This window comes from Rhodococcus sp. PBTS 1 (assembly GCF_001620025.1).
GTDB classification, from domain to species: Bacteria; Actinomycetota; Actinomycetes; order Mycobacteriales; family Mycobacteriaceae; genus Rhodococcoides; species Rhodococcoides kroppenstedtii.
In genome coordinates, this window is the sequence record NZ_CP015219.1 from 455,003 (window position 1) to 512,673 (window position 57,671).

Consider the following 57,671-nt stretch of genomic DNA (forward strand, 5'->3'; position numbering starts at 1 on the left):
CGACCGGTAGCGACGACATCACCGTGGGGACGCCCGTCGCGGGCCGTACCGCCGGACCGGCGGAGGACCTCGTCGGCATGTTCGTCAACACGGTCGTGCTGCGCTCGTCCGTCGACCCGTCGGCGACGTTCACCGATCTGCTGCGCCGCACACGCGACGCCGACCTCGACGCGTTCGCGCACGCGGACATCCCGTTCGAGACGCTGGTCCGGGAGTTGAACGTGCCGCGGTCGACCGCGTTCACGCCGCTGTTCCAGACCATGTTGTCCTTCCAGAACAACGCGCCGGTGCAGTTCGAACTGCCCGACCTCACGGTGTCGGTGCTGACCGAGCTGGCCGACGGCGCCAAGTTCGACCTGCTCGTCGCGCTGGAGCCCACGGCGACCGACGACGGCCGCACCCGACTGGACGGCCGCTTCACCTACGCCACGGACCTGTTCGATCGCGCGACGATCGAGACGTTCGTGTCGTGGTTCCTGCACGTGCTCACCGCGGTCGCCGCGGACCCGACGTCGGTGGCGGGGGACATCGACCTCGACGGCAGCGGCACCGCCGGAACCGACCCTGCTCTCGACAAGCCCGAAAGGCCCTCTGTGCCGTCTGCTCTGCCCCCTCGTCGGATGACGGTGCGCGACCTCCCTGCGCTCCTCGCAGCGGCCGCCGAGGTCGACCCCTCGGGGATCGCGGCGTCGTTCGACGGCATGGACGTGACCTACGCGCAGTTCCACGAGCGGCTGCAGCTGCTGTCCGGCCCGATGTCCGCACGCGGCATGGGCCCGGACGCGATTGCGTCCGTGGTCCTCACCGGTCTGCTGCCCACCCTGATGGCGGCGCCGCCCAACGCGGACGGCACCGACGCCTTCGGTCAGGTGCTCGACCAGGTGGTCGCCGATGCCCACGCCCTGGTCGGCGACATCGAGATTCCCGAGCCGGTCGAGAGCGCCCCCGTCGAGACGGCCCCCGAGGCGGCCCCGGTCGAGCAGGCCCCGTCCGCCGACGCCGCCGACGCCGCCGCCGTCGCCTCGGAGTCGCTGCTCGGGCTCTGGGCCCGGTCGGTCGAGGCCGACGGCGACGCCCCGGCTCTGCGCCACGGCGAGATCACCGTGACGCGTGCCGAGCTCGATCGCCGCGCGACGCGCCTCGCTCGCACCCTGCTCGAGTCCGGTGCCGGGCTCGACACCGTGGTCGCGTTGGTGCTGCCGCGCTCGATCTCGTGGGTGACCGCGATGCTCGCGTGCTGGAAGGTGGGCGCCGCGTACCTGCCCGTCGATCCGGCCGCGCCGGCCGAGCGCACCGCCTCGGTGCTCGCCGACGTGAACGCCGTTGCCGTCGTGGTGGATTCGGCCGGGCTCGACCTGCCGGCGGAGCTGCCGGTGGTCGACGTGGCCACGGCCGAGGGCGACGGGGACGCGAGCCCGCTGCCGGATCCCTGGACGACGCCGGGCGCGGACGCCGCGCTGGCCTACGTCATCACGACGTCGGGGTCCACCGGCCGACCGAAGCCGACGCTGGTGCCGATGGCCGGCGTCGTGAACACCTACGCCTGGTACCGCGAGTTCCTCGGTCTCACCGAGGGGTCCTCCACGCTGGTGGTCTCCTCGCCGCGCTTCGACCTGACGCAGAAGAACGTGTGGGGCCCGCTGACCGCCGGTGGCGTCGTCCACCTGGTGGACGAGGGTTTCGACCCCGCCGCCATTCTCGGCGCGATCGATGCGGCGCACGCCGCGGGTGAGCGCATCGACGCGATCAACCTGGCGCCCAGTGCCTTCGAGGCCCTCGTCGATTCCGACACCGACGAGACCCTGCTCCGGCTCGGTGCCGTCGTGCTCGGCGGCGAGCCGATCCGCCCGGCCGTGTACCGAACGTTGATGAACAGCGATGTGCGGCTGATCAATTCGTACGGACCGACCGAGGCGTCGGACGTCACGTCCGCCTTCGTCATGTCCACCACGGGCGAGCCCCTCGACGCCTCCCGCGTGCCGATCGGTGCCCCGATCGACGGCGTGGAGTACCGGGTGCTCGACGCGCGCCTGCGCCGCGTTCCCCGTGGTGTCGTCGGCGAGCTCTACATCGGCGGCATCGCCGTCGGTCGCGGGTACGGCGGGCTGCGGGGTCAGACGGCCACGCGCTTCGTCGCCGGAGCCGACGGGACCCGTCTCTACCGCACGGGTGACCTGGTGCGCGTGCAGGCGAACGGGGACGTGCTCTTCGTGGGGCGCTCGGACTTCCAGGTCAAGATCCGCGGTCTGCGCGTCGAACTCGGCGAGATCGAGGCCGCCCTCACCACGCGCGACGACGTCGCGCAGGCCGTCGTGGTGGTCCAGTCGGAGACGACGCCCGACGGCGGGACGGTGGACCGACTGGTTGCGCACCTGGTGCCCGCAGCGGGTGCCGAGGTGGACCCGTCCGAGGTGCTCGGCTCCGTGCGGACGACGTTGCCGGACTACATGGTTCCCGTCGCGGCCGCCGTGCTGGACGCCCTACCGCTGAACGCCAGCGGCAAGCTCGACCGCAAGGCCCTGCCGACGGTGACGATCGGCGACACCGGCTCGGGCGAGTTCGTCGCGCCGCAGACGCCGGCCGAGGAGATCGTGGCCGGAGTGTTCGCCGAGCTGCTGCACCTCCCGCGGGTCAGCGCGACCGACTCCTTCTTCGAGCTCGGCGGCGATTCGCTGGTGGCCACGCGCGTGGTCGCACGGCTGAATTCCGCTCTGGGCGTGGCCGTCACCATGCCGGACATCTTCGAGTCCCCGACGGTCCGCACCCTCGCGGCCGCGGCGGAGGCGTCGCGCGGTGCGCCGCCGCGCCCGCCGCTCGTGCCCGTCGCGCGCACCACCGCCGACGGCGACCCCGCTCCGCTTCCGCTCTCGCTCGCGCAGCAGCGGATGTGGATCATCAACCGCTTCGATCCGGAGTCGGTGGGCTACAACATCCCGCTCACGCTCGGCCTGTCCGGGGAGCTCGACACCGAGGCCCTCCGCGGGGCTCTGCGCGACGTGGTGACCCGCCAGGAAGCGCTGCGCACGGTCTTCCCGGACACCGGACACGGTCCCGTGCAGCGCATCCTGCCGATGGACGACGTCGTGCTCGATGTGGACGTCGTCGAGGCCGAGGGTGGCACGGCAGACGGGGACGGGGCGCAGGACGAGGTGACGGCGTTCGCGTCGCAGCCGTTCGACGTCACCACCGAGATCCCGGTCCGAGCCCGCATCGTCCGCACGTCGCCGACCGAGCATTTGCTGGTGTTCGTCGCGCACCACATCGCCTCCGACGGCGCCTCCTTGCTGCCGCTGGTGACCGATCTGGTCGAGTTCTACACCGCGCGCCGCGAGGGACGGGACCACGCTGCGACCCCTCTCGAGATCGCCTACGTCGACTACGCGACGTGGCAGCGCGAGCTGCTCGGGTCTCCGGACGACCCGGAATCGTTGTGGTCGAAGCAGACCGACTACTGGACCACCGCACTCGCGGGCATTCCCGAGGTCGGGGAGTTGCCGCTCGACCGCCCGCGCACCACCACGCGCACCGGAGTCGGTGCGGCCTTGCACTGGGACGTCGACCCGGAGTTGCACGCCGCGCTCGCCCGGTTGGCACGCCGCCACGGCGTGTCCCGGTTCATGGTGGTGCACGCCGCCGTCGCCGTGCTGCTCTCCCGCCTCGGCGGGGGCGACGACATCGTCGTCGGTACCCCGGTGGCCGGTCGCGGCGAGCCCGCGCTCGAGTCCATCGTGGGCATGTTCGTCAACACCCTCGCGCTGCGGACGCCGATCGGCCAGGACATGTCCGTGGCGGAGGTGCTGGCAGCGGTGCGGGACGCGGACCTCGCGGCCTTCGCGCACAGCGAGATCCCGTTCGAGTCGTTGGTGGAGGCGCTGCAGCCCTCGCGCACCACCGCGCACTCGCCGCTGTTCCAGACCATCGTGTCCTATCACTCGGATGCGCAGCCCACCATCGAGCTGCCGGGCTTGTCGGTGACGCCGGGTGCGGTGGACGTCGAGTTCGCCAAGTTCGACCTCGCCTTCGAGTTCTCCGAGCGCGTGGACGCCGAGGGCGCCCCGGCCGGGATCGGCGGGTACCTCGGTTACGCCACGGACATCTTCGATGCCGACACGATCGAGGCGATGCAGCGGCGGCTGACCGCGGTGCTGCGCGGGTTCGTCTCCGCCGACGATCGTGACGCCGCCCGTCCGTCCGGGAGTTCCGAGAAGGCCACAGCCGTCGGTGATCTCCCGATTCTCGATTCCGCCGAGGTGGCGGAGCTCTACCCGTTCCGCGCACCGGCGCCCGTGGACCCGACAGTCGCGAGCACGAGCCTGGTCGACCTGATGGACGACGCCGTCCGGCGCAACCCGAACGGTGTCGCCGTGGTGACGTCGACCGCCGACGGTGCCGTGCACGAGGTCACCTACGCCGAGCTCGACGCGCGCTCCACTCGCCTCGCCCGCGTCCTGATCGCCCGCGGCGTCGGGCCGGAGGTGCGGGTGGCCGTGGCCATCCGACGGTCCTACGAGTCCCTGCTCGCCGAGTGGGCGGTCACCCGCGCCGGCGGTGCGTTCGTGCCGGTCGACCCGAACCACCCCGCGGACCGCATCGAGCACATGCTCACCGACTCCGAGTCCCACCTCGGTCTGACGACCGCCGATCGCCTGGCCGACCTACCGACCGTCGACGGTGTCGAGTGGATCGTGCTCGGCACGGGGCCGTCCGGCGGACAGGACGATCCGGCCGACGCCGTCTCCGCGTCGACGGCACCGCTGACCGATGCCGACCGTCGCGGTCCCGTTCGGATGGACGCGGCCGCCTACGTCATCTACACCTCCGGCACCACCGGTCTGCCCAAGGGCGTCGTGGTCACCCACACCGGTCTGGCCAATCTCGCGGTGTTCCAGCGCGAGCGGTACGAGGTCACGTCGTCGTCCCGCGTGCTGCACTTCGCCTCGCCGAGCTTCGACGCCTCGATCCTCGAGCTGCTGCTGATGCTCGGCGCGGGCGCGACGATGGCGATCGCGCCGTCGGACGTCTACGGCGGCGACGAGCTGCGCGAGTTCATCCTTCGTCACCGCGTGACGCACTCGTTCCTCACTCCGACCGTCCTGTCGTCGCTCGACCCGACGGGTCTCGACGACTTCCAGTGGGTGGTTGCCGGCGGCGAGGCCGTCTCGCGCGACGTCGTCGCGACCTGGGCTCCCGGCCGTCACCTGTTCGACGGCTACGGCCCCACCGAGACCACCGTCATCTCCAACGTCGCCCCGCTGACCCCGGACCGTCCGGTGGTCATCGGCCACACCATCGACGGCGTCTCGGCGCTCGTGCTCGACCAGCGGCTGCGGCCCGTTCCCGTGGGGGTCGCGGGTGACCTCTATCTGATCGGCCCCGGCGTCACCCGCGGCTACCACGCCCGCCGCGGACTGACGGCCTCGCGTTTCGTCGCCGACCCGTCGTCGTCGACCGGCACGCGGATGTACCGGACCGGTGACGTCGTGCGGTGGGTCCAGGGACCCGACGGCCTGCAGGCGTCGTACGTCGGCCGCTCGGACACCCAGGTGAAGGTGCGCGGTTTCCGTATCGAACTCGGCGAGATCGACGCCGTCCTCACGGCGCACGACGACGTCGCCTTCGCCGCGACGATCGGCCGCACCGCGCCGTCGGGCGACACCGTCCTCGTCGCCTACGTCACCGCGGCACCCGGCGCGACACCCGATCCGCACGCCCTGGCCGCGCACGCCGCCGCGTTCGTGCCGTCGTACATGGTGCCCTCGTCGATCATGGTGATCGACGAGGTCCCGCTGACGCCCGTGGGCAAGCTCGACACCCGCGCGCTGCCCGAGCCCGAGTACTTCGAGCACGCGACGGACGGGCGCTTGCCCGCCACCGCGATCGAGCACACGGTGGCCCAGGTCTTCGCCGAGATCCTCGGGGTCGACCACGTCGGCGCGGACGACTCGTTCTTCGAGATCGGCGGCAACTCGCTCGGCGCGACGCGGGTGATCGCGCGGCTCAACTCCGCCGTCGGCGCTCGGCTCGGGGTGCGCGAGATCTTCGAGAACCCCACCGTTGCCGGCCTCGCCCGCCGGCTCGGTGACGTCGCCGGCAGCGGCGGTCGCCCGCCGCTGGTGGCCCGTCCGCGCCCGGATCGGGTGCCGCTGTCGCTGGCGCAGCAGCGCATGTGGTTCGTGAACCGACTCGATCCCGAGTCGGCGGTGTACAACATCCCGCTCGGCCTGCGGCTCACCGGCGACCTCGACGTCGCGGCGCTGCGTGCGGCGCTGACCGACGTCCTGGCGCGCCACGAGTCGCTGCGGACACGGTTCCCCGATTCGGTCGACGGTCCGTCCCAGGAGGTTCTGGGGGTCGAGGAGACCCTCGCCGCCGTGGATCTCGAGGCCGAGACCGTGGCCGACGAGCAGGACCTGCACGGCCGGATCGTCGCCGCGGCGAGCGCCGGCTTCGACGTGACCGCCGCACCGCCGGTGCGGGTGCACCTGTTCCGGACCGGGGACACGGACGAGCACGTCCTGTTGCTGGTCGTCCATCACATCAGCGCGGACGGGTCGTCGATGGCCCCGCTCGCCGCGGATCTGGTGCGCGCGTACGCCGCTCGGGTCTCGGGCGGCGCGCCGGACTGGTCGCCGCTGCCCGTCCAGTACGCCGATTTCGCGCTGTGGCAGCGTGCGGTGCTCGGAGTCGAGGAGGACCCCGAGTCCCTCGCCGCCGAGCAGGCGCGGTACTGGCGCGAGAACCTCGCGGGACTGCCGGATCTGCTCGAGTTCCCGCTCGACCGCCCGCGTCCGTCCGTGCGGTCCATCGAGGGCGGTGCCGTCGAGACGACGATCCCGGCCGAGATCCAGTCCGCCCTCACGGATCTCGCCCGCGAGACGGACACCACGCTGTTCATGGTGATGCACGCGGCGTTCGCGGTGCTGCTGTCACGACTGTCGGGCACCGACGACGTGGCCGTGGCCACGCCCACCGCCGGTCGCGGCGAGGAAGCACTCGACGGGCTGGTCGGCATGTTCGTCAACACGCTCGCGTTGCGCACGCGGGTGGACGCCGACTCCGAGTTCGAGCAGGTGCTGGCGACGGCCAAAGAGACGGACCTCGGCGCGTTCGGTCACGCCGATCTGCCGTTCGAGCGCGTGGTCGAACTGCTGTCCCCGACGCGCTCGAAGTCCTTCTCGCCGTTGGTTCAGGTGCTGCTCACGTTCCAGAACGTCGAGTACCCCTCGGTGGAGCTGCCCGCGCTCACGGTGCAGGCCGTCGACGGTGGCCTGCGCGACGCGAAATACGACCTGGGCCTGGCGCTGCACGAGGAGTTCGGCGACGACGGTGCCCCCGCCGGCATCACCGCCCACTTCACTTACGCCACCGACATTCTCGACCACGAGTCGATCGAGACGTTTGCCGAGCGGTTCCTCGCGGTCCTGCGTTCGGTGGTCGCCGATCGCCGGGTCGTGGTGGGCGACATCGACATCCTCACCGACGCCGAGCGCGGCACACCGGTGGCCGCGGCGCCGGCACCGGCTCTCGGGTCCGCCCTGGCGGAGTTGGAGGGACTCTCGCTCGCGGAGCTGCTCGAGCGGGCCGCCCGGGTGAACCCGGACGGCATCGCGATCTCGCACAACGGGTCCGACGTGACCTACGGTGCGCTGCAGCAGAAGTCGTCCGAGCTGGCCGTGACCCTGGCGGCCGTCGGCGTCGGGCCGGAGGCGGCGGTCACCGTGGCCCTGTCGACCCTGCTGCCCGGCATCCTCGACGGCGCCGCCGAGGGGTTCGCGGACCGCTTCTCGACCATGCTGGCCTCGGCCATCGCCGAGTCGTCGGTGGCCGATGTACAGGTCGGCACGCTGGTGGACTTGTTCGAGGATCGAGTACGGCGGAATCCGGAGGCCACCGCGTTGGTGGACGGCTACGTCCGCGTGTCGTACGCGAGCCTGAACGAGCGCGCGAACGCGCTTGCTCGTTTTCTCATGGCTCGGGGCGCCGGACCCGAAGCTCTGGTGGCCATCGCCATGCCGAAATCCGCGGACCTCATCGTGGCGGTGCTCGCCACGCTGAAGTCCGGCGCCGGATATCTCCCGCTCGACGTCACCTACCCCCGCGAACGGCTGGCGTACACGATCGGCGACGCCGCACCCGTGGTGGTCCTCACCACGACCGAGCATCGGGACGCCCTGCCGGAATCGGACGCGGTCCTGGTCGCTCTCGACGACGAGGTCGTGGTCGAGGCCCTCGCCGACTGTGCGACGTCGGACATCGACGACCACGAGCGCTCGGGTGCGCTGCACGCGTCGAACACTGCGTACGTGATCTACACGTCCGGGTCGACAGGCCGTCCCAAGGGAGTCGTGGTTGCCCACGAGCCCGTCATCAGGTTGTTCCGCAACACCGAGGCGGTGTTCGGGTTCGACGACAGTGACGTGTGGACGCTGTTCCACTCGCACGCGTTCGACTTCTCGGTGTGGGAGATCTGGGGACCCCTCCTGTACGGCGGAACGCTCGTGGTGGTCGATCACCTCACGTCCCGATCGCCGGTCGATCTGAGGTCGCTCCTCGTGCGCGAGCGCGTCACCGTGCTGAACCAGACGCCGTCCGCGTTCTACCAGTTCGCGGCGGCCGACCGGGAGTGGTCGGCGTCGGCGCCGGTGGACGATCTGTCCCTGCGGTACGTGATCTTCGGCGGCGAAGCACTCGATCTCGGTCAGCTGGACAAGTGGTACGACCAGCACGCCGACGACTCGCCGCGGCTCGTCAACATGTACGGCATCACCGAAACGACGGTGCACGTCACCCACATCGCGCTAGATCGCGATTTCGCCTCTCGTGCAACGGCGTCGATCGTCGGTGGGCCGATCGAGGGCCTGACGGTGCATGTCCTCGACGGACGTCTGCGTCCGGTGCCCCGTGGTGTCGTCGGCGAGCTCTACGTGTCGGGCGGCCAGCTGACGCGCGGATATCTCGGTCGAGGCGACCTGACCGCCACTCGATTCGTGGCCGATCCGTTCACGTCCGACGGCGCACGCCTGTACCGCACCGGTGACCTCGGGCGGTGGAACAACGCCGGGCAGCTGGACTACCTGGGCCGAAGCGACAGCCAGGTGCAACTCCGCGGCTTCCGTATCGAGCTCGGGGAGATCGAGTCCGCCCTGCAGCGCGTGCCGGGGGTCGCTTCCGCCGTCGCGGTGATCGATTCGGATCCGAACGCCGGCGATCGACTCGTCGGGTACGTCGTTCCCGAGGGCGGATGGACGCTCGACCTGGCCGAGGTCCGCACAGCGGTCGCCCGGTCGCTGACGGCCTACATGGTTCCGGATGCACTCGTCGCACTCGACGCGTTCCCGCTCACCGTGAACGGCAAGCTCGACCGTCGAGCGTTGCCGCGCGCCGAGTTCGGCGCGCCGGTCGTCGACTACGTCGAGCCCCGCACCGAGACCGAGCGCGCCGTCGCCGCGGTGTTCGCCGAGGTGACCGGCGCCGAGCGCGTCGGCGCCCTCGACTCGTTCTTCGAGATCGGCGGCACCTCGCTGGGCGCCACGCGCGTCGCGGCCCGCGTGTCGGCCGCGCTGGGCGTCGCCCTGACCGTGCGTGAGGTGTTCGACCACCCGACCGTCGCCGAGGTGGCCGAGCTGATCGGCGGCCGGGACCACACCGGCGCGCGTCCGGTTCTCGAACCGCAGGAGCGTGGCGAGACGATCCCGCTCTCGCTCGCCCAGCAGCGGATGTGGTTCATCAACCGCTTCGATCCCGAGTCGCCCGCCTACAACCTGCCGCTCGCCGTGCGGGTGACGGGTGCGCTCGACGTCGCCGCCATGCGGTCGGCGCTGCGAGACGTCCTCGACCGCCACGAGTCGCTGCGCACCGTCTTCCCGGACGCGGCGGACGGACCGCACCAGGTGATCCGCCCGACCGACGAGGTGGCACCGCACCTCGAGGTGGAGACGCTCGCGGACGAGAGCGCGCTCGTCGCTCGCATGCGGGAGTTGGCGCTCACCGGCTTCGACGTCACCGAGTCGGTTCCGCTGCGGGTCGCCCTCTTCGCCCTGGAGAACTCGGGCAGCGACAACGACGACGACGCGCACGCCGAGCACGTCCTCATGCTGGTCGCGCACCACATCAGCGCGGACGGTGCGTCGATGACGCCGCTGTTCACCGACGTGTTCACCGCCTACCTCGCGCGTGTCGAGGGACAAGCGCCGCAGTGGTCTCCGCTGGCGGTGCAGTACGCCGACTTCGCGATCTGGCAGCGCCGGGTACTCGGCGACGAGTCCGATCCGACGTCCGTGGCGGCGCAGCAGATCGAGCACTGGCGGCGGGCTCTCGACGGCCTGCCCGAGGCGATCGATCTGCCGACGGATCGCCCGCGCCCAGCGGTGCAGTCGTTGCGCGGAGCCACGCACGGGTTCACCGTCGACGCGGACACGCACGCGGCGCTGGCGGACATCGCTCGCGCACACGACGTCTCGCTGTTCATGGTGATCCACGCGGCACTGTCCGTGCTCCTGGAGCGACTGTCCGGCAGCGACGACGTCGCCGTCGGCACCCCGGTTGCCGGCCGCGGCGACGCGGAACTCGACCCGCTCGTGGGTATGTTCGTCAACACCCTGGTCCTGCGGGCGCACGTCGACGCGGACATCCGCTTCGTCGACCTGCTCGCGCAGGTCCGCGAGTCGGACCTGTCGGCATTCGGCAACGCGGACATCCCGTTCGAGCGGCTGGTCGAGGTGCTGAAGGTGCCGCGGTCGACCGCGCATCAGCCGCTGTTCCAGGTGGCGCTCGCGTTCAACAACACCGAGCGTCCGAACTTCGCGCTCCCCGGCCTCGGCATCGCGCCGATCGAGACGTCGCTCGAGGCGGCCAAGTTCGATCTCCAGCTCTCCCTCGGCGAGAACGTCGACGCCGACGGTCGGCCCGCCGGACTGGAGGCGTCGTTCGACTACGCCACCGATCTGTTCGACGAGCGCACGGTGGCGTCGTTCGCGGACCGCTTCCGACGCATTCTCGGCACGGTGACGGCCGATCCCACTGCGATCGTCGGTGACATCGAGATCCTCGATGCCGACGAGCGCCGCACCCTGGCGCCGGTCCGCGGCGCGGAGGGTGTGCCCACGCGCACGCTCGCGGAGCTGCTGACCGCCGGCGCCGCGATCGACCCGTCGGCCGACGCGGTGACCTTCCGCGGCGAGACGCTGACCTACCGCGACCTCGACGACGCGTCGACGGCGTTGGCGCGCAGGCTGATCGAGGACGGCGTCGGTCCGGAGGCGTTCGTCGCGCTGGTCGCGACTCGCTCGCTGGAGTCGATCCTCGGCATCTGGGCGGTGGCCAAGACCGGCGGTGCCTATCTGCCGGTGAACCCCGAGTATCCCGCGGAGCGCATCGAGGAGATGCTGCGCGATTCCGGCGCGATCCTCGCCCTCACCACGGACGAGCACGCCGGGGTGGTTCCGGCGGGCGTCGCGACGATGGACCTCACCGCTGCCCTGACGGTGATCGGAGACGGCGCTGGAGGGGCGAACACCGCCCCCGTGACGGACGCCGACCGCACGGCCGTGCTGCGACCCGAGCATCCGGCGTACCTCATCTACACGTCGGGATCGACGGGCAAGCCGAAGGGCGTCGTCGTGACGCACGGCGGTCTGGCCAACCTCGCGACCGACGTTCGGGAGCACTACGACGTCTCGGCGGACTCGCGGTTCCTGCACGTCGCGTCGCCGAGCTTCGACACCTCCGTCGGTGAGCTACTCGCCTGCTTCACGGCCGGCGCGACGCTCGTGGTCGCCCCGAACGACGTGTTCGGCGGCGACGAGCTCGCAGCCCTGATCGCCCGCGAGTCGGTGACCAACGTCGTCATGACCCCGACGGCGCTGATGACGGTGGATCCGACGGGACTGGACACGGTCCGCTCGGTCGTCGTGGGCGGCGACGTGTGCCCGCCCGAGCTGGCCACCCGGTGGTCCGGGAAACTCCGGAACGCCTACGGCCCCACGGAGACCACGGTCATCGTCACCATCACCCCGGCGCTCTCGCACGGCGACGCGGTCACCATCGGCGCGCCCCTGCGCGGGGTGTCGGCGCTGATTCTCGACGCCCGGCTCCGGCCGGTGCCGCGGGGGGTGCGCGGCGATCTCTACCTCACCGGTCCGGGATTGGCCCGCGGCTATCACGAGCGTCCCGGCGTCACCGCGGAGCGCTTCGTCGCCAACCCGTACGGCGAGCCCGGCTCGCGGATGTACCGCACGGGCGACGTGGTGCGGTGGAGCGGTCGGCACGACGTGCCCGCCGACTCGGTGGAATACGTGGGTCGCAGCGACTTTCAGGTCAAGGTGCGTGGGTTCCGCGTGGAGCTGGGCGAGATCGACGCCGTGCTCTCCGCGGACGATCGCGTCGAGTTCGCCGTCACCGTCGGCGCCCCCGGCCCCGACGGCGACACCGCGCTGGCCGCCTACGTTCTACCCGCCTCCGGTGCCGTGATCGAGCCCGAGGACATGACGGCCGTGGTGGCCGAGCACCTGCCCGCGCACATGGTGCCGTCCGCGGTGATCGTGCTCGACGAGATCCCGCTGACCCCCATCGGCAAGCTGGACCGACGCGCCCTGCCGGAGCCGGAATTCGTCTCCACGCGGACCGAATACCGCGCGCCCACCACCGATCTGGAGCGCGCGCTGGCGGGCGTGTTCGAGGACGTGCTCGGACTCGACCGCGTGAGCGTCGACGAGAGCTTCTTCGAACTCGGCGGCAACTCGCTGTCCGCCACGCGCGTGGTCTCCCGCGCCGGCGCCGTCGTCGGCACGCGGGTCGGGGTGCGGGAGCTGTTCGAGGCCCCGTCCGTCGCCGAACTCGCGGTCGCCCTGGCCGACCGCACCGCGGACACCACGGCCCGTCCGGTGCTCGGACGCGTCCCCCGTGGTGAGCGGATTCCCTTGTCGCTCGCGCAGTCCCGCATGTGGTTCCTGAACCGCTTCGATCCGGACAGCGCGGCGTACAACATCCCGCTCGCGGTGAAGATGGTCGGCGCGTTGGACGTCGACGTGCTCACCACCGCCGTGGCGGACGTCCTCGAGCGGCACGAGTCGCTGCGCACCGTCTATCCGGACACCGCCGACGGTCCGGTGCAGGTGATCCTGCCCGCGGCCGACGTGACCCCGGATCTGACGCCGATCGACGTCACCGAGGACGCCCTGCCCGGCCATCTGTACGAGTTGGCGACCGGGGGCTTCGACGTCACCGCCGCCGTGCCGGTGCGGGTGCGGCTCTACCGCACCGCCGCCGACACCTTCGTCTTGGCGCTCGTGGTTCACCACGTCTCCGCCGACGGCGAGTCGATGGCGCCCTTCGTTCGCGACGTCGCCACGGCGTACGTCGCCCGCGCCGCCGGGCACGCCCCGGAGTTCGCCCCGCTCGCGGTGCAGTACGCGGACTACGCCGTCTGGCAGCGGCAGGTGCTCGGCGAGGAGGACGATCCGTCGTCCGTCCTCACCGCGCAGGTGTCCTTCTGGCGCCGTGCGCTCGCGAACGCGCCCGATCAACTCGAGCTGCCGACGGATCGTCCGCGCCCGCCGGTGCAGTCGTTGCGCGGCAAGCGCGTCGAGTTCGCCCTGTCCGCCGACGCGCACCGCGGCCTCGAAGCCGTCGCGCGCGCCCACGGCGCCAGTACCTTCATGGCCACGCACGCCGCGTTCGCGGTGCTGCTGGCCCGGCTGTCCGGGACCACCGACATCGCCGTGGGCACCCCGATCGCCGGGCGCGGCGAGGAGGCGCTCGAAGGCGTCGTCGGCATGTTCGTCAACACCCTCGCGCTGCGGACGCAGATCGACCTCGGGGCGTCGTTCGGTGACCTCCTGGACTCGGTGAAGGACACCGACCTCGCGGCGTTCTCGCACGCCGACGTGCCGTTCGAGCGGCTGGTCGAGGTGCTGAACCCGGTGCGCTCCACCGCCCGGCACCCGTTCTTCCAGGTGGGTCTGTCCTTCCAGAACATCGAGCGCGGCGAGCTGGTCCTGCCGGATCTGCGCATCGAGGCGCTCGACGTCGAGGGCGACAACGCGCAGTTCGACCTGCATCTGATCCTGTCGGACTTCTACGACGACGGTGTCGCGGCCGGAATGTCGGCCATCTTCACCTACGCCACGGATCTGTTCGACGAATCGACGGTGCGCGACATCGCCGACCGCTTCGTGCGGCTGGTGGACGCGATCGTCGACGAACCCGCTGCGCTGGTGGGCGACCTGCCGATGCTGTCGGCCGACGAGACGCGCGCGGTGCTGCAGGAGCGCAACGCGACCGACGTCGACCTGCCGCCGGCCACGCTGGCGAGCCTGTTCGACGACGCCGTCTCGGCGCATCCCGAGCGGACCGCGATCGTCTTCGAGGACACCGAGCTGACCTATGCCGAGTTCGCGGCGCGGGTGCACTCGGTGGCCACGCGGCTGATCGAGGACGGCCTCGGTACCGAGGACGTCGTGGGCCTGGCTCTCGAACGGTCCGTCGAACTGCTGGTCGGCATGTACGCGGTCGCGGTCGCGGGAGCGGTCTATCTCCCGATCGACCCCGACCACCCGGCGGAGCGCACCGCGTACGTGCTGGAGACCGCACGACCGGCCGTCGTGCTGACCTCCTCCGCCCGCCCGGTGGAGCTGCCCGACGGTGTGCGGACGCTCGACGTGGACTCCGTGCCCGTCACCGACGTGCGGGTGACCGACGCGGAACGGGTGCGCCCGCTGCGCAGCGAGAACACCGCCTACCTGATATTCACCTCCGGCTCCACCGGACGACCCAAGGGTGTCGCGGTCCCGCACGGCGCCATCGCGAACCAGTTGCGCTGGAAGCAGTTCCAGTACCCGCTGACCACCGACGACGCCGTGCTGCAGCGCACACCGGCGACCTTCGACCTCTCGGTGTGGGAGTTCTGGTGGGCGCCGACCGTCGGTGCGACGCTCGTCGTCGCGAAGCCCGACGGGCACCGCGACCCGGTGTACTTGGCCAACCTGGTGCACGACCGCCGCATCACGACGACGCACTTCGTGCCGTCCCTGCTCGCGTCGTTCCTCGCCGTCGCCGATCCCGCCCGGCTCTCCTCGCTCCGCCGAATCCTGGCGATCGGCGAGGCGCTGACACCGGACACCGCGCGGCGCGTGTTCGAGGTGTTCGGTGACGGGTCGGACGACCGCGAGCAGCGGGTCGAGCTCCACAACCTGTACGGACCCACGGAGGCGGCTGTGTCGATCACGCACCACCCGGTGTCGCCGACCGACACGGCGGCGTACTCGTCCGTTCCTATCGGACGTCCCGAGTGGAACAGTCGCGTCTACGTGCTCGACGACCGTCTGCATCCGGTGCCGGTCGGGGTCACGGGTGAGCTCTATCTCGCGGGCGATCAGTTGGCCCGCGGCTACGTCGGCCGACCCGACCTCACGAGCGAACGGTTCGTCGCGGATCCGTTCGCGGCCGGACTCGGCGCGACCGGGACCCGGATGTACCGCACCGGCGACCTCGTGCGCTGGAGCCGATCGACCGACGGATCGGGCCGCTCGGAACTGCTCTACGTGGGCCGCAGCGACTTCCAGGTCAAGGTGCGCGGCTTCCGCATCGAGCTCGAGGAGATCGAGCGTGCCCTGCTCGCCCACGACGACGTCGAGTCCGCCGTCGTGGCGGTCCGCGGCGACCAGCGCACCGGCGATCAGCTGGTGGGCTACGTGGTGCCGCGCGCCGGCGCCGTCGTCGACACCACGGCACTGCTCGCATTCGTGGGGTCGCGGGTGCCGACGTACATGGTGCCCGCCACCGTCGTCGTCCTCGACGCGATGCCGCTCAACGTCAACGGCAAACTGGATCGGAAGGCGTTGCCGGAGCCCGAGTTCGAGCTCGGCGGCGGCGAGTACCGCGCCCCGCGTACACCCGTCGAGGACGTGGTGGCGTCGGTGTTCGCGGACGTGCTCGGCACCGACCGCGTCGGTCTGGACGACAGCTTCTTCGCGCTCGGCGGCAACTCCCTCAGCGCCACGCGGGTGGTCGCACGTATCAACGAGGCGCTCGGGGTCGATCTCGGTGTGCGCGAGCTGTTCGAGGCCCCCACCGTCGGTGGTCTGGCGTCGCGCGCCGAGCACCGGGACGGCGCGGGGACGGCCCGACCGGCTCTGGCCGCGCAGCACCGCCCTGCCCGAATCCCGCTGTCCACGGCGCAATCCCGCATGTGGTTCGTCAACCAGTTCGACACCGCGTCGGCGGCCTACAACATCCCGATGGTCATCCGGCTCACCGGAACCCTGGACGTCGACGCCCTGCGTGCCGCCGTCGAGGACGTGATCGACCGGCACGAGTCGCTCCGCACCTACTACCCGGACGACGGACACGGTCCGGTGCAGCGCATCCTCACCACCGCCGGTCTCGCCGAGCAGGGTGTGCTGACCGACGTCGAGGTCGAGCACCTCGCCGATCACGACGCGATCCTGGCGCGGGTGACCGAGCTGGTCACCGGTGGCTTCGACGTCGCGCAGCGCGTGCCCGTGCGCGCCGGCCTGCTCGCCGCGGGGCCCGAGGACCACGTGCTGGTGCTCGTCGTGCACCACGTCTCCGCCGACGGCGCCTCGATGGCCCCGCTCGCGCGAGACATCATGCTGGCCTACGGATCTCGAGTCGGTGGCGGTGAGCCGAGCTGGTCGCCGATGGCCGTGCAGTACGCGGACTACGCCCTGTGGCAGCGCGAGCTGCTCGGCGACGAGAGCGACCCGGAATCCCTCGCCGCACGCCAACTCCGGTTCTGGACGCGCGAACTCGACGGCCTTCCGGACGCGATCGACCTGCCCACCGACCGCCCGCGGCCCGCCACGCAGTCGATGCGCGGCGCCGACCACACCTTCACCATCCCCGCGGAACTGCAAGCGGCACTGGACGATCTGGCGCGCCGGAACAACGCGTCGCTGTTCATGGTGGTGCACGCCGTGCTCGCGGTGCTGCTCGCGCGCTCCTCGACCACCGACGACATCGCCGTCGGCACCGCCATCGCGGGCCGCCCGGACGAGAAGCTCGACGACGTCGTCGGCATGTTCGTCAACACCCTCGTGCTGCGCACGCAGATCGACCCGGCGGAGTCGTTCCGCGACCTGCTGGCCCGCGTCCGCAGCACCGACCTGGCGGCGTTCACCCACACGGACATCCCGTTCGAGCGGCTGGTCGAGGTGATCGCTCCCGAGCGGTCCACGGCGCACTCGCCGCTGTTCCAGGTGGCGCTGGCACTGCAGAACAACCAGCAGGCGCGGCTCGAGCTCCCCGGCCTCACCGTCGAGGGACTCGAGGGCGGCACCGGCACCTCGAAGTTCGACCTGCAGCTCTCGCTGGCCGAGAACGTGGGGGAGGACCGGTCCCCGGCCGGCATCGACGCCGTCATCACCTACGCCACCGACCTGTTCGATGCCGCGACCGTCGCCCGCCTCGGCGAGCGTCTGGTGTGGCTGTTCGAGGCCGTCGTCGCCGACCCGACCGTCGCCGTGGGCGACATCGACCTGCTCGATCCGGCCGAGCGGCGTGCGCTGCTGCCGGTCCGCGGGCCGGAGAACGCCGACCCGCGCACCCTGGCCGAGCTGCTGGCCGACTCGGTGGCCGCGAATCCCGACGGTATCGCGGTGATGCTGGGCGACGAGCGCGTCACCTACCGCGAACTCGACGCGCGCGCAGGACGTCTCGCGCGACTCCTCGTCGACCGCGGCGTGAGTGCGGAGACCGTGGTGGCGTCCGCGCTGCCGCGCTCGATCCACTCGGTGGTGGCGTTCTGGGCCGTCGCGAAGGCCGGCGGCGCCGTGGTGCCCGTCGACCCGGGCTACCCCTCCGACCGCATCGAGTACATGGTCGCCGACTCCGGCACCACCGTCGGTCTGACCCTGGCCGCGTCGGTGAACTCCCTGCCCGACACGGTGCGCTGGATCGCCGTCGACGACCCCGCCGTCGTCGCCGAGATCGACGCCGCCGACCCGCTCGTCGCACCGTCGCGCCCGACGCGCCTGACCGACGCCGCGTACATGATCTACACGTCCGGCTCGACCGGCCGACCCAAGGGCGTCGTGGTCACGCACACGGGCCTGGCCAACGTTGTCGTCGAACAGCGCGAGCGGATGGGCCTCACCGCCGACGCGCGGGTGCTGCACTTCGCGTCCCCGAGCTTCGACGCGTCGGTCTTCGAGATCCTCATGGCCGTCGCCGCGGCGTCGACCATGGTGATCGCGCCGACCTCGATCATAGGCGGCGAGGACCTCGTGCACCTGCTGCGCGGGGCCCACGTCACCCACGCCTTCGTTACCCCGGCGGCACTGACCACCGTCGACCCGTCGGGTCTCGACGAGCTTGCCGTCCTCGCCGTCGCCGGCGAGGCGTGCCCGCCCGAGGTCATGCGTCGCTGGGCGCCCGGCCGGAAGATGTTCAACCTGTACGGGCCCAGCGAGGCGACCATCTGGAGCACGTCGTCGATCCCGATGTCACCGGATCGCCCGGTCACCATCGGTGGCCCGACGCGCGGCGTCGAGCTCGCCGTCCTCGACGAGCGTCTGCAGCCCGTCCCCGTCGGTGTGCCCGGTGAGTTGTACGTCGCCGGTCCGTCCGTGGCGCGCGGCTACCACGATCGCGAGTCGCTGACGGCCGAGCGGTTCGTCGCCGCGCCGTTCGGCGAACCCGGTGCGCGGATGTACCGCACGGGCGACGTCGTCCGCTGGGTCGACGCGGGCACCGAGTCCGGTACCGCCGACCTCGAGTACGTGGGGCGCAGCGACTTCCAGGTCAAGGTGCGCGGCTACCGCATCGAACTGGGCGAGATCGACTCGGTCCTCGGCCGGCACGACGACGTCGACTTCGCCGTCACCGTCGGACACAAGCGATCGCACACCGGACAGACCGTTCTCGTCTCCTACGTGCTGCCCGTGCGCGGCCGCACGGTCGACGTCTCGGCGTTGGCCGAGCACGTCGGCGCGTCGCTGCCCGGCTACATGGTGCCGTCGTCGATCGTCGTCCTGGACAGCGTGCCGCTGACCCCCGCGGGCAAGCTCGACCGCCGCGCCCTGCCCGAGCCGGTCTTCACCTCGGCCGAGGATTCGTACCGCGCCCCTGCGACGCCGATGGAGGAGACCCTCGCCGGCCTGTTCGCCGAGGTGCTCGGGCTCGAGCGCGTCGGTGTCGACGACTCGTTCTTCGGCCTCGGCGGCGACAGCATCGTCTCGATCCAGCTGGTCACCAGGGCGAAGGCCGCCGGCGTGCTCTTCCGCGCCCGCGACGTCTTCGAACGGCGGACCGTCGCGGCACTCGCGGAGGTCGCGACCCTCGCCGACGACGCCGTCGCCGGTGAGACGTTGGCCGAGATCGAGGGTGGGGGCATCGGCACGATGCCGCTCACCCCGATCATGCGCTGGCTGGTGGACACCCGACGCGAGTACGACCGGTTCTCGCAGGCCGTCTTCCTCACCCTCCCCGCGGGCGTCACCGCCGATCCGCTGCACCGCACCGTCGCGGCGGTCCTGGACCACCACGACCAGCTGCGCACCCGGCTCGGCGTCGACACGCTCGAGGTCCTCCCGACCGGCTCGATCGACCCGGCCGACGTGGTCACCCGCGTCGAGACAAACGCGACGCCGGGCAGCGACGAGTTCGTCGCGCTGGCCGAGGCGGAGCTCGACCGGGCGGCGTCGCGGCTCTCGCCCGCCGACGGCCGGATGGTGCAGATCGTCTGGTTCGACCCCGCGTCCGGCGAGGCCGGCGACACCGGCCGCCTGCTGATCCTGATCCACCATCTGGTGGTCGACGGTGTCTCCTGGCGCGTTCTCGTGCCCGACTTCGCGACCGCCTGGGCGCAGGTCACCAGCGACCAGGAGCCGTCGCTCACCGCCGTCGGCACCTCGATGCGTACGTGGGCGCACGCGCTGGTCGAGGAGGCCGCGTCGGAGTCCCGCGTCGCCGAGCTCCCGTACTGGCGATCGGTGCTCGCCGACGCCGGCCCGCAGCTGGGATCGCGGCCGATGGATCCGACGGTGGACACGGTGTCGACGACGGAACGGTTCGAGATCGAGCTGCCCGTCCCGGTCACCGAGGCCCTTCTCGGACCGCTGCCCGAGGCCTACCGAGGCGGCGTCAACGACGCACTCCTGACCGCGCTGGCCCTGGCCGTCGGCGCCTGGCGTCGAGAGCGCGGACAGGACTCGGGTGCGGTGACCCTCGATCTCGAGGGCCACGGGCGCGAGGAGGACGCCGTCGGCCGTTCCGCCGAGCTCGGCCGGACCGTGGGCTGGTTCACGACGCTCTACCCCGTGCGTCTCGACGTCACCGACGCCGACCTCGACGACGCGCTGCGCGGCGGACCCGCCGCCGGTGCGGCGATCAAGGCCGTCAAAGAGCAGCTGCTCGCGGTGCCCGAGCGCGGCATCGGGTACGGGCTGCTCCGCCACCTGAACACCGCCACGGCCGACGACCTGGCAGCCCTGCCGTCGCCGGAGATCGGGTTCAACTACCTCGGTCGGGTCTCCGGGCCGTCCGGGTCGGATGCCGAGCAGTACGCGGCGTTCGGCTGGCAGCCCGCGTCCGACGGCGGACAGCTCGGTGGCGCGCAGGATCCCGGCATGGTGGTTCCGGCGGTGCTGTCGATCAACGCCGCGACCTCCGACACCGCGTCGGGTCCGGTGCTGACCGCCTCGTTCGCTCACGCGACGGGCGTGCTGCCGGACGCCGACGCACGACGTCTCGCGGATCTGTTCGTCACCGCGGCGACGGCGCTGGCCGAGCACGGAGACCGTCCCGACGTCGGTGGGCTCACGCCGTCCGACGTTCCGCTGGTGTCGGTGACGCAGCCGGTCCTCGACCGGCTCGAGTCGCGGTATCCGCGACTGTCGGACGTGTGGTCGCTCGCGCCGCTGCAGGAGGGCATGCTCTTCCACTCGGTCCTCGCGGGCGAGGAGGGGACGGCCGGTGCCGGAACCGACGTCTACACCGCTCAGGTCGCGTTGCGTCTGACCGGCGCAGTGGACATCGACCGCATGCGGTCCGCCGCCGCGGCGCTGATCCAGCGGCATCCGCACCTGCGGGCCGGGTTCGTCACCGACGCGGACGGGGCGATGGTGCAGGTGGTCGTCGACCTCGACGACCCGGTGCGCGACATCGACTTCCGGACCGTCGATCTCACCGACGCCGACCCGTCGACCCGCGACGAGACGGTCGCCGCCCTGCTGCACGAGCACCGCGTCGCCCGGTTCGATCTCGCGGCGCCGCCGCTCATGCGGTTCCTCATGATCACGACCGGCCCGTCGTCGTACGTCTTCTCGGTGAGCAACCACCACATCCTGCTCGACGGCTGGTCGATGCCATTGATGCTCAAGGACCTGATCGTGCTGTACGCCGCCCGCGGCGACGGCTCGGTGCTGCCGCGCGTCCGGCCGTACAAGGACTTCCTGACGTGGCTGTCGGAGCGGGACTTCGCGGCAGCCACTACGGCCTGGACCCACGCGCTGGACGGGCTCGACGAGCCCACGCTGCTCGCGCCGAACCTCCCGGCCGAGGGCGCCGACGTGGTCCCCGCCGAGCTCGACGTGGTGTTGCCCGACGGGGTCTCCGACGCACTGTCCTCGGTGGCCCGCGAGCGCGGCGTCACGATGAACACCATCGTGCAGGCCGCGTGGGGCATCCTGCTCGCTCGCACCGTCGCGTCCGAGGACGTCGTCTTCGGCGCCACCGTGTCCGGTCGCCCGCCGGAAATCAGCGGTATCGAGTCGATGCTCGGCCTGTTCATCACCACCATCCCGGTGCGGGTGCGCCTCGACGAGGACGAGTCGATCCACGCGCTGCTCGAACGCATCCAGTCCGAGCAGGCGGATCTGATCGAGCACCACTTCCTGGGGCTGCCGCGCATCCAGCAGGCGGTGGACACGGCGGGTCTGTTCGACACGCTGACGGTGTTCGAGTCGTACCCGATCGAGAGCGCCGGGATCGACGAGACCACCGACATCGACGGCATGCAGTTCGCGGGCGCCGACGTCGAGGACGCCTCGCACTACCCGCTCACCGTGCTCGCGCACACCGACTCGGCGCTGCACGTGACGCTGAAGTACGTGCCCGCGATCCTCGATGAGGCTCGGGTGGCCGCGATCGCCGCACGACTGGGTCGCATCCTCGAGGCCGTCGCGTCCCGCGGGTCCGCGTCCGTCGGTGAGATCGACGTTCTGTCGGCCGACGAGCGTCGGGCCGTGCTCGAGACGTGGAACGACACGCGTCGGGACGTCCCGACGACGACGGTCGCCGATCTGCTGGCCGATCGTGTGCGGCAGTCGCCCGATTTCGTGGCGGTCGAGTTCGCCGGCGAGTCGCTGACGTACGCCGAGTTCGGCGCCCGCGTTGCCCGGGTGGCCCGCGGTCTCGTGGATCGCGGCGTCGGGCCCGACGACCGCGTCGGAATCTCGCTGCCGCGCTCGGTCGATCTGATGGTGGCGCTCGCCGCCGTCGCGACCGCCGGGGCGGCGTACGTGCCGATCGATCCGGACAACCCGGAGGCACGCACCCGCGCGGTGCTCGACGCCTCGTCGCCGCGCTGCGTGATCGCCGCTGCCGGGACCGCAGGTATCGCCGACGTCGACTACGTCGACGTCGCCACGCTGGCCGACGGGCGGTCCGACGCGCCGGTGACCGACGCCGATCGACGCGGGGCCGTGCGGCCGGACTCCCTGGCGTACGTGCTGTTCACCTCCGGATCGACCGGTGTGCCGAAGGGCGTCGAGGTCACACAGGGCGCGCTGGTCAATCAGCTGCTGTGGCTGATCGACGAGTTCGCGCTCGACGAGTCCGACGTGGTGCTGCAGAAGACGCCGTACACCTTCGACGCGTCGGTGTGGGAGTTGTTCGCGCCGTTCGTGGTCGGTGCCCGCACCGTCGTCGCCGAGCCGGACGGTCACCGCGACCCCGCCTACATGGCCCGGACCGTGGCCGATCGCGGCGTCACCGTGGTGCAGTTCGTGCCGTCGGTGCTGGCGCTCTTCGTCGACGCCGCGGCCGAGCTCGGACCGGACACCCTGCGCTCGCTGCGCACCGTGTTCTCCGGCGGTGAGGCACTGACCGTCGCGCTCACCGAGCGGGTCCGGCGTGTGACCGACGCGCGGGTGGTCAACCTGTACGGCCCCACCGAGGTGACCGTCGACGCGACCAGCTTCGACGCCGTGACCACCGACGGGACCCCGGCCGTCGTCGCCGGGCCGGCCATGCCGATCGGACACCCGGCGTGGAACGTCACCGCGCGGGTGCTCGACCACCGGCTGCGTCCCGTCGCTCCCGGCGCCGCCGGCGAGCTGTATCTCGCCGGTGCTCAGTTAGCCCGCGGCTACGCGGGGCGTGCCGACCTCACGTCGGAACGCTTCGTCGCCGATCCGTTCGGCGGTGCGGGTGAGCGCCTCTACCGCACCGGTGACCTGGTGCGGTGGACCGACGACGGCGACCTCGAGTTCGTCGGCCGCGTCGACTTCCAGGTCAAGCTGCGCGGTCTGCGCGTCGAGCTCGAGGAGATCGAGTCGGTGCTCGCCGGCCATCCCGACGTGGCGCAGGCCGCAGTGGTGGTGCACGAGATCGGTGCGGCGTCCGTGCTTGCCGGTTATGTGGTGCCGCGCGCCGGTGCCACGGTGGACGCACAGTCGGTGACCGACGCGGCGGCGCGGGTGCTGCCCGGCTACATGGTTCCCGACGTCGTCACCGTCCTGGACTCGTTCCCGTCGACGGCGAGCGGCAAGACCGACCGGCGTGCGCTGCCGGTGCCGGAGCTGTCCGGCGGGCAGTACCGCGCGCCGTCCACGCCGACCGAGGTCACCGTGGCGGGTGTCGTGGCCGAGGTGCTCGGCGTCGAGCAGGTCGGTGCCGACGACTCCTTCTTCGACCTCGGCGGTGACTCCATCGTCTCGATGCAGCTGGTCGCGCGGGCCCGAGCCGCGGGTGTCGCGTTCACGGCGCGCGAGGTGTTCGAGCTGCGGACGGTGTCCGCGATCGCCGCGGCGGTCGACTCGCGTGGGACCACCACTCGGACGGTCGCGGACGACGGCGTGGGTGTCGCCCCGCTGTCGCCCGTCGCGGAGAAGATGGTCGAGCGCGGCGGCGACTGGTCGGGCTTCGTCATGCCGCTCATGCTCACCTTGCCCGCGGGGGTCACCGACGACGCGCTGACCGCGGTCCTGTCCGCGGTGATCGAGCGTCACGACGTGCTGCGGGCGCGGGTGAACGTCGCGGATCATGCCCTGGTGGTGCCGCCGGCGACGGAGTACGACCTGGCCTCGCGTATCCGCCGGATCCCGTTGGCGGCCGGGTCCGAGCCGGGCACCGACGGGTACGCGGACGTGCTGCGGCGCGAGTTCGACGCCGCCCTGTCGAGGCTCGACCCCGAGCGCGGCGACATGCTCGAACTGCTGTGGTTCGCTCCCGAGGACGACGCCGCAGCAGGTCGACTGCTGGTCCTCCCGCACCACCTGGTGATCGACTCGGTGTCGTGGCGCATCCTCGTCACCGATCTGGTCTCCGCCGGTGTGGCCGTGTCGTCCGGGGAGACGCCCGAGCTCGCGCCGGTCGACACGTCCTGGCGGACCTGGAGCACCGAGTTGGTGCGCCGGGCGTCGGACCGCCGCGGGGAGCTGGACTACTGGCGATCGGTGCTGGAATCGGACGATCCGACTCTGGGCCGTCGTCGCCTCGACCCGGACGTGGACACGGCGGATCGACTGACCCGGACCACGGTCGTCGTCCCGGACGAGCTGTCCGAGACGCTTCTCGCGCCGCGTGGGGTGGAGTCCGCCACCACCGCCGAGATGCTGGTCGCGGCGTTGTCCGTCGCGGTGGCGGCCTGGCGGGCCGAGCGAGGGGAGACGGCGGCCGCGCCGCTGCTGACCCTCGAGGGTCATGGGCGCGAGGAGTCCGTGGTTCCCGGATCCGACCTCGCCCGGACGGTCGGATGGTTCACCACGATGTACCCGGCTCGGGTGGATCTGGCGGGCCTCGATCCGGGGGCGATCGTCGACGGTCGATCCGGCGGCGACGACGTGGTGGCGCGGACGCGGGCGAGCTTCGCCGACGTGCCCGACCACGGCATCGGCTACGGCATGCTGCGGTACCTCGACGACGAGTCCGCGGCGGCGCTGCGGGGGTTCGCGGAACCGCAGATCGTGTTCAACTACATCGGGCGCGTGGCCGAGACGGGCGTGCCGGAGGAGTTGCGGGGATCGGCCTGGTTGCCGGACTTCGACACCCCGGACCTGACGGACGTGGCGCGCAATCGCATGCCGGCGCAGGCGGAGTTGGACATCCAGTCCATGGCCGAGACCGACGAGACCGGATCGCGCATCAAGGCGTTCCTGTCGTTCCCGCCGGACGTGTTCGATGCGGACGAGGTGGACGCGTTGGCGCAGAAGTGGCTGGCCGCGCTGGCCGTCCTCGCCGGCCACCGGGCCTAGACGACGGACACCCCGGACCGCAGCGGCGGTCCGGGGTGTCGGGTCGTGCGGTGGTGGTGCTGCGGGACGTCAGCTCACGGATTCGTACGGCAGGACTCGCTCCGGGTGCTTGCTGAGGAGTTGCTTCAGCGAGAAGCGACCGGACACCGGGTTGTACGCGCGGGACGGAATCCAGAACACCAGGTGCAGAAGGCGCATCGAGCGGACCGCGGCCTTGGACTTCTCGGCTTCCTCGTGCATACCGCGGGCCTCGTACGTGGCGGGCATGTACTCGACGAACTTCTTGTAACTCGACACGCTGGAAAGCATTCGACGACCGGACGCGCTGATGTTCATGCCGTCGATGAGCACGGACTTCTGCCCGGCATCGGTGATGCAGAGCGTGATGTCGAGGTCGTCGAAGATGCCGGGGATCTCGAGCAGATGTGGCCTGATCTCGTCCCAGGTGCTGCGGCGCACGGCCATGTTGGCGCCGAACAGCGTCGGCACTTCGAGAGGACCGTCGCCGTCGTGGCGAAAGCCGACGTCGAGGAAGAGCTTGTGCACACGCTGGAGGGGCATGTCGTACTGGTCGAACCGACCCGTACCTGCGCCGACGTCCTCGGCTGCCGTGGCGAAGAACTCGCGAACCGTCCGCGCCCACCCCGGCTTCGCCCGTGCGTCGGCATCGAGCCGCCCGATGACGTCGCCGACGGCCGCGTCGAAGCCGGCGTTCCGTGCCATGACCACACCGGGCCTGGGCTCGTTGACCACACGAAGGACGGGCAATTCGGATTCGAGTCGCTCGAGGATCTCGGCCGTGCGGTCGGTGCTGTTGTTGTTCACCGCGATGATCTCGTGAAATTCGTCCAGCTGGTCTCGGAGCGAGTCGATCAAATACTCGATGGTGTCTTCCTCGTTGAATGCGGGAATGACGAGCGACAGCGTGGGCAAATCCATGAGTACAACGGTACGGCACCATCCAGCCGCCGTACGAATGCGATGTCGAGGGGAACAGGCGCCGAGTCGGGCGATTCCCCCTGAAACAGGGTGTCAGTCGTGCGGCGCGCGGAACAATCGCATCGGATCGAAGGACTCGGTCCGTGTATCCCACATGCGGAACGGTGCCCACATGACGAGATAGAACGGAATCGTGACGGTGAGCATTGTCACCACCGCACGTCGTCGTTCTGCCTTCCGGTCGTGCATCGCGAACGTTCGCTGATCGCACCAACTGTACCGAAGGTAGGACACCAGCCCCGATTTGAAGCGGCGACCCGAAATGAGCGCTCGCGCGTCCGGAATGATCGCGCATCTGATGCCGTTCTCGGTCGCGCAGATGGTGAGGTCGACGTCCTCGAAGATGTCCGTCCTGGTGGACGTCACCGAGCGAACCCGACACCAGGCCTCGCGCGTCAGGGCCATGTTGGAACCGAACAACCTGGGCGCATCGACGTCCATGCCGTCGGCCAGCTTCTGTCTCACCGTCCGGCCGAGAGCATCCTGCGCGGCCCGAAATTTGTCCTGAAACGGCAGGTCGTAGGCCGTGCACGTTCCCGAGCCGGCTGCGTAGACGTCGCCGTACCGGTGGAAGAAGTCCAGAGTCGCACGCGCCCACCCCGGCTCGACGCGGGCGTCCGCGTCGATTCGTGCGAGGACATCGCCGGTCGCGGCGTTCAGGCCGGTGTCGCGGGCGAAAGGCAGCCCTTGCCGGGTTTCGTGGAGCACGACGACGGGGTCCCGTCCCGTCGCGTCGGCGTGTTCGGCAGCGCGCGCCTCGACCTTCTCGACCGTGTCGTCCTGCGAGTTGTTGTCGACGACGACGATCTCGTGGATGTCGTCCGACTGCGCCAGGAGCGCATCGAGGCAGGCCTCGATCACGGCCGACTCGTTGTAGGTCGGCACCACCACCGACAGGGTCGGGCGCGTCATGTCGTCCATTAACGCCGATGGGCGGGACGAAGTCCACTCGCCCGGATACAACTCGGCCGCATTCTCGGCGGTGATCCGAGAACCGGGCGTAAAGCGATATCGCTCACGCAGTGAAGCGGACGCGCGATTCGTCGGAGATGCGCCGAATCTCGGCGGCGACGAGCTCGGGTTCCGTCAGCTGAATGTAATGATGACGTGAACTCGACGACACGTGCCGTCCTTCTGTGACCGACTCGGCCGTCGTCTTGTGCGACTGAAAAATGAAGTCGCGCTCGAACTGCTCCGGTGTGCGACTCCTCCGTGCGCTGATCTCGGTGAGGCGAACGTCGGGAATGTGCGGGCCGGTGGCCTCGAGATCATGTATGCCGGGAATCATGTTTCGCCATTCCGAGCGAGCCGCCTTGGCGGCGCCGACGCGACCCGACTCGGTCATAGCTTCGCGAAGAGCGTCGCCGTCGAGCGTCCGGAAATAGGTCCGGCGGAGGGCCCGTCCGAGCAGCCCCGTGCGCGCCAACCAGACCTGGGTGCCGTACAGCGCACTCGCGCCCGTCATGGCGCGTCGGAGAAGGTCGGCACCCGCACTCTCGTTCACCTCGTCGACCAGCACGACCCCCATGACCTTGTCAGGCCGTTCCGCTGCCGCGCGGCGCACGATGGGTCCGCCGTAACTGTGCCCGACGAGAATGCACGGACCGGTCACCGCGGTATCGAGCACCGCCAGGTGATCGCGGAGCAACGCTCCGAACGTTCGAGGAGCGGTCGCGGGTTCGCTGCGGCCGAGTCCGGCGCGGTCGTAGACCACAGTCCGGGCGAACCGCGCTACGAGAGGTTGGGTGAGGGCCCAGGTCGAACGCGACTTACCGAGTCCGGCTTCGAAAAGCACCGTCATGGGGCCGTCGCCGTCGGTGCAGTAGTGGAGGCGACGCGGATGCCGTTCGTCCGTCACGGGCACATGGTCCGAGTTCCCCAACGCGCTGCGTTCGTTCACTCCCTTAGCTTCGTACACATCTCGGCCCACGTCGCGCCTCACGCCCCGCGCCCCTCTCCTGATCGGAACGGCCGTTACAGACCGATCGGCCTATTCTACCGATGGTCGATGACGCGAAGGTCGGAGGCGATGGGCGAAAAACCCAGGGCACGGCCATGATTCGAGACGATGGTCGGTTCTCGTGGGGAATCGTGCCCTGCACGGCTGGCCGAGTTTGGTTCGAGGGCGCGGCCGGTCGGTGGAAGCGCCCGGAAAAAACCGTCTCGTGCAGAACTCGGCCGATCACTCGCCGGTCGAGCAGGACGCCGGACGATCGGCGACGAAGGAAGGGTCCAGGCCTTCGAGGACCAGCGAAGCTGCGGCCGGCTCCGAGGTCAGCCCCATGTGATCGACCGCTGCGCCGGGACACCCGTCCTGAACCCACTCGTTCGAGACCGTGGCGCCCGGTCCGGGAGCGAGAAACGTGTTCTCGGGCGGAGTGGAGACGGTGTCGTTGTGGCTGGCCACGACCGTGTAGGTGATACCCGGCATCGTGTCGCCGCCCGCGTTCAGGACCTCGAGGAACGGCGAGCCGACCATCTGCTGGACGGCCGACGGGCCGACCGCCACGGCAGCCGCATCCTGCACGGGGAATCCGACCAGTTCGGCGAGCTTGCCGAGCAGCTGCTTCTCGTCGTAGGTCGTTCCGTGGTTCGTCGCGCCGAGCGTCACGAGCTTGTCCACCTTGTTGCGGGCGGGATCGAGCAGATCGGCGCCGCCCTCGAACTTCAGGTACTGACGGGCCATCGTGCCGCCCTGCGAGTGGCCCACGATGTCGACCTTCGCGGCACCTGTGCGCTCGCGGACGGCGTCGACGAACGTCGCCAACTGCTTCGCGGAGTCGCGGATGTCGGCGCCGCCCCACAGGCGCAGCAGGTTGTCGGGCTCGAGCAGCGCCGGCTGGCCGTAGTTCAGGGCGAACACGCAATACCCCTGCGCCTGGAGCTCGGGAGCGAGCGTGGACCACGTGGCGCGCGCGTTGGACCAGGTGCCGTGCACGAGCACCACCGGATTAGGGTGCTGGGGACTGGGCACGCACGACGGGTCGTCGGCACCGGGCAGGTCGGTTGCGGCGCCGGGCAGCGGGACGTCGGACGGGCCGGGCACGGTCACAGCGGGGTCGGCCTGAGCCACACCGCCACCGAGAGCGACCGCCGAGGCGACCGTGACGGCTGCGAACAGTGAGCGGGCGCGACACACCATGGTGCAGTACTCCGATTCGGGGTGCGGGCGAGGTAGAACGACGCTTCGATGTTACAGATGTGACGGGAGTGGTATGGGTCACAGCTCATCCGGCGTGACAGGGCCGCCGAACGATGCCGTTCGGTAGCGTTTCCCGAATGCCCGACAGGTTCGTGGATGACGTCAGAGGACTGACGCGAGACGTGCTCGGCTCCGTGATCGGTCGGACCCCCGTCGCCCTGCTCGACCACCCGCACTATTTCAACGCGGGCGACCACCTGATCTACTCGGGAACCCTCGCATATCTCGGCGCGCTGGGCTGCTCCGTCGACTATGTCTGTGCACCCCACACCTACGACGCCGAGTTGCTGGAACGGCGCGTGCCGACGGGTCCGATTCTGCTGCAAGGTGGCGGGAACTTCGGCGATCGCTGGCCGATGCACCAGCGGTTCCGCGAGCGCGTCGTGGCGGACTTCCCTCACCGCCGCATCGTTCAACTTCCCCAGTCGTTCGACTTCACGGACGAGGAGGCGCTACGGGCGACGAGGGCGGTCTACGAGAAGCACCCCGACCTGACGATCCTGATCCGAGACCGGCGGGGTACCGAGCGTGCCGCCGACGCGTTCCCGACGGCCGATGTTCGGTTCTGCCCCGATCTCGCCTTCGGGGCAGACGTCGCGCCGCCGGCGGATTCCGTGACGGACGTCGTCGTCCTCGCTCGCCGCGACGCGGAGGCCGTGGACCGGCCCCCGACGCTGAGGCCGAGCGAGGAACAGGTGGACTGGTCGTTGGGGCTGTCCGCGAACGCTCGATGGTGGACCTCTGCGGCGCTCGAGGCCGCCGCATGGCGGGTTCCCGGACTGCGACGCCCCGCGTACCCGCTGGCGCGCGCCGCCATGGACCTGCGGACCGCGCTCAATCTCGACGCGGCGTGCGCGCGCCTGGGACGTGGGCGCGTGGTGGTCACCGATCGGTTGCATGGTGGTGTCCTGGCCGCCCTGCTGGGGAGGCCGGTGTTCCTGGTGGACAACGTGAACAAGAAGGTCTCGGCCATCCACCGCGACTATCTCGGCTCTTTGCCCGACGTCACGCTGGCGACCGACTTCGCCGACGCGATGGACCGTGCCCGCGCCCACATCGCTTCGAGGGGTCGGCCGTGACCGGTCACTCGACGGGCGTGCGGGGATCGGCGCGCCTGGCCGATCCGACGACGATCACGGTCGACGTCACCACACCGCGGGGCGCCTTCACCGTGACCACGACGGCCGACGTCCCGCTCGCCGCCCCCACGGCGTCCGCGGTGCCCCTGCTGGTCCCGGTCGCGATGCGACACGGCCACACGCTGCGTCTGGACGGAGCCGTCGACGACACGCAGGCCGCCGGGCTCGATCGCGTCCAGACGACGCTGACGTCGTGGTACTCCCACCTGGGCCGGGCCACCGTCGACGCACCCGTCGTCGAGCTTCCCGTGGATCGGGCCGCGGGCGTGGGCTGCTTCTTCAGCGGCGGGGTCGACTCCTTCTACTCGACGCTGACGCGGGACGAACGCATCACCCACCTGATCTTCGTCGTCGGGTTCGATCTGGCGCCCGGGCATCCGCTGGTGGACACGGCGCTGACCGAGGTGCGACGAGCGGCCGAGTCGTTGAACAAGACCCTCGTGGTGGTGCGGACCGACGTCCGCGAGATGTCGGACCGGCACGGCATGTCCTGGGGTCCGCTCTATCACGGGGCTGCCATGGCGCACGTCGCCATCGCGCTGTCCGATCACGTCGGAACGGTGCTGGTGCCGAGCAGCTTCGTTCGCGGACAGACGCCGCCGTGGGGGACGCACCCCGACCTCGATCACCACTGGGCGACAGCGACATCCGTTCTCGAGCACGACGCGATCGAGGTGACGAGGCCGACGAAGATCGCACGCATTGCGCAGGACCCGACGGCGATGGAGCACCTGCGGGTCTGCTGGCAGAACCGAGACGGCGCGTACAACTGCGGCCGGTGCGAGAAGTGCCTCCGCACGATGCTGGCGCTCCGCGCGGTGGGCGGTCGATGCCGAACGTTGCCGCACCACATCGATTCCGACGCCGTGGGTGCGCTCCGGTTGACCAGCGGGCAGGCCCGCGCGATGCGGCGCAACATCGACGCGATGACGGCCGCGGGCACCGGCACGCCCGACCTGCTGGCCGCCATGCAGCGCGCCGTCGACCGCTCCGACCGCTATTGGTCGCGGATGTTCCGCGCACACGCGTGGGTGACGGCCCGGCTGCCGTTCTAGGTCCAGCCGAGCCGACGCGCGCCGACCACCGACCGGGCCAGGCGGCGCATCGAGAAGGAGCCGCGCTCGGGGTCGTACGCCCGAAACGGGATCCACATCACCAGGTAGAACGGCATGGTGACCGTGGCCAGTCGGACCCACGCCTTGCGCTTCTCCGCGGGCAGGCCGTGCCGGTCGTAGGTCGTCATCTCACGTAGCGCATAGCGCACGTAGTGGCGGATCGGGGTGAGGTAGCGGCGGCCCGAGATCGGGGCCGACAGGAACGGCACCAATGCGATGCGGTGACCGTGCTCGGTGAGCGTGAGGCTGAGATCGAGGTCCTCGAATTTCGCCGTCGAGTCCTCGAGATCGGCGCGCACGTCCCGCCACGCAGCCCGACTCAGGGCCATGTTGGATCCGAAGAGGCGCCCGTTGTCGATGTCGCCGCCGGCGTCGAGCAGGGTTTGCGCAGACTCCGACAGGGATCGATGAACGCGCGCGAACCTGTCCTGGAACGGCAGGTCGTAGGCCACGCAGAACCCCGACGCCGCGCTGTAGGTCTCGCCGTGGTCGGTGAAGAAGTCGACGATGCGGGCGGCCCAGTCCGGTTCGACGTGAGTGTCGACGTCGATCCGCCCGATCAGATCCGACGTCACGGCGTCGTACCCACGGGTGCGCGCGTGCACGGTGCCCTTGGTCGGCTCGGACAGGACGTCGACGGGAACGGGGGACCGGTCCGCGAACCGGCGCACACGCGCCACGGTGTCGTCACGAGAGCCGTTGTCCACCACGATGATCCGACTGGGCGGCACGGTCTGCGCCGCGAGGCGGGTGAGGCAGGGTTCGATCGCATCGCCCTCGTCGAAGGCGGGAACGACCACGGACAGGGTGAGCGGGGTACGTGCGCCGGTGTCGGCCATGGAACCTCCTGCACGGTCACGCTACGCCCGCGACGGGCTCCCGTCAGGCCCGTCCGGACCCGTCAGTGAAGCTGCCGACGGTCCTGTGACTCGTCGAGGGCGTTCAGCACCACCCCGACGGCGGCGCGGTCGGTGGTCAGCTCCATGTGCCCGGCCGTCGAGTCCGGTGCCACGTCCTGCAACCAGAGATTGGTGACGACGGCGCCCTCCCCGGGTTCGAGGAACGTGGCCTTGGGAGGGGTCGACACCGTGTCGAACCTGGTGGCCACCACGGTGTATCGCACCCCGGGCACGGTGTCGCCGTGCTCGTTCAGCGCCGCGATGAACGGTGACCCGAACAGCTGCTGGGCGTAGGACGGGCCGACCGTCGCATCGGTCGTTCCCACCACGGGGAAGCCGAGCTTCTCGACGACGGCGCCGACGATCTGCTTGTTCCCGTAGGTGGTGCCGTGATTGGTGGCGCCCAGGGTCACGAGGGAGCGAACCCGGTTCCGCGTCGGGTCGTTGGCGTTCGAACCGCCGTTGAACTTGAGGTACTGGTGCGCGACGGTGCCGCCCTGGGAGTGCCCGACGAGGTCGACGGTCTCCGAGCCGGTGACGGCGACGACGCGCTCGACGAACCCGGCCAACTCGCGTGCCGACTCCGCGATGTCCGCGCCGCCGACCATGTTGAAGACGTTGGTGGTGTCGTAACCCCGACGATGGCCGTAGTCCAGGGCGAACACCGGGTAGCCGCGTTCCACGAGGGCCGGCGCCATGGTGTGCCAGGTGTCGTACGCGCTGCACCAGGTGCCGTGCACCAGGACCACCGGTCGTCGGCGGACGGACCGCCGCCGGAAGTCGTTGACACCCGCGATGTCGTCGACCCTCTTGGGCTGCGCGCGGGCGTGCCGAATGGTGCCGATCATGGCGCCGACCGCCGCGGCCACGACGGCGATCGGGGACTTCCCCGTTCCGTTCCCGGGCGTGGGTGTGGACGTCATCGGCGGTGTCGGCTCCTGGTTCGCGGCGTGAGGCGGGGTGGTCGTCGACCCCCCGGACGACTCCACAGACTACCGCCGTCGTCTGTGAACGTCGTGAGACCTCACGACGGTTCCGGGGTCGGGTGGGTGACGCGCACTACTGTGAGGTGACGGGTCCACAGGACGGGAGGGGACGGCACCGGTGACACCACGCGACCTGACGGGCCTGGTGGATCGGGCGGCTCGCCTGGTCCCCGACGCCCCGGTGTTCCCCGACCGTCCCGACGGACTTCGCTTCTCCGCTCTGGCCGCGACGGCCGCGGGCCTGCGCGCGGCGGTGCCAACCTTCGCTGCGGCGCCCGACGGCGCGATCGTGGCGGCCGCGACCGCCTCGGCTCCGGCCGACGCCGCCCGGTACGGGGCCGAGCTGCCCGGCGTCGTGCGGGCGTCGGCCGTCGTCGAGACCACCGTGCGCCGGGTGCTGCGCCGAGTGGTCGACGTCGACCCGGCTCGACCGGCGATTCGCGACGGGTCGACCGTGGTGACCTACGGCGAGATGTGGGAGCGCGCGACGGTCCTCGCAGACCGCCGGAAGTCGGTCGTCGTCGCCCCGACCGTCGAGAGTGTGGACGCGGTGATCGACGCCGTGGCCGCTGTGCTCGCCGGGGCGTGTCTCGTTCACGGGTCGCCGGCGGGCGAGGGGTTCGCGCCGGGCGTAGTCCTCCCGCCGAGCGTGCTCGCCGTGGTGGACGGAGAAGCGGTCCACCTCTACGACGACGCGGCGGTCCTGGCCGGATGCCGGTCGGTGTGGGACACCGTCGCCGGACCGGTGCTGTGGTGGCACGCGGCCGACGAGCGGTGGGCTCCGGTCGAGTTCTGGGGACCTCTGCTGTCGGGCGTCGGCATCGTGGTGGTGGATCGATCGGTCTCGGTGGCCGAGCAGATCCGGCGCGACGGCATCGCGGCGGTGGCCGCCACGGCCCACCAGCTGCCGGACCTCGACGGGTGCGACGTCTCGGTGGTGACGGATGCGCCGGGGCCGGTCGCGACCGACCGAGTGCGGTCGGTCGACCTGGTGCCCGGGGTACTCGGCGCGCTGGCCGCCGACTCCGCCGCGGTGCTCGACCGCCGGCTGCGCCGCGTCCCGGCGGGCGTGGTCGGCGACCTGTACGCCGTCGGCGACGCCGTGGCGTGCGGTGCGACGACGGCCGCGACGACGGCGTCCGGCCTGGTCGCTGCCGCGGACGGCGGTCGGTCCCTGCACACGGGCGTGCGGGCGACGGTCGACAGGTCCGGCGCCGTGACCGTCACCGGCAGCGAGATCGCGATGCGTCGCGGTGTCCGCGTGGACGTCGCGGACACCGTCGCTCGGCTGCGCGCGGTGGACGGCGTCCTCGACGCGCACGTCGTCGTGCGGAACGATCCCGCGACCGGGACGGTGCTCCTGGCCTATCTACGGTCGTCCGGCGCACGCTCCGACGACGACGTCCGGGCCGCCGTTCGCGACGACCTGCCCGACTACGCCCGCCCCGACGCGACCGTCCTGATCACCGCGCTGCCGCTCGGCCTCGGCGGGCGGGTCGACCCCGGTCGGCTGCCCGCGGTGGAGGTCGGCCCCGCGCGCGATGCCGACACCGCGCTGGACGTGCGGTCGTCGACCGTGGAGTTGGTGCAGACGGTGTTCGCCGACCTGCTCGGCACCACGGTGGTGGGGTACGACAGCAGCTTCTTCGATCTGGGCGGAAGCTCGCTCGTGGCGACCAAGGCGGTCGCCCGGTTGAACGCGGCGGGTCTCGGACGTCTGCGCGTGGCGGACATCTTCGACGCTCCCACACCGCGGACGCTGGCGCACCGCCTGGACTCCGGTCGAAGCCCCGACTCCGACGTGCCCCGGTTGTCCGACATCGCGGACACGCCGCGGCCGGAACGGCTCTCGCTCGCGCCGGCTCAGGTGCGGCTGTGGATTCTCTCTCGGCTCGAGCCGAACTCCTCCGCCTACACCGTGCCGTTGGTGTTGCGCTTGACGGGGGACCTCGACGTCGATGCGCTCGCCGCGGCACTGGCGGATCTCGCTGTCCGGCATGAGAGTCTGCGGTCGAGATTCCCCGAGGACGACGACGGGCCCTACATCGAGTTCCTCGAGGTTCCGCGAACGCAACTCGAGCCGCGTGCGGTGTCCGCCGAGTCGGTCGCGGACGAGGTCGCCCGCGTGGTGGCCGAGCCGTTCGACGTCACCGCCGGACCGCTGTATCGGGCGACGTTGCTGCGTCTCTCGGCCTCGGACCACGTGCTCGTGGTGTGTGTCCATCACCTCGTCGTCGACGGAGAGTCGTTGCCGCCGTTGGTCACCGATCTGGTCACCGCCTACGCCGCGCGGTCGCGCGGCGAGGCTCCGGCGTGGACCGACCGGCCCGTCGCCTACGTGGACTACGCACGCTGGCAGCGGGCCTTGCTGGGCACCCCCGATGCGCCGACGCCGTACGCCACCGGGCAACTGCAGCATTGGGATCGGGCGCTCGACGGTCTGCCGACCGACCTGGCGCTGCCCGTCGATCGGCTGCCGAGCGAGCGAGCCGGGACGCCGACGGCCGCTGAGGTCCGCGGCGCGGTTCCGGCTGCGCTGCACCGCGAGATCGACGCCTGTGCGCGGAGATTCGGTGTCAGCGAGCACATGGTGCTGCTCGCGGCACACGCCGTCGGCATCGGCCGCTGGTCCGGCTCGTCCGACCTGGCCGTCGGCGTCGCCACGGCGGGCCGGACGGATCCGGCGCTCGCCACGGTCGTCGGCATGTTCGTCGGCACCGTCGCCGTGCGGGTGCGGATGCACCCCGAGGACACCTTCGCCGACGTCGTGCGGCGGGTCCGCGACACGACGCTCGCGGCGTACGACGCCGCGGACGTGCCCTTCGACTGGGTCGTCGCCCGAACCGGGCGGGCCGACGCACCGGTCCACCGCGTCGGATTCGCCTATCGCGCCGCCACATCCGAGATCGACGTCGCGCTCCCGGGTCTGCGGGTGTCCGTCCTCGACGGCGCGGTCGGCACCCCGAAGGACGACGTGCTGCTCACCGCCGAGGCCGGCGTCGACGACGCCGGTCGACCGGCCGGTATCGCCCTGTCGATGGTGTACTCGGCCGCCCTCTTCGACGCGCCCACCGTCGCGTCGGCCCTGTCCGTCGTGACCCGGGTCCTCGAGGTCGGGGTGACCGCGCCGGACACCCCGATCGGCGACCTCGACGTGCTCGGGTCCGACGGTCGGCGGCGCCTGATCGCCTCCCTGCGCGGACCCGTCGGGGTCGGTGCGGGTGTCCTGCCCGACCTGCTGTTCGACGCGGCTGCGCGGCACGCGGATCGGCCGGCCGTCACCGACGGCGTCGTCACCCTCTCCTACCGCGAACTCGCGGCGCGAGCGTCGACTCTGGCGCGGTCGCTCGTCGCGCGCGGGGCCGGCCCCGAGACCGTGGTGGCCCTGTCGTTCCCGCGGTCGGTGGAGATGGTGGTGGCGGTGTGGGCCGTCGCAGCCAGCGGTGCGGCCTACCTGCCGCTCGACGCGTCCTATCCGCCGGCCCGGCTCGCCTTCATGGTCTCCGATTCCGGTGTGCGCCTCGGACTCTGCGCCGAGTCCCGGCGAGCCGAGCTGCCGGCGGACGTGGCCTGGACAGCCTTCGACGTCACCCGGTCGGAGTCCGAGCGGGACTCCGACTCGGAGGCGATCGGCCCGGTGACCGACCTGGAGCGCCGGGGGACGATTCGCCCCGACTCCGCCGCCTACGTCATCTACACGTCCGGATCGACGGGTACGCCCAAGGGTGTCGTCGTCACCCACGCCGGGTTGACCGGGCTCGCCGCGGAGACCCGCGGCCGATTCGCCACCGAGGTGGGGTCGCGGCCGGCGCAGACGGCATCGCCGAGCTTCGACCCGTACGTCATGGACATGCTGGTGTTCGCCCTCGGCGGTGCCACCCTCGTCGTCGTCCCACCGGACGTCGTCGGTGGCGACGAGATGGCGGATCTGCTGGCGGCGCAGCGTGTCACACACCTGTCGACCACCCCGGGCGTGCTCGCCACCCTGGATCCCGACCGCCTGCCGTCGCTCGAGATGGCGTCGGTGGGCGGGGAGCCGCTGTCGCCCGGCGTGCGGGATGCCTGGGCGGACCGTATCCGACTGGTGAACGCGTACGGGCCCACGGAAGCGACGGTCGCGAGCCACTTCTCGGAACCGGCGCGACCCGGCGCGGCCGTGACGGTGGGTCGGGCTGTCACGGGTATGGGCGCCCTGGTCCTCGATGCGCGATTGCAGCCCGTGCCGTTGGGGTCGGTCGGGGAGCTCTACCTCCTCGGACACGGTCTCGCCCGGGGCTACCACGGCCGCAGCGCCCTCACCGCCTCGCGCTTCGTTCCGAATCCGTACTCCGACAACGGGTCCCGAATGTATCGAACCGGCGATCTGGTCCGCGCGGTCGTCGCCACCGACGCCGCGGCCCCGGTGCTGCGGTACGTCGGCCGAGTGGACACCCAGGTGAAGATCCGCGGCATCCGGGTGGAGCCGAGCGAGGTCGACGCGGTGCTGACGCAGCGTCACGGGGTCGAGGCCGCCGTGACGGTTCCCCGAGCCGCACCGTCGGGTGACACCGTGCTGGTGACCTACGCGGTCGACCGCAGGCAACGGAGCGCCGACGAATTGCGAGCGCTGCTCGCGGCGGACCTGCCGCCGGCCTCGGTGCCGTCCGCCGTGACGCTGCTGCCACGACTTCCATTGACGCCCAACGGCAAGGTCGACACGGTGGCTCTTCCCGACCCCGAGGTCGGCCCCGGTCTCCAGAACCTCGGCCGACCTCCCAGCACCGACGCCGAGCGCGCGGTGCTCGCCGCGTTCGCTGCCGTCACCGGGGGCACCGAGACGGGCATCGACGACGACTTCTTCCGCACCGGTGGCGACTCGCTGGGCGCCACGCGGGTGGCGTCGCGGCTGGGGCGTGAGTTCGGTCGGCGCGTCCCGGTCCGGGCGGTCTTCGATCGGCCGACCGCCGCCGCGCTGGCGGCGTACCTCACCGCGCCGGAAGCCGACATCGATTCGGAGAGTCGGGATCTTGCCCTCGGCTCGCTGCCGCGGCCCGCGCGACCGCCTCTGTCGTACGCGCAGGCCCGGATGTGGTTCGCCAATCGCTTCGACGTGACCGGACCGGGGTCGGACGGAGCAGCCACCGCGTACAACGTTCCGCTGGTCACGCGGATGACCGGGCCGGTGGACGTCGCGGCTCTCGAGGACGCGGTCCGCGACGTCGTCGCCCGTCACGAAATCCTCCGGACGCGGTATCCCGATTCCGACGAGGGCCCCTACCAGGAGGTGCTGGCGCCGGATGCCGTTCCGGTGCACCTCGATCCGATCGAGGTGACGGGCGACCCGCACGACGAGGTGGTCGAGATCGTCGGCACGCGCTTCGACGTCACCCTCGCACCGCCGATCGCGGTACGACTGTGGCGCCTGGGCGAGAAGGACTTCCTGTTCGCGCTCGTCGTGCATCACGTGGCGCTCGACGGGGAGTCGATGCGGCCGCTGGTGCGAGACCTGTTGACCGCGTACGCCGCCCGAGCGGTGGGAACCACCCCCGATGTCGCGCCGCTACCGGTGCAGTACGCCGACGTCGCCGTGTGGCAGCGGGCTCGGCTGGGTGACGACGCCGACCCCACCAGCGAGGCCGCCGCGCACGTTCGATTCTGGCGGCACCATCTCGCCGGTGCGCCGGATGCCCCGATCCTGCCCGCCGATCGCCCACGCCCCCCGGTCGCGTCGCTCCGTGCGGGGACGGTGCCGGTGGTGTTCTCCGCCGACACCCGGCGCGGCGTCGAGCGCCTCGCCGCCGCGACCGGCGCCACCCCGTTCATGGTCGTCCACGCGGCTCTGGCGGTGTTTCTCGCTCGGTGGTCGCGGGAGACGGACATCGTGATCGGCACTCCGGTCGCCGGCCGCGGCGACATGCTGCTCGACGACGTGGTGGGGATGTTCGTCGGAACGGTGGTGCTGCGCAGTCGCATCGATCTCGGTCGAGCGTTCGACGAGGTGGTCCGGTCCGTCCGCAGCAGCGACCTCGACGCTTTCGGCCACGCGGAGCTGCCGTTCGAGCGCGTCGTGGACGCGGTGGACCCGGTGCGATCCACCGCGCATCACCCGCTGTTCCAGATCATGCTCTCGTACCAGAACCTGGAGCGGCCGTCGGCGACGGTCGAGGGCGTCGAGTTCACGCCGCTCGACGTCGATCCCGGCACGTCGCAGTACGACCTCCATCTCGTCGTCGCGGAATCCAGCGGTGGGGAGGACGATCCGGCCGGGATGACGGCAGCGTTGACCTACGCCACCGACGTGTTCGACGAGGCCACCGCGCACGCCTGGGCGCGGTCCCTTCCCGTGCTGCTCGCGGCGCTGGTCGCGGACCCGGCGCGACCCGTCGGGGACGCACCGTTGATGGCGCCGGCCGAGGAGGCCGCTCTGTTGGCGGTCGGCGCGGAATCCACGACACCGCCGCTCACGCTCACCGACCTGCTCGCGGCGTCGTACCGCACGTACGCCGACCGGGTGGCCGTGGTCGACGGGGACCGCGAGCTCACCTACGGCGAGCTCGGTGCCCTCGTCCGGGCCCGTCGGGACGAGCTGGTCGCCGACGGCGTGGGCCCTGAATCCGTGGTGGCGGTCGACGCCGAGCGCACCGTCGACTTCCTCGTGGAGGTGCAGGCGATCGTCTCCACCGGGGCGGCGTATCTGCCCGTCGACCCGTCGTGGCCCGAGGATCGTCGGCGCCGCGTGCGCGCGGCCGAACGGCGTTGGGGCACCGGCATGTCCGCGACACCGGGTCATCCGGCGTACGTTCTCTTCACCTCGGGCTCCACGGGTGCACCCAAGGGCGTTCTCGTCCCGCAGGGCGCCGTCGCGGCCCAGTTGCTCTGGCTGCATTCGGTCGTCCCGTCGACGCCGGACTCCGCGGTGCTCTGGCGCACCCGCGTCACCTTCGACCTCTCCGTGTGGGAACTGTGGTGGCCGATGATCGGGGGAGCGAGGCTGGTGGTCGGCCCGCCCGACTGCGATCGTGACCCGGCGATCCTGGCCGACACGGTGCGGCGGCACGGCGTCACGACGCTGACCTTCGTGCCCTCGCTGCTCGCGTCGTTCCTCGCGCACGACCGGTCGGGGGTCGGCGACGCGCTGGCCTCGGTGCGCGACATCCTCTGCATCGGTGAGGCGTTGCCGGCCGGTCTCGTCGACGCCGTGCGGGCCGCCACCGGACCCGACGGCCCGACGATGCACAATCTCTACGGTCCCACCGAGGCCACCGTGTCGGTGACCCACCACCGGGTGTCGGCGTGACCGCGTCCGCAGAGGACGCCGGGGACGTGCGAGCTCAGCAGGCGGCGAGACTGCGCCGGAGCTTTTCTATCCCGGAGTAGTCCTGCAGCAACGGTTCCCGCGTCGCGTCCGCCGCGACCTCGCGCAGCATACGGTCGCGGTCCGGCACGTCCTCGAGGTCGAGGATGCGCTCCCACGTCGTCATGTCGTTCGCGGAGAACGCGTCCATCGCGCGGTCGAGGGCGTCCTGGAAGAACGCGCGATCCCGTTCCGAGAGAGCGGCATACACCACCACGGCCATCTCGCCGGCGATCGACGCGTGACAGTGCTCGTCGCGCTCGTGCAGTGCGACCGTGGCGCGGTTGACGGGCTGGATCTCCGGTCCGTCCTCGATCAGTGCGAGGTAGGACGTGATCGAGATCTCGGCGACGGTGGTGTAAGCGAGGCCGATCAGGGCCGCGTCGCGCTCGGAGTCCGCGGCGGCGAGCTCGGCCCGCAGCCGGCGAACGGTGGTGGGAGCCGGGAGATCTCGGTCCGCGAGCGCGAGACCCCGCTCCTGCCGTGTGAGCGCGCTGGCCTGCAGGTGCATCAGGGTGTGGTACTGCTCGTCGACCATCGCCTGGGTCACCGCGACGGCCAGGGAATCGCCCATCCCGGTGTCGAACACGTCGCGGGCGAGCAGGGCGAAGCCGGGATTGACGACGTGTTGCTCGACGTCCATCACATTCTTGTTGAACGCGATCCACGCCGCGGCCCGGATGCGGTGCCGCTGCTCGTCGCTCAGCGCGCGATAGATCGGATGACGACCGAACGGGATCAGGGCATCCGGGTAGTCGTGCTTGTCCGGATCGAACAGGCCGGCCCAGTCGGGGTCCGCCTTCTTCACCGCGGCGCGTCGACTCCAGTTGCCGCGCAGGCGCTCGACGACGGCGTTCTCGACGGGAGTCTGCGGGGACAGGGACGGTGCGGACGCGGTGTCGAGCTCGGTGCCGGTGATCGTCTCGGTGGTCACGAGGGGTCCTCCTGATTCGTCTCGCGCGGTGGCGCGGTCCGGAGTAGGTCGAAGAGGTGGGCGCACCGCGTCGAGGCGGACGTCAGCTCCGGACCGAGGGCGGCGCGGGCGTCGTCGAGCAGTGCGGTGAACGCGGCGACGTCGCGGCAGGACGCGTCGACCGTGGCGACGGCGCGGCCGAGTGCGGACCTGGCCTCACCGGCGTACGGATTGCCCTGCTGCACATCGGCGTACACCTCCGGGGTGCCGTTGGCGACGCGGGCGAGCAGGGCCGTCGCCGTCGCGAACGGCGGCGGTCCGAGCGCGGCCGCGACCTCCGGGTCCACGCCCAACTCGCCCAGGGCGGTGCCGAACGCCAGGATCGCGGCGTGGGTGAGCGCCTGGGTCGACGCCACCACCCGGTCATGGTCGGTGGCGGACACCCGGACCACGGGGCCACGCGCGGCCACGACGTCCAGGACTGCGTCGACGCGCGCCCCGTCGCGGTAGACGACTGCCGCCGTCGGCCGGCCGTCCATCCCGAGCGAGGGGGCGTACATCGGGTTGAGTCCGACGGCCTCGGCGAGCGCCGAGCGGGCGACGGCCTCGGCCATTCCCGACTTGACCGACAGCGTGTCCACGACGACGGCCCGCGCCGCGACGGTCGCCAGCACCGGGACCGCGGCGAGGGCCACCGACTCGGGTACCGCGAGGATCACGACGTCCGCCGCGCCGAGCGTCGCCGACGTACGCGCGTCCGGTCGTCGTACGTCGCTCTCGGGTTCCGTCGCGGAGTCGATCACGGACACGGTGCGTCCGGCGGCGGCGAACGCGTCGGCGTAGAGGGTTCCCACCGCCCCGGCTCCACCGACGACGGCCACGTGGTCGGTCATCTACGTGTGCTGCTGACGGACCGCGGGCCGCCGCCGTCGCGGCAGCGCCGGACGGTGCGCGGCCGGCGGCGGCGCGGTGTGGACGGGGGCGAAAGCGAGGGCGCGGCCCATCGTGGCTGCCTTGACCAGCGTCTCCTCGAACTCCTCCTCGGGATCGGAGAGCGCGGTGATGGCGCCGCCGATGCCGAAGCGAGCGCCGTCCGGCGTCACCACCAGGGTGCGAATGACGATCGACAGGTCGGCCGTTCCGTTCAGCGACAGGTAGCCGACGCTGCCCGAGTACACCCCGCGCGGACCGGCTTCGAGACGGTCGATGATCTCCATCGTCCGCACCTTCGGCGCCCCGGTCATCGAGCCGCCGGGGAACATCGCCCGCACGCACTCCACCGCCGACGCGTCGGTGAGCGTGCCGCGCACCGTCGACACCATCTGATGGACCGTCGCGTAGCTCTCGATGCCGAACAGCACCGGCACGTGCACGGACCCGGTCGCGCAGACCCGCGAGAGATCGTTGCGCACGAGGTCCACGATCATGAGGTTCTCCGCGCGGTCCTTCTCGGACGCGAGCAGCTCGTCGCGCAACGCGGCGTCGGCGCCCGCCGTCGCCCCTCGGGGCCGGGTGCCCTTGATCGGCTTCGATTCGACGACGCCGGCGGTGTCGATGCGCAGGAACCGCTCGGGCGAGGTGCTCACGACGGACAGTCCGTCGAACTCCAGCAGAGCGCCGTACGGCACGGGGGAGATCGTGCGCAGGTGATCGAAGGTCGAGAGGGGGTCCACCGTGATCGACGAGTGCGCGACGTTGGTCAGACACACTTCGTAGGACTCTCCGGCGGCGATCTCGCTGCGGCAGTCCGCGATGAGGTCCACGTACGCCGCGTGATCGTGGCGCAGGTCGAGCCCGGCGTCGGTGGGGTGAGATGCAATCGGGGCGGGATCGGCGATCCGACCCGCGCAGGGGAGACGACGCAGCGTCGCCTCCGTCTCGTCGAGCCAGCGACGGGCAGCCCCGTCGGCGGCCGCGGTGCCGTCGCCCAGAGCCAGAGCGAAAGCCCGACGGCCGTCGTGGTCGAGTACCACCGCCCGGTCCGCGAAGACGAGAGCTGCGTCCGGGTCGGACGAGGAATGCACGGCTTGGCCGCCGGTTTCGGCCTTCAGCTCGTAGCCGAGGTACCCCACGTACCCGAGTCGGAAATCGAACGGCAGATCGTCGTCCGGAGCGACGGCGCGTTCCCGGAGCGAGGCGTCGAGGTAGTCGAAGAAGGGCGTGTGGACCGACCGGGTGCTCCCGTCGCTGCCGACGACGGTGACCGTCGTCGTGTCGACGTCGTACGTCACGTACTCGGCCAGCGGGCCCCGGCAGTCGCCGACGATCGTGAATCGGGCGTCGGGTTCGACGCTGCCGTCGAGCCAGAATCGTCCCTGGTCGCCCCCGGTGACCGCGTCGTACACGGCCCGCGGGTCGGGATCGACGCCGACCTCTCGGACGTGGACGACGTAGCGGGGTGCCGCGGCAGGCGACACCGGAGTCGAACCGGCGGCAGCCGAGTGTTCGGCCGGGCGCGGGGTGGGCAACGCGGCGGCGCGCGCCAGGCCCAGGAAATTGGCGATCAGGCGGTGCCCACCCGCGGACTCGATCGACTCCGGGTGGAACTGGACGCCCCAGCGCGGCAGCGTCGCGTGTTGGAGCGCCATCGGAACGCCGTCCTCGGTCCACGCTGTGACCGACAGCTCGTCGGGCAGATCGGCGACGACCAGCGAGTGGTACCGCACCACCGACAGCGGCTGGTCGAGGCCCTCGAACAGTCCCGTCCCGGTGTGCCGGATCCGCGACAGCCGTCCGTGCATCGGTTCCGTCGCCCGCACCACCCGGCCGCCGTGCGCGGCGGCGATGCCCTGGTGGCCGAGACATACCCCGAGGACGGGCACCGTCGTCTCCTCGAGAATCCGCGCGCACACGCCGAAGTCGGCCGGTCGCTCCGGGTTGCCGGGGCCGGGGGAGATCACGACGGCGTCGTACGAGGCGAGATCGAGGGAGGCGAAGTCGACGTCGTTGCGGACGACCGTCGGGCGCTCGCCGGTCACCGCGGCCAGCAACTCGGCCAGGTTGTAGGTGAAGGAGTCGACGTTGTCGACGAGCAGGACGCGGGTCAAGAGCGTGTCGAGTCGTCGGGCCGCTCGGCGACCAGGAGGTCTTCGACGCGGCAGGTCTCGGCGATGATCAGTCGGTAGACGGCCTCGAGGTAATCGGGGTCGAGCTCGTTGCGCTCGGCGTACTCGCGCGCGCCTCGGGTGACCTGGTCGACGCGGGCGGGCTGCATCACGGGAATGTCGTGGTCCCGCTTCAGGCGGCCGACTTCCTCGCACACCCGCAGGCGGTCCCGCAGCGCGTCACGCAACCCCGCATCGATGCGGTCCAGTTCGCCGCGCAGCGCCGCCAACCGGTCACTGGGATCCACCTCGTCGTCGTGCACCGATCGGAGCATCCTGTCGCGATTCGTCACGGTTCATCACCACCTTCACCCGTCACTACAACGAAGATCGTTCGTTTCGATCGATTCGTTTCGGCGTATCGGGACAGATGGGTGTGATCGACCACGAAGACGGCCCGGCCGGGCCCGGCCCGGTCGGTCCCGGTCAGTCCCGACCCATGGCGGCCTTGCGGTACCCGCGCACCGCGGGAACGGCGAAGACCACCGTGAGGGCGACGGCCCAGATCGCCGTCTGCGTCAACGGTCCCTGGACGGGACCGCCGGCCGAGAGGCCGCGCATCGACTCGATGGCGGTGCTCATCGGTTGATTGGCGACGAAGCCCTGCAGCCAGGGCGGGTAGGCGCGGGTGGGCACGAAGCCGGAGTTGAAGAACATCAGCAGTGTGCAGACGAGCGAGAGCAGCTCGACCAGCGGCAACTTCGGTGCCATCACCGCCAGGGCGGTCACGAACGTCGCGAAGCCGGTGCCGAGCAGCAGCGGCAGTCCGAAGAAGGCGATCGCGGGGAGCAGGCCCTGGTCGAATCGGAAGCCGATGGCGAACCCGACGAGCACGATGAACATGGTGGTGAGCACCATGCGCACGGCCTCGGCGAGCAGACGCCCGGTCAGGCCCGACGCGCGGTGGGTCGGCATGACGTAGAAGCGGGTGAGCAGACCGGTCTGCGCTTCGCGCTTGAGGGACACACCGCTGGCGAGCGCGCCGAACACCGAGCCGACCAGCGCGATCATCGGCACCTGGCCGTAGACGGCATTCTCGCCGGTGGCGCCGGTGATGGACCGACCCAGCACCACCGAGAACATCAGCAGCGTCACCGACGGATAGATGACCGTCTGAATCATCGTCAGCGGATCGCGGAACCACTTGGTGAGCAGCCGCTTGGCCTGGAGCAGGCTGTGCGAGACGTAGGCGCGCGGCCCCCGCTCGGTGACCGCATGGTCGGGCGTCGGGAACTCCGCGCGCGGTCGTCCGACGACCGACGACCCGGTCGTGCGGACGTCGAGGGCGGGGATCTTCTCGGTGACGGCCTCGAGGTCCCTGGTCTCGGGGTTCATGCTCACTGTCTCCTCACGTTCGCCCAGATCGAGAGCGGCGCGAAGATCACCACGAAGGCCAGGCACCACAGCAGCGCCGGGATCAGAGCGGCGGAGTTCACGGTGCCCTCGGCGAGGTCACGCATCGCGTGCGCGAACTGCGAGATCGGTTGGTTGCGTGCGAACGGGCGGATCCACTCCGGGAACCCCTCCTCCGGGACGAATCCGGTGGAGAGCATGCCGAGGATGAGCTGCGGCAGGGTGAGCGCCTGGCTGGTGGCCTCGGGGCTGCGCGAGAGCACGCCGATGGCGTCGCCGCCCATGGCGAAGGCGGTGCCCACCAGCATCGCGATGGTCACGAACAGCACGGCCGGCCCGATCCCGCCGGTGAAGCGGAATCCGATCAGGTACCCGTAGAACAGGGCCGCGATCAGGGAGAGCGCGGAGCGGAAGGTCGCGCCGCCGATGCGCGCGAGGAGCGGGACCGCCGGTCCGATCGGCATGGTCTTGAAGCGGGGATTGATGCCGTTCAGTTCCTCGGCCGCTCCGCGCGACGCTGCGGAGATGGCGGTGAACGCCATCGCCTGCAGCACGATGATCGGCATGACGAACTGGGCGTAGTCGATGCCCTGGATCCGCATGACGAAGCGCAGCGGCAGATAGAAGCCGATCGCGAAGATCGCCGGGGCGAGCAGCGCGACCGTGAGTTCGTGGGTCCGCAGCTGGCTCGCGATGACGCGACCGGTCAGCGCTCGCCACTGCTGGAACGACGACAGCTCGGGAGCGCGATGCCGCCCGCCCGCCCGTGTCGTCGAGACGGCCGCCGTCACCGGGCGGGCTCGTCTCGCCGCTCGGTGTGGCCGGTGAGGGAGAGGAAGACGTCGTCGAGGGACGGGCGACGGAGGGCGATGTCGGCCAGGTCGATCTGGGCCATGTCGAGTCGACGCACGACCTCGGTGAGGGTGCGCGGGCCATGGGCGGCGGGAATCGAGATGCGATCGGGCTCGGAATCGTCGACGACGGACGACGACCCGGCGACGTCGGCGAGAATGTCCCGGACCCGTCCGAGGTCGGCCGGCTGGCGCGGAACCACCTCGCAGTAGCTGTCGCCGGTGCGGGCCTTCAACTGGTCCGCGGTGCCCTCGGCGATCACCGTGCCCTTGTCGATGACGACGATGTTGTCGCTGAGGAGGTCCGCCTCCTCCAAGTACTGGGTGGTGAGCAGGATCGTGATGCCCTCGGTCTTGAGGTTCTCCACCAGCGACCAGACGGCCTGACGGCTGCGCGGGTCGAGTCCGGTGGTGGGCTCGTCGAGGAACACCACGTCGGGCCGGGTCACCAGTCCGCAGGCGATGTCGATGCGGCGACGCATGCCGCCGGAGTACCCCGACACCTTGCGATCGGCCGCGACCACGAGGTCGAACTGTTCGAGCAGTTCGGTGCCGCGCGCCCGTGCGGCCTTCTTGGACAGGCCCATCAAGCGGCCGAACAATTCGAGGTTCTCGGCGCCGGTGAGGCCCTGGTCCAAGGCGGCGTACTGACCCGTGAGCATGATGCGCTTGCGCACTTCCTGGGCGTTCTTCACGACGTCGAAGCCCGCGACGGTGGCATGACCGCCGTCTGGTCGCAGCAGCGTGGACAGCACGTTCACGGTGGTGGTCTTGCCCGCGCCGTTGGGGCCGAGGACGCCCAGCACCGATCCGACGGGGACGGAGAAACTCACGCCGCGGAGAGCGTGGACGTCGCCGAAGGACTTGGTTATTCCGTCGACGTGAACGGCCACTCCGGTAGGCATGGCCTCGAGTATGGCAGAAGAGAAATGCCCGGAGAGGCGGACGCGACGAGGAACGGACGGTTCTCGTCGGACGGTGGGTTCGGCTGTAACACCGCGGTCCGACGCGGCGATGACGGCCGCCATTGTCGGTCGGGCGACGCGAGAAAACGGCCGGGAATGTTCGCGAACGGCGACCGGCCCGGGCCCCTGCTCCGCGTCCGACGATGACGATGTGGTCTCGGGGTGGTCTCGTGCGTTCACTCTCCTCGCCCGTCCCGGTTACTGTGACGCCCGAGGGTGCCCCCGCATCGGCCTCGGCCGGTCGTCGGGGCGCCCACCGTGTCGTCGAAGGGAACACCGCCGCCGTGAAGGTTCGCACCGAGTCGTCCGTCTCCGCCGTCGTCGCGCGTACGCGTCGGTCGTTCGGTGTCCTCGCCGTGGCCGCCGCCGTGGCCTCGACCGCGGTCGTGAGCGCGGGTTCTGTTGCGGCGCAACCGGTCTCCGGCGCGTCCTCCGCGCCGACGACGGGCTTCGTCGGCGCCGACGGCAGCAGCGTGGTGTCGGTGACCCCCGCCGGTGGACAGCGTTACGACGTGGTCGTCCGGTCCGCCTCCATGGACCGCACCGTCGACCTGCAGGTGCTGCGGCCCGCGGACACGAGCGTCCCGCGCCCCACCTACTACCTGTTGAACGGCGCGAGCGGCGGTGAGGATCCGTCGTCCAACTGGCCCGACCAGACCGACGTGGTCCCGTTCTTCGCCGACAAGAACGTCAACGTCGTGATTCCGAAGGCCGGCGCCTTCAGCTATTACACGGATTGGCTCGCCGACGATCCGGAACTCGGCCGCAACAAGTGGGAGACGTTTCTCACGTCGGAGCTTCCGCCGTTGATGAACGCGGCCCTCGGAACCGACGGAACGCAGGCCGTCGGCGGAATCTCGATGGCCGCGAGCGCCGTCCTGATGTTGGCCGCGAACGCGCCCGGCTTCTATTCCTCCGTCACCTCGTTCAGTGGGTGCGCGAACACCTCGGACGATCTCGGTGCGGCCTACGTCAAGCTCGTCGTCGAGGCCCGCGGCGGCGGCGACACCGACAACATGTGGGGCCCCACCGGTGGGCCCGAGTGGCTCGCCAACGACGCCCTGCTCAACGCCGAGAAACTGCGGGGGACCCCGCTGTACCTCTCCACCGGCAACGGGCTGCCCGGATTCGACGACACCCTCGCGAGCGCCCGCATCGCCGGCGACGTCCCGGACCTGGTCAACCGCGTGATCGTCGGCGGCGGGATCGAGTCCATCACGGACCACTGCACCCGAGTGTTCGCCGGGCGCCTCGCCGAGCTCGGAATTCCGGCCACGGTCGACTTCCGGGGCCCCGGCACGCACTCCTGGGCGTACTGGCAGGAGGACCTGCACCGGTCCTGGCCGTTCACCGCGGCGTCGCTCGGGATCTGAGCGCGCACGGTTCCATTCGGGTGTGACCCACACCGATTATCTGGGTGTGACCCACACCGTGATGTCCGCGTGCACCACCTCGGCGCCCGACCGATCCGTCAGGTACACCGGGATCACCAGGTCGGTCCCCTCGGTGACGGCGGTGAAGTCGGGGAGCTCGTCCAGTTCGGCCCGGGCCGTCATGCCGGTCCGCCCCGCCGCGAGGTAGGACACCGTCATCCCCTTGGGGATCCATCGGTGCGTCGTCGGCACGGTCGCCTCGGCGAGCATGCCCATGGCCACCTCCGCGAGGTTGCAGGACGCGATGGCGTGGAAGGTGTGCAGATGGTTCTGCACGCCGAACCACTTCGGTGCCGTCACCACGCACCGGCCGGGTTCGAGCTCCCGCACGCGGGGGAGCACGGTGGCGAAGAACGGCACCCGCGCGCACATGCCGACGGAGAACAACGGGCTGCGCACGGGGCGCGGCAGACGTCGCCACAGGGCGTACGTACCGGTCGCGGTGGTCATGACCGCGGACCCTACTCGGGCGACGTCGTCCGATCCCGGACGAGTGTGACGGGGTCGATTTGAACTGAACCCCGTCCGTGGGTCATACTCGTCGGGTTGCCTTGACCGAGGCGATCGCTGTCGTGTGCCCCGTGCGTGCGCGGAGAGTCTCGGCCGAGCAGTAGAACAACAAGCAGTGAACCAAGCAGTGATCGCGCCGGCTCGATGGGCGCATCCGGTTCGCACGTGACTCGCCCATCCGGGAGACCGGACCGGGCAGAGGACTGGTCGGGGTTGCGACACGCCCGACCGCGTGGACCGGAGATCCATGACAGATGAACAGCGGCAACGGTAGTCCAGGCCACGCCTCGCGTGCCCGCCAGCGGCTCCGCCACGTGATTCGTCATCGGATGTCGTCCGTCCCGTCAGGGGGCCGGGCGCGCACTGCCGGATCGACCGGGACTCGTTCCCGGCGAACCGAGAGAAGACCCACCGAGTTGGTTGACACCCGAGTCGGTCGACACCTACGGGCAAGGAAGAGGACATAAGCGTGGCGGGACAGAAGATCCGCATCAGGCTCAAGGCCTACGACCACGAAGCGATCGACGCGTCCGCGCGCAAGATCGTCGAGACGGTGACCCGTACCGGGGCCCGCGTGGTCGGACCTGTGCCGTTGCCCACCGAGAAGAACGTGTACTGCGTCATTCGTTCGCCGCACAAGTACAAGGATTCTCGCGAGCACTTCGAGATGCGTACTCACAAGCGACTCATCGACATTCTCGACCCGACGCCGAAGACCGTCGACGCACTCATGCGTATCGACCTGCCGGCCAGCGTCGACGTCAACATTCAGTGAGCGCGGAGACAACCATGACTGACAACAAGAACCGTCCGGCCAAGGGAATTCTGGGCACCAAGCTCGGTATGACCCAGGTCTTCGACGAGAACAACCGCGTCGTCCCGGTCACCGTCGTCAAGGCGGATCCGAACGTCGTGACCGCGATCCGCACCGAGGAGCGCGACGGCTACAGCGCCGTCCAGGTCGCCTTCGGCGCCATCGATCCCCGCAAGGTGAACAAGCCGGTCACCGGTCAGTTCGCCAAGGCCGGCGTCACGCCGCGCCGCCACCTCGCCGAGCTGCGCGTCGCCGACGCCGCCGCCTTCGAGGTCGGCCAGGAGCTCACCGCTGCCGAGTTCGAGGACGGCGCCTACGTCGACGTCACCGGCATCAGCAAGGGCAAGGGCTTCGCCGGCACGATGAAGCGCCACGGCTTCGCCGGCCAGGGCGCCAGCCACGGCGCGCAGGCCGTGCACCGTCGCCCCGGTTCCATCGGTGGTTGCGCCACCCCCGGTCGCGTGTTCAAGGGCATGCGCATGTCGGGTCGGATGGGTAGCGACCGCGTCACGACGCAGAACCTCTCGGTCCACAAGGTGGACGCCGAGAACGGCCTGCTGCTGATCAAGGGTGCGATCCCGGGCCGCAAGGGCGGCGTCGTGATCGTCAAGAGCGCAGTGAAGGGTGGTGCGCGAGCATGACCAGTCTCGAGAAGAGCGGCACGACGCTGTCTCTCGACGTCAAGGAAGCCGGCGGCAAGACCAACGGCACCGTCGATCTCCCCGCCGAGATCTTCGACCGCACCGCGAACATCGCGCTGATGCACCAGGTCGTCGTCGCGCAGCTCGCGGCCGCACGCCAGGGCACGCACGCGACGAAGACGCGCGGCGACGTCCGCGGCGGCGGCAAGAAGCCGTACCGCCAGAAGGGCACCGGCCGCGCACGCCAGGGCTCGACCCGCGCTCCGCAGTTCGTCGGCGGTGGCACGGTCCACGGCCCGCAGCCGCGCGACTACAGCCAGCGCACCCCCAAGAAGATGAAGGCCGCCGCTCTGCGCGGAGCCCTCTCCGACCGGGCGCGCAGCGAGCGCATCCACGTGATCACCGAGTTGGTCGCAGGCCAGGTGCCGTCCACCAAGGGCGCGCGTTCCTTCCTAGCCGAGCTCACCGATCGCAAGAAGGTCCTGCTGGTCATCGGCCGCGCGGACCTCGCTGCCTGGAAGTCGGTGCAGAACCTCGACGGTGTGCACCCCATCGCCCCCGACCAGCTGAACACCTACGACGTCCTCGAGAGCGACGACGTGGTCTTCACGGTCGAGGCGCTGAACACCTTCATCGCAGGTCCGGCTCGCTCGGCGGCTGCGGAAGCACAGGAGGACGACAAGTGAGCACCATCGCGGACCCCCGCGACATCCTGCTGGCGCCGGTCATCTCGGAGAAGTCCTACGGCCTGATCGAGCAGGGGACCTACACGTTCATCGTGCACCCCGACTCGAACAAGACGCAGATCAAGATCGCCGTGGAGAAGATCTTCGGCGTGACCGTGACCAGCGTCAACACCGCCAACCGGCAGGGTAAGCGCAAGCGGACCCGATTCGGCTACGGCACGCGCAAGTCCACCAAGCGCGCGCTCGTGACCCTCTCGGCCGACAGCAAGCCCATCGAGATCTTCGGAGGCCCGGTCGCGTAAGCGGCCGGAGCTCACGAGGGTCCTCGAGGATCAAGGGACGAGACAAACATGGCAATTCGCAAGTACAAGCCGACCACTCCCGGTCGTCGCGGCGCGAGTGTCTCCGATTTCGCGGAGATCACGCGCTCGACACCGGAGAAGTCGCTCATCCGCCCGCTGCACGGCCGCGGAGGCCGCAACGCCCATGGCCGCATCACCACCCGTCACAAGGGTGGCGGCCACAAGCGCGCCTACCGTCTGATCGACTTCCGTCGCAACGACAAGGACGGCGTGCCGGCCAAGGTCGCTCACATCGAGTACGACCCCAACCGCACCGCCAACATCGCGCTGCTGCACTACGCCGACGGCGAGAAGCGCTACATCATCGCGCCGAAGGGCATCTCGCAGGGTTCGCCCATCGAGTCCGGTGCGACCGCGGACATCAAGCCCGGTAACAACCTGCCGCTGCGCAACATCCCGACGGGTACCACCATCCACGCGGTGGAGCTGCGTCCCGGCGGCGGAGCCAAGATGGCCCGCTCCGCCGGCGCCGGAATCCAGCTCCTCGGCAAGGAAGGCCCCTACGCCACGCTGCGTATGCCCTCCGGTGAGATCCGCCGCGTCGACGTGCGCTGCCGCGCCACCGTCGGCGAGGTCGGCAACGCCGAGCAGTCCAACATCAACTGGGGCAAGGCCGGCCGCATGCGCTGGAAGGGCAAGCGCCCCACGGTCCGCGGTGTCGTCATGAACCCGGTCGACCACCCGCACGGTGGTGGTGAGGGCAAGACCTCCGGTGGTCGCCACCCGGTCAGCCCCTGGGGACAGCCGGAAGGCCGTACCCGCAAGAACAAGCCGTCCGATCAGCTGATCGTCCGCCGCCGCCGCACCGGCAAGAAGCGCTAGGGAGGAGTTAGAGAATGCCACGCAGCCTCAAGAAAGGCCCGTTCGTCGACGACCACCTCCTGAAGAAGGTGGACGCTCAGAACGAGAAGGGCACCAAGCAGGTCATCAAGACCTGGTCGCGCCGCTCGACCATCACCCCCGATTTCATCGGACACACCTTCGCCGTCCACGACGGTCGCAAGCACGTCCCGGTGTTCGTCTCGGATGCCATGGTCGGACACAAGCTCGGTGAGTTCGCGCCGACGCGCACGTTCAAGGGACACATCAAGGACGACCGGAAGGCGAAGAGGCGATGAGCATCTCCCGTTCTGGGATTGTCGCGACCGACAACCCGACCGCTCGCGCGACGGCCAAGCACGTCCGCGTCACCCCGATGAAGGCGCGTCGCGTCGTCGACCTGGTCCGTGGACGCAGCGTCGAGGATGCGCTGAACATCCTGAAGTTCGCGCCGCAGGCCGCGAGCGAGCCGGTGGCCAAGGTCGTCGCCAGTGCCGCGGCCAACGCCGAGAACAACCTCGACCTCGACCCCAGCACGCTGGTCGTGGCCGCGGCGTTCGTCGACGAGGGCGCGACGCTCAAGCGATTCCAGCCCCGCGCCCAGGGTCGCGCGTTCCGCATCCGCAAGCGCACATCGCACATCACGGTCATCGTGGAGAGCCTGCCCAAGACCGGCGGCTCGGCACGTGGTCGCCGGAAGGGAGCTCAGTAGTGGGCCAGAAGATCAACCCGCACGGCTTCCGCCTCGGCATCACGACCGAGTGGAAGTCGCGCTGGTACGCAGACAAGCAGTACTCGGAGTACGTCAAGGAAGACGTCGCGATCCGCAAGCTCCTCGCCACGGGCATGGAGCGGGCCGGCATCGCGAAGGTCGAGATCGAGCGCACGCGTGACCGCGTTCGCGTCGACATCCACACCGCGCGTCCGGGCATCGTCATCGGTCGCCGCGGCGCCGAGGCCGACCGCATTCGTTCCGAGCTCGAGAAGCTGACCGGCAAGCAGGTCCAGCTGAACATCCTCGAGGTCAAGAACGCCGAGTCCGAGGCTCAGCTCGTGGCTCAGGGTGTGGCCGAGCAGCTCAGCAACCGCGTCGCCTTCCGTCGTGCGATGCGCAAGGCCATCCAGTCGGCCATGCGTCAGCCGAACGTCAAGGGCATCCGCGTCCAGTGCTCCGGCCGCCTCGGCGGCGCGGAGATGAGCCGCTCCGAGTTCTACCGCGAGGGTCGCGTTCCGCTGCACACGCTGCGTGCGGACATCGACTACGGCCTCTACGAGGCGAAGACCACCTTCGGTCGCATCGGCGTGAAGGTCTGGATCTACAAGGGCGACATCGTCGGTGGACGTCGTGAGGTCGCAGCCGCGGCCGCACCCGCCGATCGTCCCCGCCGCGAGCGTCCGTCTCGTCCGCGTCGCAGCGGTGCCTCGGGCACCACGGCGACCAGCACCGAGGCCGGCCGCGCCGCGACCGCAACCGCTGATGCACCCGCTACGACCGAGCAGAAGGAGGGCTGACGCATGTTGATCCCCCGTCGGGTCAAGCACCGCAAGCAGCACCACCCCAAGCGTTCGGGTGCCGCCAAGGGCGGGACTCAGGTGACCTTCGGTGACTACGGCATCCAGGCTCTCGGGCCGGCCTACGTCACCAACCGTCAGATCGAGGCGGCTCGTATCGCCGTCACCCGCCACATCAAGCGTGGCGGCAAGGTCTGGATCAACATCTACCCGGACCGCCCGCTCACCAAGAAGCCGGCCGAGACCCGCATGGGTTCCGGTAAGGGTTCGCCGGAGTGGTGGGTCGCCAACGTCAAGCCCGGTCGCGTGCTCTTCGAGCTCAGCTACCCGGACGAGGCCATCGCCCGCGAGGCGCTGACCCGCGCGATCCACAAGCTGCCCATGAAGGCACGCATCGTCACGAGGGAGGTTCAGTTCTGATGGCTACCGGTACCCCGGCTGCCGAGCTCCGCGAGCTCGGTGACGAAGAACTGATCGACCGCCTTCGTGAGTCGAAGGAGGAGCTGTTCAACCTCCGCTTCCAGATGGCCACCGGTCAGCTGGACAACAACCGTCGACTGCGCGTCGTCCGCCACGAGATCGCGCGCATCTACACCGTCATGCGTGAGCGTGAGCTCGGGCTGGCCAGCGGTCCGTCCGAGGACACGGCAGGTGACGCAGCGTGAGCGAGGAAGCAGTGACTGAAGAGACCCGCAACAGCCGGAAGACGCGTATCGGCTACGTCGTCTCCGACAAGATGCAGAAGACGATCGTCGTCGAGCTCGAAGACCGTGTGAAGCACGCCCTCTACGGCAAGATCATCCGACGCACCACCAAGGTCAAGGCCCACGACGAGAACGGGATCGCCGGCGTCGGCGACCGCGTTCAGCTCATGGAGACCCGCCCCCTGTCCGCCACGAAGCACTGGCGACTGGTCGAGGTCCTCGAGAAGGCCAAGTAAGACCTGCACCACCGCGAACGGCCCCGCACTCCTGGTGAGTGCGGGGCCGTTCACGTTGGTCGTCAGGCGTCGAGATCGGACGTCGGGTGCGTTGCCGTGCCCGCCCGCTCCCGCCGATGGGCCTGGTAGTCCCGCAGTTCACGTCGTACCACGGGCAGCAACAGGTAGAGCCCGATGATGTTGACGAAGGCGAGGGCGAACAGTGCGGCGTCGGCGAAGTCGAGCACCGCGCCGAGCGACAGCACTGTGCCGACGACGGTGAACATGCAGAACATCACGTTGAACGACTGCCGGGCAATCGTGCTGCGTCCGAACAGCGACTGCCAGGCCTGCGATCCGTAGTAGGCCCACGTGATGGCAGTGGACAGGGCGAACAGGGCCACCGCCACCGTGAGGATGTACGGGAACCACGGCAGGACGGTCGCGAAGGCGTCCGAGGTCAGAGTGACCCCGCCCGCGGGAAGTTCGCCCGTCTCGGCCACCACGGCCCGCTGATCCTGCCAGGTCGCCGTGTTGGCGATGACGATGGTCAGGGCGGTGGCGGTGCAGATGACGACGGTGTCGATGAACGGCTCGAGCATGGCGACGAAGCCCTCGGTCACGGGATGGCGTGTCTTGACCGCGGAGTGGGCGATGGCCGCGGATCCGAGCCCCGCCTCGTTCGAGAACGCGGCCCGTTGAATGCCGATGATCATCACGCCGAGCACCCCACCGGTGACGCCCTCCGGCGAGAACGCGCCGTCGACGATCGCGGTGATCGCGCCGGGCACCTGCTCGACGTTGACGGCGATGACGACAAGGCAGGCGACGACGTAGACGATCGCCATGGTGGGAACGAGGCGAGCGGTGACCGCGGAAATGGACTTCATCCCGCCGATGATGACCAGGCCGATCACCACGGCGACGACGACACCGAAGGCGAACTTCGCCGCGTCCGAGCCCAGGAATCCGTCGTCGCCACCCGTGACGCTCCGAACCTGCGCGTACGTCTGGTTGGCCTGGAACATGTTCCCACCCGAGAGAGCGAAGAACAGGATGATGACGGCGTAGACGGCAGCCATCGCCTTCCCGAGTCCGCCCAGTCCGCGCTCGGCGAGGCCCTTCGTCAGATACTTCATGGGCCCGCCGGACACCGTGCCGTCCGCGTGCACGTCCCGGTACTTGACGCCGAGGGTGCATTCGACGAACTTCGTCGCCATTCCGAGGAAGCCGGCGAGGATCATCCATAGCGTGGCGCCGGGGCCGCCCAGCGTGACCGCGACGGCCACACCCGCGATGTTGCCGAGGCCGACCGTGCCGGACACGGCCGCCGTGAGGGCACGAAAGTGGCTGACCTCGCCGGGCGCGTCCGGATCGTCGTGCTTGCCGCGCACCAACTCGACCGCGTGTTTGACCCCTCTGACCTGTAGGAGCTTGAAGGTGACGGTGAAAATCACGGCGGCGGCGAGTAGCCACAACACCACGATGGGAACGTCGGCACCCCCGAGCGGAACGGCGTAGAAGATGACGGCCGCGACGGCAGTGGTGATCGGCTCGAAGGCCCCGTTGATGGCGCTCTCGATCGACGACAGGGTTCCCCCGTCGGCGGCGAGCAGCGTGGGTGGAGGAGTCATCCGCCCATTCCACACGGGTTACGGCTCTTCCACCGTCCGAATCGTCCGT

31 protein-coding genes (1 of these 31 cut by a window edge) are annotated in these 57,671 nt (G+C 70.4%); 16 read left to right on the forward strand and 15 right to left on the reverse strand.

Annotated features, from left to right (window positions below; all coding sequences use genetic code 11):
* Positions 1 to 25,433 carry the 3' portion of a non-ribosomal peptide synthase/polyketide synthase gene (locus A3Q40_RS02165; RefSeq protein WP_442971303.1) on the forward strand. Its footprint begins 8,653 nt before the window's first position, so the window shows 25,433 of its 34,086 coding nt (coding positions 8,654-34,086); its start codon lies off the left edge, out of view; its stop codon occupies positions 25,431 to 25,433.
* Between the two features lie 69 nt (positions 25,434 to 25,502).
* On the opposite strand, the gene A3Q40_RS02170 is transcribed toward A3Q40_RS02165, so the two are convergent.
* The 4 genes from A3Q40_RS02170 to A3Q40_RS02185 all read right to left on the reverse strand — a co-directional run bounded on the left by A3Q40_RS02170 (position 25,503) and on the right by A3Q40_RS02185 (position 29,574).
* Positions 25,503 to 26,372 carry a glycosyltransferase family 2 protein gene (locus tag A3Q40_RS02170; RefSeq protein ID WP_068099598.1) on the reverse strand — a complete coding sequence of 290 codons (870 nt, stop codon included), beginning with the start codon at positions 26,370 to 26,372 and terminating at the stop codon, positions 25,503 to 25,505.
* Between the two features lie 93 nt (positions 26,373 to 26,465).
* Entirely contained in the window at positions 26,466 to 27,395 is a 930-nt protein-coding gene (locus A3Q40_RS02175; protein WP_157889469.1) for a glycosyltransferase, read from the reverse strand.
* 52 nt (positions 27,396 to 27,447) lie between these two features.
* Positions 27,448 to 28,290, reverse strand: coding sequence for an alpha/beta fold hydrolase (locus A3Q40_RS02180; protein WP_235606400.1), 843 nt, complete (start codon positions 28,288 to 28,290; stop codon positions 27,448 to 27,450).
* A gap of 324 nt (positions 28,291 to 28,614) precedes the next feature.
* A complete protein-coding gene (locus A3Q40_RS02185; RefSeq protein WP_068099600.1) occupies positions 28,615 to 29,574 on the reverse strand; it encodes an esterase/lipase family protein in 960 nt (319 codons plus the stop codon).
* A gap of 137 nt (positions 29,575 to 29,711) precedes the next feature.
* Between A3Q40_RS02185 and A3Q40_RS02190 the strand changes: the two genes are divergently transcribed.
* Positions 29,712 to 30,713 (forward strand): polysaccharide pyruvyl transferase family protein, encoded by a 1,002-nt coding sequence (locus A3Q40_RS02190; RefSeq protein WP_068099601.1) that lies wholly within the window; start codon positions 29,712 to 29,714, stop codon positions 30,711 to 30,713.
* On the forward strand, positions 30,710 to 31,828 hold the full coding sequence (locus A3Q40_RS02195; protein ID WP_068099602.1) for a hypothetical protein: 1,119 nt from the start codon (positions 30,710 to 30,712) through the stop codon (positions 31,826 to 31,828). Before A3Q40_RS02190 ends, A3Q40_RS02195 begins: the two co-directional genes overlap by 4 nt.
* Here the strand turns inward: A3Q40_RS02195 and A3Q40_RS02200 are convergent.
* Both A3Q40_RS02200 and A3Q40_RS02205 read right to left on the reverse strand, forming a co-directional pair.
* Positions 31,825 to 32,727, reverse strand: coding sequence for a glycosyltransferase (locus A3Q40_RS02200; RefSeq protein ID WP_068099603.1), 903 nt, complete (start codon positions 32,725 to 32,727; stop codon positions 31,825 to 31,827). The two genes, A3Q40_RS02195 and A3Q40_RS02200, sit on opposite strands and share 4 nt — an antisense overlap.
* Positions 32,728 to 32,789: 62 nt before the next feature.
* Positions 32,790 to 33,635, reverse strand: a complete 846-nt coding sequence (locus A3Q40_RS02205) for an esterase/lipase family protein (RefSeq protein WP_157889470.1) — start codon at positions 33,633 to 33,635, stop codon at positions 32,790 to 32,792.
* A gap of 256 nt (positions 33,636 to 33,891) precedes the next feature.
* Between A3Q40_RS02205 and A3Q40_RS02210 the strand changes: the two genes are divergently transcribed.
* Positions 33,892 to 41,049, forward strand: a complete 7,158-nt coding sequence (locus A3Q40_RS02210) for a non-ribosomal peptide synthetase (protein WP_068099605.1) — start codon at positions 33,892 to 33,894, stop codon at positions 41,047 to 41,049.
* Between the two features lie 34 nt (positions 41,050 to 41,083).
* Here the strand turns inward: A3Q40_RS02210 and A3Q40_RS02215 are convergent, their stop codons facing one another.
* The 7 genes from A3Q40_RS02215 to A3Q40_RS02245 form a co-directional block, all read right to left on the reverse strand.
* Positions 41,084 to 42,040, reverse strand: coding sequence for an AurF N-oxygenase family protein (locus tag A3Q40_RS02215; protein ID WP_371831169.1), 957 nt, complete (start codon positions 42,038 to 42,040; stop codon positions 41,084 to 41,086).
* On the reverse strand, positions 42,037 to 42,912 hold the full coding sequence (locus A3Q40_RS02220) for a prephenate dehydrogenase dimerization domain-containing protein (protein ID WP_068099606.1): 876 nt from the start codon (positions 42,910 to 42,912) through the stop codon (positions 42,037 to 42,039). The genes A3Q40_RS02215 and A3Q40_RS02220 overlap by 4 nt, the downstream gene beginning before the upstream one ends.
* Entirely contained in the window at positions 42,913 to 45,066 is a 2,154-nt protein-coding gene (gene pabB / locus A3Q40_RS02225; RefSeq protein ID WP_069972889.1) for an aminodeoxychorismate synthase component I, read from the reverse strand.
* Entirely contained in the window at positions 45,063 to 45,416 is a 354-nt protein-coding gene (locus A3Q40_RS02230) for a chorismate mutase (protein ID WP_235606402.1), read from the reverse strand. The genes pabB and A3Q40_RS02230 overlap by 4 nt, the downstream gene beginning before the upstream one ends.
* A gap of 133 nt (positions 45,417 to 45,549) precedes the next feature.
* Entirely contained in the window at positions 45,550 to 46,458 is a 909-nt protein-coding gene (locus A3Q40_RS02235) for an ABC transporter permease (protein ID WP_082833715.1), read from the reverse strand.
* A gap of 2 nt (positions 46,459 to 46,460) precedes the next feature.
* Positions 46,461 to 47,267, reverse strand: coding sequence for an ABC transporter permease (locus tag A3Q40_RS02240; protein ID WP_068099608.1), 807 nt, complete (start codon positions 47,265 to 47,267; stop codon positions 46,461 to 46,463).
* On the reverse strand, positions 47,264 to 48,232 hold the full coding sequence (locus A3Q40_RS02245) for a daunorubicin/doxorubicin resistance ABC transporter ATP-binding protein DrrA (protein WP_068099609.1): 969 nt from the start codon (positions 48,230 to 48,232) through the stop codon (positions 47,264 to 47,266). The genes A3Q40_RS02240 and A3Q40_RS02245 overlap by 4 nt, the downstream gene beginning before the upstream one ends.
* A 344-nt stretch (positions 48,233 to 48,576) precedes the next feature.
* Between A3Q40_RS02245 and A3Q40_RS02250 the strand changes: the two genes are divergently transcribed.
* Positions 48,577 to 49,665: an alpha/beta hydrolase gene (locus tag A3Q40_RS02250; RefSeq protein WP_371831478.1), complete on the forward strand. Its 1,089-nt coding sequence runs from the start codon at positions 48,577 to 48,579 to the stop codon at positions 49,663 to 49,665.
* A 36-nt stretch (positions 49,666 to 49,701) separates the two neighbouring features.
* On the opposite strand, the gene A3Q40_RS02255 is transcribed toward A3Q40_RS02250, so the two are convergent.
* Entirely contained in the window at positions 49,702 to 50,175 is a 474-nt protein-coding gene (locus A3Q40_RS02255) for a hotdog fold domain-containing protein (RefSeq protein ID WP_068099610.1), read from the reverse strand.
* Between the two features lie 529 nt (positions 50,176 to 50,704).
* On the opposite strand from A3Q40_RS02255, the gene rpsJ reads away from it, so the two are divergent.
* The 11 genes from rpsJ to rpsQ are packed head-to-tail and all read left to right on the forward strand — an operon-like array spanning position 50,705 to position 56,009.
* Complete coding sequence (gene rpsJ, locus A3Q40_RS02260) at positions 50,705 to 51,010, forward strand: 30S ribosomal protein S10 (protein WP_003938093.1); 306 nt, start codon at positions 50,705 to 50,707, stop codon at positions 51,008 to 51,010.
* Positions 51,011 to 51,024: 14 nt separating this feature from the next.
* Positions 51,025 to 51,690, forward strand: coding sequence for a 50S ribosomal protein L3 (rplC, locus tag A3Q40_RS02265; RefSeq protein ID WP_068099611.1), 666 nt, complete (start codon positions 51,025 to 51,027; stop codon positions 51,688 to 51,690).
* A complete protein-coding gene (gene rplD, locus A3Q40_RS02270) occupies positions 51,687 to 52,376 on the forward strand; it encodes a 50S ribosomal protein L4 (protein WP_068099612.1) in 690 nt (229 codons plus the stop codon). The genes rplC and rplD overlap by 4 nt, the downstream gene beginning before the upstream one ends.
* The gene (rplW, locus tag A3Q40_RS02275; protein ID WP_068099613.1) at positions 52,373 to 52,678 is read left to right on the forward strand and encodes a 50S ribosomal protein L23; all 306 of its coding nucleotides are present in this window, start codon (positions 52,373 to 52,375) and stop codon (positions 52,676 to 52,678) included. The genes rplD and rplW overlap by 4 nt, the downstream gene beginning before the upstream one ends.
* A 48-nt stretch (positions 52,679 to 52,726) precedes the next feature.
* Positions 52,727 to 53,560: a 50S ribosomal protein L2 gene (rplB, locus tag A3Q40_RS02280; protein ID WP_068099614.1), complete on the forward strand. Its 834-nt coding sequence runs from the start codon at positions 52,727 to 52,729 to the stop codon at positions 53,558 to 53,560.
* Positions 53,561 to 53,574: 14 nt separating this feature from the next.
* On the forward strand, positions 53,575 to 53,856 hold the full coding sequence (gene rpsS, locus A3Q40_RS02285; RefSeq protein ID WP_068099615.1) for a 30S ribosomal protein S19: 282 nt from the start codon (positions 53,575 to 53,577) through the stop codon (positions 53,854 to 53,856).
* Positions 53,853 to 54,269: a 50S ribosomal protein L22 gene (gene rplV, locus A3Q40_RS02290; protein ID WP_068099616.1), complete on the forward strand. Its 417-nt coding sequence runs from the start codon at positions 53,853 to 53,855 to the stop codon at positions 54,267 to 54,269. The genes rpsS and rplV overlap by 4 nt, the downstream gene beginning before the upstream one ends.
* The gene (gene rpsC / locus A3Q40_RS02295) at positions 54,269 to 55,069 is read left to right on the forward strand and encodes a 30S ribosomal protein S3 (protein ID WP_068099617.1); all 801 of its coding nucleotides are present in this window, start codon (positions 54,269 to 54,271) and stop codon (positions 55,067 to 55,069) included. The genes rplV and rpsC overlap by 1 nt, the downstream gene beginning before the upstream one ends.
* 3 nt (positions 55,070 to 55,072) lie before the next feature.
* The gene (gene rplP, locus A3Q40_RS02300) at positions 55,073 to 55,489 is read left to right on the forward strand and encodes a 50S ribosomal protein L16 (protein WP_068099618.1); all 417 of its coding nucleotides are present in this window, start codon (positions 55,073 to 55,075) and stop codon (positions 55,487 to 55,489) included.
* Complete coding sequence (rpmC, locus tag A3Q40_RS02305) at positions 55,489 to 55,734, forward strand: 50S ribosomal protein L29 (protein WP_068099619.1); 246 nt, start codon at positions 55,489 to 55,491, stop codon at positions 55,732 to 55,734. Before rplP ends, rpmC begins: the two co-directional genes overlap by 1 nt.
* Positions 55,731 to 56,009: a 30S ribosomal protein S17 gene (rpsQ, locus tag A3Q40_RS02310; protein ID WP_068099620.1), complete on the forward strand. Its 279-nt coding sequence runs from the start codon at positions 55,731 to 55,733 to the stop codon at positions 56,007 to 56,009. Before rpmC ends, rpsQ begins: the two co-directional genes overlap by 4 nt.
* Positions 56,010 to 56,071: 62 nt before the next feature.
* On the opposite strand, the gene A3Q40_RS02315 is transcribed toward rpsQ, so the two are convergent.
* A complete protein-coding gene (locus A3Q40_RS02315) occupies positions 56,072 to 57,622 on the reverse strand; it encodes an alanine/glycine:cation symporter family protein (RefSeq protein WP_068099621.1) in 1,551 nt (516 codons plus the stop codon).
* Positions 57,623 to 57,671: the final 49 nt, after the last annotated feature.

Excerpts from the sequence above, each read along its gene's own strand:
- A3Q40_RS02170 (WP_068099598.1), bottom strand. The coding sequence starts at position 26,372 with ATGGATTTGCCCACGCTGTCGCTCGTCATTCCCGCATTCAACGAGGAA.
- A3Q40_RS02185 (WP_068099600.1), bottom strand. The coding sequence starts at position 29,574 with ATGGTGTGTCGCGCCCGCTCACTGTTCGCAGCCGTCACGGTCGCCTCG.
- A3Q40_RS02190 (WP_068099601.1), top strand. The coding sequence starts at position 29,712 with ATGCCCGACAGGTTCGTGGATGACGTCAGAGGACTGACGCGAGACGTG.
- A3Q40_RS02200 (WP_068099603.1), bottom strand. The coding sequence starts at position 32,727 with ATGGCCGACACCGGCGCACGTACCCCGCTCACCCTGTCCGTGGTCGTT.
- A3Q40_RS02205 (WP_157889470.1), bottom strand. The coding sequence starts at position 33,635 with ATGATCGGCACCATTCGGCACGCCCGCGCGCAGCCCAAGAGGGTCGAC.
- A3Q40_RS02220 (WP_068099606.1), bottom strand. The coding sequence starts at position 42,912 with ATGACCGACCACGTGGCCGTCGTCGGTGGAGCCGGGGCGGTGGGAACC.
- A3Q40_RS02235 (WP_082833715.1), bottom strand. The coding sequence starts at position 46,458 with ATGAACCCCGAGACCAGGGACCTCGAGGCCGTCACCGAGAAGATCCCC.
- A3Q40_RS02245 (WP_068099609.1), bottom strand. The coding sequence starts at position 48,232 with ATGCCTACCGGAGTGGCCGTTCACGTCGACGGAATAACCAAGTCCTTC.
- A3Q40_RS02255 (WP_068099610.1), bottom strand. The coding sequence starts at position 50,175 with ATGACCACCGCGACCGGTACGTACGCCCTGTGGCGACGTCTGCCGCGC.
- rplC (WP_068099611.1), top strand. The coding sequence starts at position 51,025 with ATGACTGACAACAAGAACCGTCCGGCCAAGGGAATTCTGGGCACCAAG.
- rplD (WP_068099612.1), top strand. The coding sequence starts at position 51,687 with ATGACCAGTCTCGAGAAGAGCGGCACGACGCTGTCTCTCGACGTCAAG.
- rplB (WP_068099614.1), top strand. The coding sequence starts at position 52,727 with ATGGCAATTCGCAAGTACAAGCCGACCACTCCCGGTCGTCGCGGCGCG.
- rpsS (WP_068099615.1), top strand. The coding sequence starts at position 53,575 with ATGCCACGCAGCCTCAAGAAAGGCCCGTTCGTCGACGACCACCTCCTG.
- rplV (WP_068099616.1), top strand. The coding sequence starts at position 53,853 with ATGAGCATCTCCCGTTCTGGGATTGTCGCGACCGACAACCCGACCGCT.
- rplP (WP_068099618.1), top strand. The coding sequence starts at position 55,073 with ATGTTGATCCCCCGTCGGGTCAAGCACCGCAAGCAGCACCACCCCAAG.
- rpmC (WP_068099619.1), top strand. The coding sequence starts at position 55,489 with ATGGCTACCGGTACCCCGGCTGCCGAGCTCCGCGAGCTCGGTGACGAA.
- A3Q40_RS02315 (WP_068099621.1), bottom strand. The coding sequence starts at position 57,622 with ATGACTCCTCCACCCACGCTGCTCGCCGCCGACGGGGGAACCCTGTCG.